This window comes from Streptococcus sp. HMSC065E03, assembly GCF_001815045.1.
GTDB lineage: Bacteria > Bacillota > Bacilli > Lactobacillales > Streptococcaceae > Streptococcus > Streptococcus parasanguinis_AD.
Window position 1 is genome coordinate 22,981 of sequence record NZ_KV818850.1, and the last position, 57,671, is coordinate 80,651.

General features: G+C 42.2%; 50 protein-coding genes and 1 other annotated feature (1 of these 51 running past the window's edge). Of the genes, 12 read left to right on the top strand and 38 right to left on the bottom strand.

Annotated elements, in window-relative coordinates; all coding sequences use genetic code 11:
- Positions 1 to 51 precede the first annotated feature (51 nt).
- From HMPREF3002_RS04335 to HMPREF3002_RS04380, 10 genes are all read right to left on the bottom strand, one after another.
- The gene (locus tag HMPREF3002_RS04335) at positions 52 to 1,839 is read right to left on the bottom strand and encodes a glycerophosphoryl diester phosphodiesterase membrane domain-containing protein (RefSeq protein WP_239683026.1); all 1,788 of its coding nucleotides are present in this window, start codon (positions 1,837 to 1,839) and stop codon (positions 52 to 54) included.
- Between the two features lie 233 nt (positions 1,840 to 2,072).
- Complete coding sequence (locus HMPREF3002_RS04340; protein WP_070665382.1) at positions 2,073 to 3,218, bottom strand: FtsX-like permease family protein; 1,146 nt, start codon at positions 3,216 to 3,218, stop codon at positions 2,073 to 2,075.
- Between the two features lie 3 nt (positions 3,219 to 3,221).
- Positions 3,222 to 3,902, bottom strand: a complete 681-nt coding sequence (locus HMPREF3002_RS04345; protein WP_070665383.1) for an ABC transporter ATP-binding protein — start codon at positions 3,900 to 3,902, stop codon at positions 3,222 to 3,224.
- Positions 3,899 to 4,474 carry a TetR/AcrR family transcriptional regulator gene (locus tag HMPREF3002_RS04350; protein WP_070665384.1) on the bottom strand — a complete coding sequence of 192 codons (576 nt, stop codon included), beginning with the start codon at positions 4,472 to 4,474 and terminating at the stop codon, positions 3,899 to 3,901. Before HMPREF3002_RS04350 ends, HMPREF3002_RS04345 begins: the two co-directional genes overlap by 4 nt.
- A gap of 149 nt (positions 4,475 to 4,623) precedes the next feature.
- Positions 4,624 to 5,547 (bottom strand): aldo/keto reductase, encoded by a 924-nt coding sequence (locus HMPREF3002_RS04355; protein ID WP_070665385.1) that lies wholly within the window; start codon positions 5,545 to 5,547, stop codon positions 4,624 to 4,626.
- A gap of 97 nt (positions 5,548 to 5,644) precedes the next feature.
- Positions 5,645 to 6,859 carry an ABC transporter permease gene (locus HMPREF3002_RS04360; protein WP_070665386.1) on the bottom strand — a complete coding sequence of 405 codons (1,215 nt, stop codon included), beginning with the start codon at positions 6,857 to 6,859 and terminating at the stop codon, positions 5,645 to 5,647.
- Positions 6,856 to 7,749 carry an ABC transporter ATP-binding protein gene (locus HMPREF3002_RS04365; RefSeq protein WP_049472352.1) on the bottom strand — a complete coding sequence of 298 codons (894 nt, stop codon included), beginning with the start codon at positions 7,747 to 7,749 and terminating at the stop codon, positions 6,856 to 6,858. The genes HMPREF3002_RS04360 and HMPREF3002_RS04365 overlap by 4 nt, the downstream gene beginning before the upstream one ends.
- A gap of 11 nt (positions 7,750 to 7,760) precedes the next feature.
- Positions 7,761 to 8,558: a DUF3169 family protein gene (locus tag HMPREF3002_RS04370; RefSeq protein ID WP_023918608.1), complete on the bottom strand. Its 798-nt coding sequence runs from the start codon at positions 8,556 to 8,558 to the stop codon at positions 7,761 to 7,763.
- Between the two features lie 2 nt (positions 8,559 to 8,560).
- Positions 8,561 to 8,770 carry a helix-turn-helix transcriptional regulator gene (locus HMPREF3002_RS04375; RefSeq protein ID WP_023918610.1) on the bottom strand — a complete coding sequence of 70 codons (210 nt, stop codon included), beginning with the start codon at positions 8,768 to 8,770 and terminating at the stop codon, positions 8,561 to 8,563.
- A 13-nt stretch (positions 8,771 to 8,783) separates the two neighbouring features.
- Complete coding sequence (locus HMPREF3002_RS04380) at positions 8,784 to 9,092, bottom strand: hypothetical protein (protein ID WP_070665387.1); 309 nt, start codon at positions 9,090 to 9,092, stop codon at positions 8,784 to 8,786.
- A 235-nt stretch (positions 9,093 to 9,327) separates the two neighbouring features.
- Between HMPREF3002_RS04380 and HMPREF3002_RS04385 the strand changes: the two genes are divergently transcribed.
- Entirely contained in the window at positions 9,328 to 9,798 is a 471-nt protein-coding gene (locus HMPREF3002_RS04385) for a GNAT family N-acetyltransferase (RefSeq protein ID WP_070665388.1), read from the top strand.
- Positions 9,799 to 9,851: 53 nt separating this feature from the next.
- Here HMPREF3002_RS04385 and pheT read toward each other — a convergent pair whose 3' ends face one another.
- The 5 genes from pheT to trpX form a co-directional block, all read right to left on the bottom strand.
- Positions 9,852 to 12,257 (bottom strand): phenylalanine--tRNA ligase subunit beta, encoded by a 2,406-nt coding sequence (gene pheT / locus HMPREF3002_RS04390; RefSeq protein ID WP_070665389.1) that lies wholly within the window; start codon positions 12,255 to 12,257, stop codon positions 9,852 to 9,854.
- Between the two features lie 155 nt (positions 12,258 to 12,412).
- Positions 12,413 to 12,928, bottom strand: a complete 516-nt coding sequence (locus HMPREF3002_RS04395; RefSeq protein WP_070665390.1) for a GNAT family N-acetyltransferase — start codon at positions 12,926 to 12,928, stop codon at positions 12,413 to 12,415.
- A gap of 2 nt (positions 12,929 to 12,930) precedes the next feature.
- Complete coding sequence (pheS, locus tag HMPREF3002_RS04400) at positions 12,931 to 13,977, bottom strand: phenylalanine--tRNA ligase subunit alpha (protein ID WP_070665420.1); 1,047 nt, start codon at positions 13,975 to 13,977, stop codon at positions 12,931 to 12,933.
- A 313-nt stretch (positions 13,978 to 14,290) separates the two neighbouring features.
- On the bottom strand, positions 14,291 to 14,710 hold the full coding sequence (locus HMPREF3002_RS04405) for a chromosome partitioning protein ParB (protein WP_070665391.1): 420 nt from the start codon (positions 14,708 to 14,710) through the stop codon (positions 14,291 to 14,293).
- 123 nt (positions 14,711 to 14,833) lie between these two features.
- The gene (gene trpX, locus HMPREF3002_RS04410; protein WP_023918621.1) at positions 14,834 to 15,835 is read right to left on the bottom strand and encodes a tryptophan ABC transporter substrate-binding protein; all 1,002 of its coding nucleotides are present in this window, start codon (positions 15,833 to 15,835) and stop codon (positions 14,834 to 14,836) included.
- A gap of 133 nt (positions 15,836 to 15,968) precedes the next feature.
- Positions 15,969 to 16,200: a binding site (T-box leader), on the bottom strand.
- A gap of 150 nt (positions 16,201 to 16,350) precedes the next feature.
- On the opposite strand from trpX, the gene HMPREF3002_RS04415 reads away from it, so the two are divergent.
- A complete protein-coding gene (locus HMPREF3002_RS04415; RefSeq protein ID WP_070665392.1) occupies positions 16,351 to 18,012 on the top strand; it encodes an Rqc2 family fibronectin-binding protein in 1,662 nt (553 codons plus the stop codon).
- Positions 18,013 to 18,203: 191 nt separating this feature from the next.
- Here the strand turns inward: HMPREF3002_RS04415 and budA are convergent, their stop codons facing one another.
- From budA to HMPREF3002_RS04430, 3 genes are all read right to left on the bottom strand, one after another.
- Entirely contained in the window at positions 18,204 to 18,920 is a 717-nt protein-coding gene (budA, locus tag HMPREF3002_RS04420; RefSeq protein WP_070665393.1) for an acetolactate decarboxylase, read from the bottom strand.
- Between the two features lie 72 nt (positions 18,921 to 18,992).
- Complete coding sequence (locus tag HMPREF3002_RS04425) at positions 18,993 to 20,222, bottom strand: tetratricopeptide repeat protein (protein WP_070665394.1); 1,230 nt, start codon at positions 20,220 to 20,222, stop codon at positions 18,993 to 18,995.
- Positions 20,212 to 21,387, bottom strand: a complete 1,176-nt coding sequence (locus tag HMPREF3002_RS04430) for an AI-2E family transporter (protein ID WP_070665395.1) — start codon at positions 21,385 to 21,387, stop codon at positions 20,212 to 20,214. The genes HMPREF3002_RS04425 and HMPREF3002_RS04430 overlap by 11 nt, the downstream gene beginning before the upstream one ends.
- Before the next feature lie 168 nt (positions 21,388 to 21,555).
- Here HMPREF3002_RS04430 and HMPREF3002_RS04435 point away from each other — a divergent pair, with 168 nt between their 5' ends.
- Together HMPREF3002_RS04435 and HMPREF3002_RS04440 are read left to right on the top strand one after the other, a co-directional pair.
- Positions 21,556 to 22,566 carry a lactonase family protein gene (locus HMPREF3002_RS04435; RefSeq protein WP_070665396.1) on the top strand — a complete coding sequence of 337 codons (1,011 nt, stop codon included), beginning with the start codon at positions 21,556 to 21,558 and terminating at the stop codon, positions 22,564 to 22,566.
- A gap of 95 nt (positions 22,567 to 22,661) precedes the next feature.
- Positions 22,662 to 22,847 carry a hypothetical protein gene (locus tag HMPREF3002_RS04440; RefSeq protein ID WP_003002861.1) on the top strand — a complete coding sequence of 62 codons (186 nt, stop codon included), beginning with the start codon at positions 22,662 to 22,664 and terminating at the stop codon, positions 22,845 to 22,847.
- A 103-nt stretch (positions 22,848 to 22,950) separates the two neighbouring features.
- Here the strand turns inward: HMPREF3002_RS04440 and eno are convergent, their stop codons facing one another.
- The gene (gene eno, locus HMPREF3002_RS04445; RefSeq protein WP_021153554.1) at positions 22,951 to 24,255 is read right to left on the bottom strand and encodes a surface-displayed alpha-enolase; all 1,305 of its coding nucleotides are present in this window, start codon (positions 24,253 to 24,255) and stop codon (positions 22,951 to 22,953) included.
- A 210-nt stretch (positions 24,256 to 24,465) separates the two neighbouring features.
- Between eno and HMPREF3002_RS04450 the strand changes: the two genes are divergently transcribed.
- A complete protein-coding gene (locus HMPREF3002_RS04450) occupies positions 24,466 to 24,918 on the top strand; it encodes a DUF1694 domain-containing protein (protein WP_070587147.1) in 453 nt (150 codons plus the stop codon).
- Between the two features lie 42 nt (positions 24,919 to 24,960).
- Here HMPREF3002_RS04450 and HMPREF3002_RS04455 read toward each other — a convergent pair whose 3' ends face one another.
- The 9 genes from HMPREF3002_RS04455 to HMPREF3002_RS04495 form a co-directional block, all read right to left on the bottom strand.
- Positions 24,961 to 26,076, bottom strand: a complete 1,116-nt coding sequence (locus HMPREF3002_RS04455) for a glycerate kinase (RefSeq protein ID WP_070665397.1) — start codon at positions 26,074 to 26,076, stop codon at positions 24,961 to 24,963.
- A complete protein-coding gene (gene serB, locus HMPREF3002_RS04460; RefSeq protein ID WP_070588823.1) occupies positions 26,061 to 26,729 on the bottom strand; it encodes a phosphoserine phosphatase SerB in 669 nt (222 codons plus the stop codon). The genes HMPREF3002_RS04455 and serB overlap by 16 nt, the downstream gene beginning before the upstream one ends.
- A 112-nt stretch (positions 26,730 to 26,841) precedes the next feature.
- Positions 26,842 to 28,566, bottom strand: a complete 1,725-nt coding sequence (gene ezrA, locus HMPREF3002_RS04465) for a septation ring formation regulator EzrA (protein WP_070665398.1) — start codon at positions 28,564 to 28,566, stop codon at positions 26,842 to 26,844.
- 86 nt (positions 28,567 to 28,652) lie between these two features.
- On the bottom strand, positions 28,653 to 30,602 hold the full coding sequence (gyrB, locus tag HMPREF3002_RS04470; protein ID WP_070665399.1) for a DNA topoisomerase (ATP-hydrolyzing) subunit B: 1,950 nt from the start codon (positions 30,600 to 30,602) through the stop codon (positions 28,653 to 28,655).
- A gap of 12 nt (positions 30,603 to 30,614) precedes the next feature.
- Positions 30,615 to 31,178 (bottom strand): HAD-IA family hydrolase, encoded by a 564-nt coding sequence (locus tag HMPREF3002_RS04475; protein WP_070665400.1) that lies wholly within the window; start codon positions 31,176 to 31,178, stop codon positions 30,615 to 30,617.
- Positions 31,179 to 31,343: 165 nt separating this feature from the next.
- Positions 31,344 to 31,895, bottom strand: a complete 552-nt coding sequence (locus HMPREF3002_RS04480; protein WP_070665401.1) for a DJ-1 family glyoxalase III — start codon at positions 31,893 to 31,895, stop codon at positions 31,344 to 31,346.
- Between the two features lie 19 nt (positions 31,896 to 31,914).
- A complete protein-coding gene (locus tag HMPREF3002_RS04485; RefSeq protein WP_070665402.1) occupies positions 31,915 to 33,144 on the bottom strand; it encodes an FtsW/RodA/SpoVE family cell cycle protein in 1,230 nt (409 codons plus the stop codon).
- 33 nt (positions 33,145 to 33,177) lie between these two features.
- Positions 33,178 to 34,158 carry a YeiH family protein gene (locus tag HMPREF3002_RS04490; RefSeq protein ID WP_070665403.1) on the bottom strand — a complete coding sequence of 327 codons (981 nt, stop codon included), beginning with the start codon at positions 34,156 to 34,158 and terminating at the stop codon, positions 33,178 to 33,180.
- Positions 34,159 to 34,162: 4 nt separating this feature from the next.
- A complete protein-coding gene (locus HMPREF3002_RS04495) occupies positions 34,163 to 36,616 on the bottom strand; it encodes a bifunctional DnaQ family exonuclease/ATP-dependent helicase (RefSeq protein WP_070665421.1) in 2,454 nt (817 codons plus the stop codon).
- A 121-nt stretch (positions 36,617 to 36,737) separates the two neighbouring features.
- Here HMPREF3002_RS04495 and HMPREF3002_RS04500 point away from each other — a divergent pair, with 121 nt between their 5' ends.
- The gene (locus HMPREF3002_RS04500; RefSeq protein WP_070665404.1) at positions 36,738 to 37,379 is read left to right on the top strand and encodes an MBL fold metallo-hydrolase; all 642 of its coding nucleotides are present in this window, start codon (positions 36,738 to 36,740) and stop codon (positions 37,377 to 37,379) included.
- A 69-nt stretch (positions 37,380 to 37,448) separates the two neighbouring features.
- On the opposite strand, the gene ftsX is transcribed toward HMPREF3002_RS04500, so the two are convergent.
- The 3 genes from ftsX to prfB form a co-directional block, all read right to left on the bottom strand.
- The gene (ftsX, locus tag HMPREF3002_RS04505; protein WP_042759907.1) at positions 37,449 to 38,375 is read right to left on the bottom strand and encodes a permease-like cell division protein FtsX; all 927 of its coding nucleotides are present in this window, start codon (positions 38,373 to 38,375) and stop codon (positions 37,449 to 37,451) included.
- Positions 38,368 to 39,060, bottom strand: coding sequence for a cell division ATP-binding protein FtsE (ftsE, locus tag HMPREF3002_RS04510; RefSeq protein WP_003008021.1), 693 nt, complete (start codon positions 39,058 to 39,060; stop codon positions 38,368 to 38,370). Before ftsE ends, ftsX begins: the two co-directional genes overlap by 8 nt.
- A gap of 44 nt (positions 39,061 to 39,104) precedes the next feature.
- Positions 39,105 to 40,200, bottom strand: a protein-coding gene (gene prfB, locus HMPREF3002_RS04515; RefSeq protein WP_141754487.1) for a peptide chain release factor 2 whose coding sequence is annotated in 2 segments (ribosomal slippage) — positions 39,105 to 40,127 and positions 40,129 to 40,200 — 1,095 coding nt in all. Because the reading frame shifts where the segments join, the coding sequence is not laid out codon by codon here.
- 175 nt (positions 40,201 to 40,375) lie between these two features.
- Between prfB and HMPREF3002_RS04520 the strand changes: the two genes are divergently transcribed.
- Positions 40,376 to 41,233 carry a metallophosphoesterase gene (locus tag HMPREF3002_RS04520; RefSeq protein ID WP_070665405.1) on the top strand — a complete coding sequence of 286 codons (858 nt, stop codon included), beginning with the start codon at positions 40,376 to 40,378 and terminating at the stop codon, positions 41,231 to 41,233.
- 304 nt (positions 41,234 to 41,537) lie between these two features.
- Here the strand turns inward: HMPREF3002_RS04520 and HMPREF3002_RS04525 are convergent, their stop codons facing one another.
- From HMPREF3002_RS04525 to HMPREF3002_RS04535, 3 genes are all read right to left on the bottom strand, one after another.
- Positions 41,538 to 42,206: an MIP/aquaporin family protein gene (locus tag HMPREF3002_RS04525; protein ID WP_070665406.1), complete on the bottom strand. Its 669-nt coding sequence runs from the start codon at positions 42,204 to 42,206 to the stop codon at positions 41,538 to 41,540.
- A gap of 122 nt (positions 42,207 to 42,328) precedes the next feature.
- On the bottom strand, positions 42,329 to 45,013 hold the full coding sequence (locus tag HMPREF3002_RS04530; protein WP_070665407.1) for a cation-translocating P-type ATPase: 2,685 nt from the start codon (positions 45,011 to 45,013) through the stop codon (positions 42,329 to 42,331).
- Between the two features lie 203 nt (positions 45,014 to 45,216).
- Positions 45,217 to 45,600 carry a YwiB family protein gene (locus HMPREF3002_RS04535; protein ID WP_070665408.1) on the bottom strand — a complete coding sequence of 128 codons (384 nt, stop codon included), beginning with the start codon at positions 45,598 to 45,600 and terminating at the stop codon, positions 45,217 to 45,219.
- A 115-nt stretch (positions 45,601 to 45,715) separates the two neighbouring features.
- Between HMPREF3002_RS04535 and HMPREF3002_RS04540 the strand changes: the two genes are divergently transcribed.
- The 4 genes from HMPREF3002_RS04540 to HMPREF3002_RS04555 are packed head-to-tail and all read left to right on the top strand — an operon-like array spanning position 45,716 to position 50,279.
- Positions 45,716 to 47,026 (top strand): HD domain-containing protein, encoded by a 1,311-nt coding sequence (locus HMPREF3002_RS04540; RefSeq protein WP_013903868.1) that lies wholly within the window; start codon positions 45,716 to 45,718, stop codon positions 47,024 to 47,026.
- Positions 47,016 to 47,822: a sugar-phosphatase gene (yidA, locus tag HMPREF3002_RS04545; protein WP_070665409.1), complete on the top strand. Its 807-nt coding sequence runs from the start codon at positions 47,016 to 47,018 to the stop codon at positions 47,820 to 47,822. Before HMPREF3002_RS04540 ends, yidA begins: the two co-directional genes overlap by 11 nt.
- Before the next feature lie 3 nt (positions 47,823 to 47,825).
- Positions 47,826 to 49,037, top strand: a complete 1,212-nt coding sequence (locus tag HMPREF3002_RS04550; protein ID WP_070665410.1) for an aminoacyltransferase — start codon at positions 47,826 to 47,828, stop codon at positions 49,035 to 49,037.
- A 6-nt stretch (positions 49,038 to 49,043) separates the two neighbouring features.
- Positions 49,044 to 50,279: an aminoacyltransferase gene (locus HMPREF3002_RS04555; protein WP_070665411.1), complete on the top strand. Its 1,236-nt coding sequence runs from the start codon at positions 49,044 to 49,046 to the stop codon at positions 50,277 to 50,279.
- 76 nt (positions 50,280 to 50,355) lie between these two features.
- Here HMPREF3002_RS04555 and tpiA read toward each other — a convergent pair whose 3' ends face one another.
- From tpiA to ftsW, 4 genes are all read right to left on the bottom strand, one after another.
- Complete coding sequence (gene tpiA, locus HMPREF3002_RS04560; protein ID WP_045763546.1) at positions 50,356 to 51,114, bottom strand: triose-phosphate isomerase; 759 nt, start codon at positions 51,112 to 51,114, stop codon at positions 50,356 to 50,358.
- Positions 51,115 to 51,277: 163 nt separating this feature from the next.
- Positions 51,278 to 52,474, bottom strand: coding sequence for an elongation factor Tu (gene tuf, locus HMPREF3002_RS04565; protein WP_070665412.1), 1,197 nt, complete (start codon positions 52,472 to 52,474; stop codon positions 51,278 to 51,280).
- A 278-nt stretch (positions 52,475 to 52,752) separates the two neighbouring features.
- Positions 52,753 to 55,578: a phosphoenolpyruvate carboxylase gene (gene ppc, locus HMPREF3002_RS04570; protein ID WP_070665422.1), complete on the bottom strand. Its 2,826-nt coding sequence runs from the start codon at positions 55,576 to 55,578 to the stop codon at positions 52,753 to 52,755.
- Positions 55,579 to 55,616: 38 nt separating this feature from the next.
- A complete protein-coding gene (gene ftsW / locus HMPREF3002_RS04575) occupies positions 55,617 to 56,858 on the bottom strand; it encodes a cell division peptidoglycan polymerase FtsW (RefSeq protein ID WP_070665413.1) in 1,242 nt (413 codons plus the stop codon).
- Between the two features lie 249 nt (positions 56,859 to 57,107).
- On the opposite strand from ftsW, the gene HMPREF3002_RS04580 reads away from it, so the two are divergent.
- A protein-coding gene (locus tag HMPREF3002_RS04580) for a GH25 family lysozyme (protein WP_070595065.1) crosses the window boundary here: on the top strand, positions 57,108 to 57,671 show its 5' portion. 312 nt of this gene lie beyond the right edge of the window; 564 of the gene's 876 nt are visible here — the first part of the coding sequence; its start codon is at positions 57,108 to 57,110; its stop codon lies off the right edge, out of view.

Sequence of the window (57,671 nt, forward strand, 5' to 3'; positions counted from 1 at the left end):
ATTCTAACGAATTACCGATTTCTTTCCCACTCTCTCTAGGCGTATCCTGTCTTATTCTTCCTTAGACGTAGCGACGAGATTCAAGAAGCGATCAAAGTAGGACTTGTTTTGTTTCAAATCCTTTTTCAGTCTTTGCGCCTCTGTCAATTCATCCGTAATCAAGCCATCAATAGGTTGTTGCAAATACTTGGTCAACTTCTGCTTGTTATTGATGGTCCAGACATAGAGCTCTTTTTTCATCTCATGGGCTTGTGTCACCAAATCCTCCTGATAAGAAAAGTCTTCAATCGCAAAGAAGTCGACCGAATCCTTTTCAAAGCGACCGAATTGAATGGGAATGACATAGCCGGTCTTGATCTCAGGGGCTTTTTTCTCGACCTTTTCCATGACCGACAGATCCAAAGACATGGCCGGATAATCTTTTTCGACCCCTAAGTCCCGCATCTTCTGCACAAAGAGATCCACATAATTAGCAGGCTCTCCACCATGGGGCTTGAGCTCGACCAAGAGCTTCATCTTCAATTCTTTGGCCCGTTTGACATATTCATCAAATGAAGGGATATGACTCGTGTGGCCATTCTGTTGAATCTTGAGACCTTGCACCTCAGCAAGGGTCATGTCTTTCACATCCTTGTCTACCCCAGCAAGACGCTTGAGATTGTAGTCATGCATGACGACAAATTGATGGTCCTTGGTAAGAAGGATATCCATCTCCGCATAAGCTGCCTTTCCCTTGGCAGCTACTTCTAAAGCTTCCAGGGAATTTTCTACCCCTTTAGAAACATCCCCTCTATGGGCGATGAGCTTGATCTGATCATTCACCTTTAGGGTTGCCAGTTCAAAGGCTGAGATTCCCGATTGGACCATTAGAAAGACCACTGTCAGGGCAAAGAGCCCCTTCATCTTTCGACTGCCTTTGGAGCGCATGACCGATCGGCTCGGTACCTCCCATGCAGAATCCAAGATAATGCCGAGCGATCCCACCTTTGTCAAGACTGTAAAAATGAATAGGAAGGTCCGAATCAAGACCAAAAAGATGGTCACCACCCAGAAATACTGGCCTTCTTTATCGATCACGGTCAAGGTAAAGACCAAACCCAAGATCAATAAAATCCCTAGAAAGGTTAAGAGAAACTCAAAGGACAGAATTCTCCATAAGAGACGAAAACCTCCTCTTTTGGTCATGGTCCAGCTTTTTTTCAAGGCACGACCAAATGGCAACTCCTCTACCACGAGGTTGGGAACCGTATAGATCAAGCGAAGATTAAGATAGATAAAGGTCAGCTGCACCACAAAGAGCCCGATGGAGCCAATCGTGGTCTTTTCAAACTCCCCTGTGATAAAGGTTGGAATATAAAGCCCATCCGTCAAGGTCGATCCTATCAAGACACCTGCAACAGGCAAGGTCAAAAGGAGATAGAGCAGAAAATAAAGCAGATTCCTTCCCGCTAGGTCCTTCAAGCGACCAAATGATTGCCGCAAGACCTTTTTAAAGGACAAGTGTCGGTCGGTTCGCGATAGGTAAATGACCGAAATCAGGGTCCGCATCTCCAGCATAAACAAGAAAGCAAAGACCATGATAAAGACCAAAAGCGCCAGCAAGCTCAAGGGATGGCTCATAACAGAGACCAGGTTGTTCTTATCGATATTAGCCTGACCCGCAAGCAAGACTGCCAGATGAAAGACCCAACTCAAGGCCGCAGCCCCTATACCAACTACAAATTGTAGCAAAATTCCAATCGCGATAAAGGACCATTTGTTGCGCCAGATCAAGTAAAAGCCCCCCTTCAGGTCCTGCCAATAAGTCCGTTTCATCTCAATCCCTTTCCTTTCTTTCATTCCCCTAGAATAGCGGAAAAGCCTCCCCTTGTCAATGTGTTTCAAAAGAAAGAGAGTGGGACAAAAGTCCTGGCCTCTCAATTGTCTTTAGATTGTCGAGCAAGACGCAGTGGTTGAGTGGGCTTACTACGCTGATTTCATCAGCTTTTACAGCCCTACTCAACTGTGCGAAGGAGGGACGACGAAATCGAATTCTAACGAATTACCAATTTCTGTCCCACTCTCTTTTCTATTTATTCTGCTAAGAGCACTTCTTTGATGGTTTGCTTTTGGAGTTTTCTGTTGGATAGATAAAAGAGGCTTTCATAAACCACCGCAAAACCAAGCAAGGTCCAAAAGCACACATTCCAGTCAAAGTTGTGCTCAATCTTTTCAGGTACCGTATCTTTGATCACACCAATCAAGATTTCCATGATGCAGTATTGATAAGCCGTCCCAAGGGCAAATCCTAGATAAGCCCAGAAACGATAAGGAGCGAGAATATGACTTTGGCATTCACGATCGGTGTAGCCAAAAGCCTTCATAAGAGCCAAGGTTTCGCGACTTTCTGAAACGACAATTCCCAATGACAAAAAGAGGATTGAGAAAGAAAGGATCAAACCAATCATAATCATCATGGTTTGGATGATGTCATCTGTGTAGTCCCTTAGGCCAAAAGACAATTGAACCATGGACGCGAAACACATAGAGCCAAAGACCACAAAAAACAGGATCGATTTTCTCCCCCAAATCAGCGACGAAGACAGCTCTTTTAGGAAGGATTTCTCTTTCTTAGAAGCCCTTTTTCTCCTTTTGACCTTGATTGGACTTGGGGATTTTTTCAATAAGCGAAGGGCCGGCGTTTGTAGTTGTCTTCTAGCATAGCCAATCGCAAGGACCATAAAGAAAGTCGTTGGCAGCATCACCAAAGCGACCAAGAGCTGCCAATGAAAATGAATGGTAATGTCTGGCAGAATCCCCTTCTCATTGCGAAAGTCATAAAAATGACCCATCATAAGAAAAGAAGCGAAATAGCCAAGAAGTGCTCCAACTCCAAAACTGAGTCCAAAAGCCCAAAATCGTTTCGCCAACTGGCTATTGCTATAGCCTAAAGCCTTTAAAATCCCTAATTGTTCCTTGTGGTCATCAACAAATTGTTTGATATAAAAACACATGAGAAGGATCGACGTCAAGGACAAGACGACCCCACTGACCATGGCCACCATCCAAGATAGCGAAACCTGGGCATCATAGTAGGTCTGAATCATCGGATTGGATTTAGAAATCTCCAACTGCTCGATATCCAGGTAAAAATTCAAGAAGAGATTGGCCACAAAGACCGCACAAGCCCCAATGATACTGACGACAACTAATTTTCGAATATCTTTTACTGAAAACATGTCTTACCATCCAATCTCATAGGCAGTCTGAGGCTGATCGTTGGTCACAACTTGGGTAATCTTGCCACTATTGACACGAATGATGGTTCTGGCCATATCCGCAATATTTTGGTTGTGCGTCACCATAATGAGGGTAAAGCCTAGCTTTTCCTTTAACTTCCAGATATAGTCGAGAATCTTGCGCCCTGTTTCTTCATCTAGGGCCCCCGTCGGCTCATCTAAGAAGAGAATCTCTGGCTTTTTGGCCAAGGCACGAGCAATGGAGACTCTCTGCTGTTCCCCACCCGACAATTCACTTGGATACTTGTCCAGCTTATCGCCAAGACCCAAATCCTCGATGATCTGCAAAAAATCATGATTGTTTGCCAGATCAGCTCCCATCTTTACATTCTGTCTAACCGTGAGATTCGGTAATAAATAATACTGCTGAAAAATAAAGGCAATCTTCTCCCGTCTAAAGGCTGTCAATTGAGCATCCGTGAGTTGAGACAAATCCTGTCCTTGAATGAGAATATGCCCCTCATCTACCTTTTCTAATCCGGATAACACGTTTAAGAGGGTTGACTTTCCTGATCCAGAAGGTCCCAGGATCACCACATCATCCTGGTCTTGAATCTGCAAATCAATCCCTTTTAAAACCTTGGTTTGGCCGTAACTTTTGTGAACATTTTCTAGTTGAATCATTTCTTTCCTACCATTTCTTTGATGAGAGATTGACAAACTTCTGTCAATAAACCAATCACTTCTTCCATGCTGAACTGATAAATGCCAGAAGCAACCATAGAGGCCATCCCGTGTGAGTAGATAAATAGATGCTGGTACAAGCGACTAGCTTCCTCTACAGTCAAAGGATAGTCTGCAACAATCGAATCCAGAACCAATTGGTAACTATGATCCTTCATGGGAAGAAAATCTTGAAAGCGACGAATCGGATCTTCGCTAGGATTTTGGAAAAGCAATTGAAAAAGTTGGGGCTCTTTTGAGGCGAAAAGGATATAAGCAACCCCGACAGATCGGAAAGGCTTTTCATCTTCTAAGGCCTTGCGAATATACTCCACCACGACCATTTCCGCAGCACCAATAACTTCTGCTTGTAACTCAGCCATATTAGCAAATTGCCCAAAAATGACTCTTGGTGTAGCTCCCAGTTTCTCCGCTAATGCTCTAGCCGTCAAACTAGCCATGCCCTCTTCTCTCACCAATTGTAAAGCTGTCCCAATCATAGCCTCTTTACTAAATTTAACTTTTGGTGGCATAAGACTCCTTTCACGCAACAGTCGTTGCGCAACATTTGTTACCTAAAAGAATACCATAACAAAATAAGACTTGTCAAGAAAAATTCGTAAAGTATAAAGCAAAAGACCAGCCCACTGATATAAGTGAGGACTGGTCTACTAATAAGATTCTAAGGCAAATCATTACCTGCAGCCAAGTAGATTTGGTACCATTCCTTGCGGGTTAAGGTCACTGCTGCTGCTTTCCCTGCTTCAAGGACATGCTGGGGTTTGGTCGTTCCGATGACAGCCTGCATCTTACCCGGATAGCGAAGGGCCCAAGCAAGGGCGATAGCTGTCGGAGTGACCTGGTATTTTTTCGCCAAGTCATTGAGGACGTGATTAAGGGCCGCAAACTCTTCCTTGCCCACAAAATTCCCTTTGAAATAGCCATGCTGGAGGACAGACCAGGCTTGAATCACCGTATCGGTTAAGCGACAATACTCAAAGACACTGCCATCTCGCACGGCTGCTTTTGGTCCTTCCATATTGACATGAAAACCAGCTTCAAAGCTTGGTGTAAAGGCGGCACTCAACTGCAACTGGTTGACCTTGAGTGGCTGTTTGACAGCCGTCTTAAGCAATTCCATCATCATAGGATTTTGATTGGACACCCCAAAATGACGAACCTTGCCCGCTTGCTCCAAGTGATCAAAAGCTGCTGCCACTTCTTCAGGCTCCATGAGGGCATCCGGTCGATGAAGGAGAAGACTATCTAAGCGCTCGATCTGCAGACGCTCGAGAATGCCATCAACTGAGTCCAAAATATAGTCCTTCGAAAAGTCGAAATAAGTAAAGCCGTCTTTGCGAATCCCACACTTGGACTGGATCCACATCTGGTCCCGAAGATCCGGACGTCGCTTGAGAACCCTACCCAGCAGGACCTCACACTGGCCGTCTCCATAGATATCCGCTAAGTCAAAAGTGTTGATCCCAATCGATAAAGCTGCCTCTACCAAGCCCTCCACCTCGTCTTCACTCATCTGACTGATCCGCATCATCCCAAGGACAATCGTGGACAGGCGCTCATTTTCAGTAAACTCAATATAGTTCATGTCCGCCTCCTTTTCTGTAATTCTATTGTAGTGAAAAGGCTTGCAAAAGTCAATTTGCAATCAAAAAGCCCTCAGCTGTAACTGAGAGCTTGTTTGATTAGCGATAGCTAAGAGCACGTTTGATGGTCTTCCATGGTCCGAGGTCATCGGTCTGAAGGATCAGGCTCGCATAGATACGGGCAATGAGCACTGTTCCCACGATGGTAAAGAGAACCGCAATTCCCAATGAAGCCCAAGATTCAAGACCAGTCGCATAGCCGTTAATGGTACGGAAAGGCATGAAGAAGGTTGAGATAAAAGGAATGTAGGAACCGATCTTCAATAAGAAGACGTCACCGGCACTTCCCAAGGTGGTTACCCCAAGGAAGCTAAAGATAACTAACATCATCAGTGGCGAAATCGCTTTTCCTGAATCTTCAGGTCGTGCAACTGTGGAGCCTAAGAAGGCAGAGAGCACCACATACATAAAGATCCCAAGGATAATGAAGAAGACGGTATTGAGCGAGATCGCTTCTGCTAGGTGTTGGGTAATTGGAGAGTTTGGAGCGAGAATATCCTTGACAACTGGGATATCTGCTCTAAAAATCCAAACAGCTACTAACCCAACTACATAGACAAAAATATGGGTAAAGATCACTCCGAAGAGTCCGAGCATGCGTGCGAAGAAATAGTCGGTTGCTTTGATACTAGAGAAAACCACTTCCATGATCTTGGTTCCCTTTTCACTGGCCACTTCTTGGGCTGTGATACTAGAGTAGAAGATCAAAATCATATAAAGCAACATTCCCAAACCACCTGCAACCATGGTTTGCACCATTTTCAAGCCTTCTTTTTTCTCGTCAATTTTTTCTTTCAGAGAAACCTGTTGAGACAAGGCTGTCAGTTGCTCTTTGCTTAGATTAGCACGGGCCATATTGATCCCCTGTTGGACTTGGCTTAATTTCGCAGCGACAAGGGTTTTCAAATCTGTTTTCATGGCTTGGTCGCCCACATAAGTGGCTTCTAGCTGGCCATCTTTTTCATCGACCGTTAGGTAAGCAGCTGCTTTCTCATCCTTGATGGCTTTTTTAGCTGCAGCTTCATCCTTGTAGTCCAAGGTCAAGCCATCAGTTCCTTTGAGACTTTCTTTGACAGCTGGAACTTCTGTCACCAAGGCCACTTGGTTTTTGGCATCTGTAGAAGAACCTGTCAGATAACCGATTCCAATGCTCAATCCTAAAAAGAGGAAGGGACCGAAGACCATGAAGAGGAAACTCCATGATTTCACTTGTCTGATATAGGTTTCTTTCATTACGACAAACATCTGTTTCATACTTCTACTCCTGATTCAAGTTTAAAGATCTCATCAATAGTTGGGGCTTGGTGGTCAAAGGTTGCTAGGTAGTGGCCATTGGTCAAGCGGTCAAATAATTCTGGACCAGCTGATGCATCATCCAAGATCAACTTCCACGTCCCTTGCTTGGTCATGCTGACCTTGGTCACGTGTGGCAGGGCTTCTAGCTCTTCTTTGCTAAAGTCGTTTGAGACAAAGAGGCGAGTCTTGCCATAGCTATTCCGGACCTCTTGGACAGGCCCTGAAAGGACAACCGAACCATCACGGATCATTAGAATATCATCACACAACTCTTCAACATTGGTCATGACGTGGTCAGAAAAGATAATGGTTGCCCCACGCTCTTTTTCTTCAAAGATGACCTGCTTGAGCACTTCTGTATTGACCGGATCCAAGCCACTAAAGGGTTCATCTAATATGATCAATTTAGGCTCATGGATCAAGGTGATGATCAGTTGCACCTTCTGTTGGTTCCCTTTTGAGAGACTCTTGATTTTATCGGTCAATTTTCCTTTTACTTGGAGTTTTTCCATCCAGGTCGGTAATTTTTCCTTGACCTCAGCAGTGCTCATTCCTTTTAAGGCAGCCAAATAGCGGACCTGCTCAAAAATCGTGAGTTTTGGCATAAGACTACGTTCTTCTGGCAAATAGCCAATTTCCTTGTAGGTTTCTTGGGTGATCGCTTTGCCACCTAGGCGAATCTCGCCGCTGTAGTCCAAAAAGCGCAAGATACTGTGGAAAATAGTTGTTTTCCCGGCCCCATTTTTCCCAACTAAGCCAAGGATATGCCCTTGTTGAGCTGTCAGATCTACTCCGAAGAGAACCTGCTTATTCCCAAAGCTTTTTTCTAAATTTCTAATTTCTAACATAGATGACTCCTCTACTCTTTATAATAACGTTTGGTAATCTTGTATTGTGAGACCAAGATATAGACATAAATCAGTGATACCACTACTAATGCTAACAAGATATCTGTATGGAAAGCAATGCCAACTAAGAATATCGCAATTAAGGAAATCGGTAAGATATAATTGCTTAACTTAATGATAATTTCATAGTTTTCCTCGTAGCTAATCTGCTTTTCTGCTTCATCCATCATACTCATCATAAATTCACGCACTTCCTTGGCATTGGCATTGCGGGGAATCGGTTTTCCATAAATCAGATGGAAGGTCTTGCGAAAGAAGATATCCGATAGGAAAAATAGGGCAATCAAGACAAGAAAGAGATAGAGCATGGTAAAGTCTCCAAAGATAAAAGCCATGTCCCCAGCGCCAGGTCTATCTAAGTAAACCAATTGACTATAAAAAATGACGAATAAAAAGTAGGGCAAGATCATGATGCCTTTAAAAATGGTCGCTAAGCCATATAGTTTTTTCTTCTGGATGTCATAGTGATAGGCTTCATCATCGTCTTCTATTTGGAGCATTTTTTGATGGACTTTTCTCGCGCACATCAGTAAGGTTATCGTGAGTATAAATGCGACTAAGAATAAAACTGCTGAGCCCAAAAGAAGTACTTCTTTACTAAAGAAGGATTGGATTTCTAGGGGCTTTTCGGATCCAAACATTCCTGTCAAAAAACTGATAACTCCTCCTATCAAGCCGGAAACTGTAATGATCCCTACATTTCTCCAAAAACGAAAACGGGCTGACCTTTCTTTATACTTCTTTTTCATTGTTATTCCTCTTCCTCTACTAGACTAAAAACATTTTCCACCGGTTCCTTGAATATCTGGGCGATGGTGATCGCAATGATAACCGAAGGGGTGTACTCCCCTCTCTCCAAGAGACTGATCGACTGGCGCGAGACTCCAGCTAGCTTGGCTAGCTCAGATTGGTTGAGACCATCACGCGCCCTCAGCTCTTTCAGTCGATTTTTTAAAATCATGGCTTTCGCCCCCTTATAGTTGAATACCTTGAATATCTTCGATACGGACTAACTTGGTTTCCCTCTGTTGTTTATGAATCACACGGGTCAGTTTGACCCAATCTTCATCGATATCTATAATTTCATACTCAAATCCAACACCATCTACTGTAACAGTGGCCGTTTGGCCTTTTAATTCTTCTAAAAGTCTAGACATTTCTTGATTTCCTTTCACTTGTTTTTCTAATCTTTTAATACGTTTGTTCAACTTTTTTATCTTCTTTTCTGTGCTTGCATAAATGATAAGCAGAAAAGGGATAAATAGAATCCATATAGCTCCCATAAGAATACCTCCTCTTCTTTCAACTAAAAACATTGTAACACTTCTTTTTCTTTTTGACAAGTATATTTGTCAAAAAAATAAAAATATTTGTCAAAAATAAAAATATGATTGGCAAAATTATTTGAGGTAAGAAATAAAAGGTCCGTATTTGCGCACCTTTTAGCATTCCTTTTTCCATTGACAAGATTTAGAAAAAATTTTTATAATGAAGAAAATACTACTAAGGAGAATCTACATGACGATTCGTTTAGCTCAACCAAAAGATATTCCTGCTTTGCTTGGTCTCTTAGAACAGATTCTTTCCGTCCACCACCAAGTACGTCCCGATATTTTCAAAGGAAGTGGCGGAAAATATAGTAAAGAAGAGTTAGAACAGTTAATGGCGCAAGAACAGACACCGATTTTCGTCTACGAAAATGAAGATGGCCAGATCCTTGGACATCTCTTCGTAACCATTAAAGAAGTCTCTGATAATCCTGTGCTTCATCCGATAAAAACCCTCTTCATCGAAGACTTGTGTGTCGATCAAGCAGCGCGTGGGCAAAAGATCGGCGATCAACTCTATCAATTCGCTGTCAGCTATGCCAAGAAAATCGGCTGCTATAACCTAACTCTTAATGTCTGGAATGACAATGAAGGAGCCCTTCGCTTCTATCAAAGACAGGGCATGAAACCTCAAGAAACCGTCATGGAAACCATCTTGTAAAATGAATTTTAAAAACCGTTGATGACTCATCAACGGTTTTTTCTATACACATTTTAACGTACTTCTGCGTCTACTTTTTCTTCGAGAGAAGCTTGGATTTTTTCCATGTAGCGTGCGACTTCTTCGTCTGTCAAGCTATCTTCTGGATTTTGGAAGGTCAAGCTATAAGCCATTGACTTCATACCAAGTCCTAGTTTTTCGCCTGAGAAGACGTCAAAGAGTTTGATATCTGTCAAACGTTTCACGCCAGCTGCTTTGATGGCATCAACTACCGCTTGGTGGGTCACTTCTGCTTTGAGAAGAAGGGCGATATCACGGCTCACAGCTGGGAATTTGGTGATTTCCACAAATGGAGCGGCTGGTTGAAGAGCTACCTCAATAGCTGAAAGGTTGAGCTCTGCTACATAAGTTTCTGGAATATCGTAAGCCTTAGCTGTAACAGGATGGACTTGACCGAGGAAACCAAGGACTTGGTCACCGAGTGAGATCAAGGCTGTACGTCCTGGATGAAGACTAGCAATTTCAGAGGTTGCTGTATAAGTCACTTCAAGACCCAAGCGAGCAAAGAGGGCTTCTAAAATTCCCTTAGCATAGAAGAAGTCAACTGGAACTGCTGCTGTTTGGAAGTCTTTTTCAGCGACTAAGCCAGTCAAGGCAAAGGCAAAGCTGTTGATTTCGTTTGGCAATTCTTCTTTTGGATTACCTGTTTGCTCGAAGACTTTTCCAATCTCATAAAGAGCCAAGTCTTTGTTCTTACGCGCTACGTTGTAGGCAACTGTATCAAGGATACCTGAAACCATATTTTGACGGAGAACTGAACGGTCCACAGTCATTGGCCACATGAGCTCTGTTAAGTTGCTTGGCGCTGTGGTAAACTCCACTGCTTTTTCAGGAGTTGTCAATGCGTAGGTGATGATTTCAGTCAGTCCTGCTCCTTCAGCAATAGTCCGAACTTGACGACGGAGTTTTTGTGTCGCAGTCAACTCACCTGCTGTCCCATTGTCTTTTGGAAGACTAGTTGGCAAGCGGTCATAACCGTAGATACGAGCGATTTCTTCAAAGAGGTCCGCTTCGATAGTGATATCCCAACGGCGACGAGGGACGCTGACAGTAAAGCGATCTGCATTTCCAGAAAGGCCAAATCCAAGACGACGGAAGACATCTTCGACGTCTACGTAGGAAAGCTCTGTACCAAGGACACGGTTGACGTCAGCAAGAGTTGAAGAAACTTCTACATCAGAAGTATCCAATTCACCTGCAGAAACAATACCTTTACGAACAGTGGCACCTGCAAGCTCTGCAATCATGCTGGCTGCCGCATCAAGGGCTTCATTGACAGTTGCCACGTTGATGCCTTTTTCAAAGCGAGAAGATGATTCAGAACGAAGGTTGAGGCGACCGCTAGTCTTGCGGATCGATTTGCCATTGAAAACAGCCGCTTCAAGGACAACACGACTAGAGTTTTCAGAGATTTCTGTAGCCTCTCCACCCATGACACCTGCAAGGGCTACTAGTTTGTCCGCAACTGTAATCACGAGGTCATTTGTTTCCAACTCACGCTCTTCACCATCCAATGTCACCAATTTTTCACCAGCACGCGCTTCACGCACACGGATATCAGTCCCTTCAAAGGTATCCAAGTCAAAGGCATGCATCGGTTGACCAAAGTAAAGCAAGATATAGTTGGTCACGTCAACCACATTATTGATTGGACGGATACCTTCATTCATGAGAAGATTTTGCAACCATTGTGGACTTGGAGCGATGGTCACATTGTCCAAGATACGAGCAGCATAGTAAGGTGCCTTATCTGTGTCGATGCTGACAGAAAGAGCATCGGCTGCAGCTTGGTCTGTTTCTGTTAAACTGAATTCCTTAAAGTTGACTGCCTTGTCATAGATGGCTGCCACTTCATGTGCAACTCCACGCATAGAAAGAGCGTCTGCACGGTTAGGGGTGATGGAAAGTTCGATAATTTCATCATCCAAGTCTAGGTAAGAGAAGACTTCATCCCCAGGAACAGCATCTTCTGGCAAGATTTGGATGCCGTCTGCAAATTCTTTTGGTACAACGGAGTCAGAAATTCCCAATTCACCAAGGGAACAGATCATTCCGAGAGATTCCAAACCACGGATTTTCCCTTTTTTGATCTTGTAGTTGTCCGCAATGCGAGCACCTGGAAGAGCCACCATGACCTTGATGCCTGCACGCACATTTGGTGCTCCACAGACGATTTGACGGGCTTCTTCTTCACCCACATTGACTTGGCAGACATGCAAGTGTGTTTCTGGCACATCTTCACAAGACAAAATTTCTCCGACAACAATTTTTGAGAGACCAGCAGCAGGCGATTCCACACCTTCTACTTCGATCCCTGTGGTTGACATTTTTTCAGCCAACTCTTGTGATGGCACATCAATGTCCACCAATTCTTTTAACCATTTATAACTAACTAACATATGTAAGATACCAAGGGCAATGCTGAAAGCTAGATAGTTTTCCTAGATCTCCATCCACCCTCGTTTTGATCCTTTCATTTTGTGTTTTCCAGCTCGAGGCTGGCTTAGGTAGGTCATAGCCTCCCCTTCTCTAGAATAGAAGTTTCTTGTTCCTTCTAGATCAATTTCTTTCTCAACAACCAGTCTGTATCCACGGTATCTCCGGTGATATACTGGTGTTCACTAAATCGTTCAAATCCAAAGCGATAGTAAAAATCTTGTGCCTTAAAATTGCGTTCCCAGACACCTAGCCAAGCCCACTCAAAGCCACGGCTCTTGGCTTGATCCAGCGCAAAGGTAAACATTTCCTTGCCAAAACCAGCCCCATACCATTCCTTTTTGACATAGATCCGTTGGATCTCAAAGGACTTGTCCATCTCTACTGGCTCGGTCTGCGCCTGACCCCAGTTGATCTTGAGAAAACCACAGATTTCTTGATCTTCATTGAGGACAAAATAGGTTTCAGATTCTGGATCTCGCAGATCCTTCTCAATTTGCTCCAAAGAGAGCACTGTAGAGAAGTAATCTTCCAAATCTTTCTCAACAATATAGGGACCAAAGGTATCCCGATAGGTTTCCACCTCTAGGTCACGTAAGGTCTGTACCTGGTCGATTTTTACTCTAACTAACATGATTATTTAAACTGTTCTGAGAAGCGAACATCTCCTTGATAGAAGCCACGGATATCATTGATTCCGTAACGAAGCATAGCCACACGCTCTTGACCAAGTCCAAAGGCAAATCCTGAATAGACTGTTGGGTCAATACCACTCATCTCAAGGACGCGTGGGTGAACCATACCGGCTCCCATGATTTCAATCCAACCTGTTTTCTTACATACGTTACATCCAGCTCCACCACATTTGAAGCAAGAAACGTCCACCTCAACCGATGGCTCGGTAAATGGGAAGTAAGAAGGACGCAGACGGATTTGACGTTCTGCACCAAACATCTTTTGCACGATCAATTGAAGCGTTCCTTGAAGGTCTGCCATTGAGATGTTCTTCCCAACGACCAAGCCTTCGATCTGATGGAATTGGTGGCTGTGGGTCGCATCATCTGTATCCCGACGGAAAACACGCCCTGGAGAGATCATCTTCAATGGTCCCTTGCTAAAGTCATGCGCATCCATCGCCCGCGCCTGTACTGGTGAGGTATGGGTCCGAAGCAAGATTTCTTCTGTGATATAGAAGGTATCCTGCATATCCCGCGCTGGGTGATCTTTAGGCAGATTCATACGTTCAAAGTTGTAGTAGTCTTGCTCCACTTCGAAGCCATCCACGACTTGGTAGCCCATCCCGATAAAGATATCTTCGATTTCTTCACTGGTTTGGGTCAAGATATGACGGTAACCACTAGCAACCGGACGACCAGGAAGCGTCACATCGATACTTTCGCTAGCTAGTTTCGCTTGGACTTTCTTTTCTTCCAAGAGTTTGGTTGTTTCTTCAAAGGCAGCCGTCAAGACATCGCGGGCTTCATTGACGTGTTTCCCGATAACCGGACGAATCTCAGCAGAGACATCTTTCATCCCTTTGAGGATCTCAGTCAGAGATCCTTTTTTCCCAAGGACAGAGACCCGTAGTTCTTGCAATTCTTTTTCATTTTCAGCAGAAATCTGCTTCAAAGCTGCCAGCGTTTCTTCACGAAGCGCTTTTAATTGTTCTTCAATCGTTGACATATTTCCTCCATCATGGTCCATCTACAGATATAGAAAAAAACCGCGTGCCTTCTCCTAATCGGAGCGTTGACACGCGGTACCATCCGTTTTTTATCTGTAAACCAGACCTTAATTTCTAAATCCTTGCGCAAGTGAATTCACCCAGCTTTCATGCAAAGAGCTTTCAGTCACGGCTCTTCTCCCTGTCGCACTTCCCTTGAGATACTAGTCTTGCAGATTTCTATTCGATTACTATCTAGTTTAGCAGATTTTTTGTTAAAAAACAAGTTAGATGAGACTAATTTCAATAGACAAAGGAACAAGAGGCAGTGCATTATCTATTTGCCTTGTCTGTTTCATCTGATTGCCTTTTCAATAGAAGAGTGGCTGCTTGGTTAAAACCATCACACCAGTTATACCATTTTGCTTCATACTCATCTTGAGGTAAGATACGATGTTTTAAATCCAAAATAGAGGATATCTTTCTTTCCTCGCAAGCTTGCGCATAGAGAGCATACAATTCATCGCCACCATCTCTATCAAACTCAGCAGAAATCGTATCCCGACCTGCCAATAAAGCCTGATAAGCCCTGTGATGCCCGTCTGTAATCAAGAAGCGATTTCCAAATGCAAGAACACTAATTGGATCCACATTGATGATGTCTGCCGACTGATCCAGCATCTGGATAGCTTGTAACTTCTTTTCTGATAAATAAAGTTGGGTCGGATGAAGATCTGTTATCTTGACTTCCATTTCTTTCTCCTCTACCAAGAGTATAAAAGTTGGTTCTGGGCACTGGTAGACATTTTCAAAGGTCACGATTTAAAGACCTGCCAAAGCCAAATTCCCCCGCCATTCTTGTGATTCGTTTTCTTTTTATTTAATGACTTGTCCAGCATCTTTCAAGACAGATTCTGGAATAGTAATACCCAATTCATCTGCGACTTTTTTATTGATGACAGATTTTCCTTGGCTAAAGATTTCAACAGGTGTATCCGCAGGTTTTTGACCTTTCAAGATCTTCGCAGCCATTTTACCAGTTGCTACTCCAAGATCGTGTTGGTCGACAACGACTGAACCAAGACCACCAGCTTCTACCATAGCTGTCGCACTTGGGAAGATTGGTTTTTTAGCTGTTTTGTTGGCTTCGACAACTGTTGAGAAGGCTGAAGCGATGGTATTGTCGATTGGAACCCAGATGGCATCGACTTTGCCTGACATTACAGACACAGTGGAAGCAATTTCGTTTGTAGAAGGAACAGAATAAGGAACGACCTTGTAGCCTGATTTTTCAGCCAATTTTGTAAATTCTTCTACTTGAGATTTTGAGTTATCTTCACTGGTTGAGTACAGGATCCCAATTGTTTTCACGTTCGGAGTCAATTCTTTGATTAATTTCAACTGTTGCTCAGTTGGATTGTGGTCAGATACCCCAGTGATATTGCCACCTGGTTTTTTCAAATCTTTGACCAAGTTTGCGCCGACCGGATCAGTGACAGCTCCCATAACGATGGGTTTGTCTTTTGTTGCACTAGCCAATCCTTGAGCAGATGGAGTTGCAATTCCAATCAAGACTTGGTTATCCTTGTCTACCAATTGTTTACTCATGGTTGCAACTTTGTTTTGGTCGCCTTCAGCATTAAGGAAATCAATGTCCACTTTATCCTTATCATAACCTTCTTCAGCCAAACCATCTTGAATTCCCTTGTAGATCAAGTCAAGCGAAGGGTGGCTGACCAGCTGTAAGACCCCAACTTTAGCCTTTTCATTGCTGCTTGCTGCCTTGTTGTCTTTGCCTGCTGTAGCTGAATAGATCGCTGTCCCAATGACTGCTGCTGCAATCAAACCAATTATTCCCATTAAACGTTTATTTTTCATTTTTAATACCTCTTCTATTTTTTCATTTTCTTCTTTTTTTCCATCATCTAAAGACTGCGACGCCATCGTTTCTTCATATCTTTTCTCCCTTCTCATCCAAAACAAAAAACACGCCCACACATAGCAAAAGCTATGTGAGGACGTGTCATCGCGGTGCCACCTCACTTATGGGAAAAGGATAGTCTCCCCCATATCTCTGTCTTGTCTAGCAACAAGTTGCACGATAAGGTGTGCCAACCGAATTTTTATTGTTTCAAATTCATCTCATCATTAGTCCAATTTCATAAACTGCCGCTACCCACTCTCAGCAACCGTGGGCTCTCTTGAAACTTTCATTTACTACTTTTCTAATTTCTTACATTTTAAAGTTTTCTTTCAAAAATGTCAATACTTTTTCAGTATTTTTTTGGAAACGTTCGCATTTTCTATTGAACAGCTTCTAGCTTCTCTCTAGGATTTCCTCTCTATTTTTGATATAATTTACTAGAATAATCGCTAGAATGATGAGGAATCCCATGTCTTTTGATGGATTTTTTTTACACCATATGGTGCAAGAATTGAAGGCCGAACTCTTGAGTGGCCGCATTCAAAAAATTAACCAACCCTTCGAGCAAGAATTGGTGCTCCAAATCCGAGGCAATCGGAAAAACCAAAAGCTCCTGCTCTCTGCCCATTCTGTCTTTGGACGGATTCAACGGACCCAGACCAACTTTGAAAATCCTGCCTTTCCAAATACCTTTATTATGGTTATGCGCAAATATCTTCAAGGCGCCGTCATTGAAGGAATTGAGCAAATGGAGAACGACCGGATTCTCGAAATCCGTGTCTCCAATAAAAACGAAATTGGAGATGCCATTTCCGTCAGCCTCATGATCGAAATCATGGGCAAGCACAGTAATATTATTCTCCTGGATCGCACCAGCAATAAAATCATCGAAGCCATTAAACATGTCGGTTTCTCACAAAATAGCTACCGGACCATTCTCCCTGGGTCGACCTATGTAGCTCCTCCGAAAACCGACGCGGTCAATCCTTTTACAATTGGAGATGAAGCCCTTTTTGCCCTTCTTCACAAGGAAGAGTTAAGCCCAAAAAACCTTCAAAAATGTTTCCAAGGTTTGGGGCGAGATACGGCTCAAGAATTAGCCAAGCGACTTGAGACGGATGAAAAATTAAAAACCTTCCGTGCCTTTTTCCAAGCTTCAACTGAGCCTCGCCTAACGACCAAATCCTTCTCGGCTATCCCCTTTGAGGATGCGACCAGTCAAACCTTTGAAACACTTTCCGATCTGCTGGATGACTATTACCGAGACAAGGCTGAGCGCGATCGGGTGCAACAACAGGCCAGTGAATTGATCCGCAAGGTCGAAAACGATCTTGAAAAGAACCGGAAAAAATTAGCCAAGCAAGAAGCGGAGTTAGCGGCGACCGACAATGCGGAAGAATTCCGCCAAAAAGGAGAATTGCTGACAACCTTCCTCCATCAGGTACCAAACGACCAAGACCAGGTTGTCCTGGACAATTACTATACCAACGAGCCCATTACCATCCAACTCAACAAGGCCCTGACCCCCAATCAAAATGCCCAACGCTATTTTAAACGCTACCAGAAGTTAAAAGAAGCCGTCAAACATTTGACCATCCTCATTCAAGAAACCAAGGAAACCATTTCTTATCTTGAAACGGTTGAAACAGCCCTTTCTCAAGCTAGTCTAGCTGAGGTGGCAGAAATTCGAGAAGAGCTAATCCAGACCGGCTTTATCAAACGGCGCAACCGTGAAAAAATTCATAAACGTAAAAAACCAGAAAAATACCTGGCTAGTGATGGAAAAACCATCATTTTAGTAGGTCGCAATAATCTGCAAAACGATGAACTGACCTTTAAGATCGCTAAGAAAGATGAGCTCTGGTTCCATGCCAAAGATATCCCGGGAAGCCACGTCGTCATTACAGGAAATCTAAATCCATCGGATGAAGTGAAGACCGATGCTGCAGAGTTGGCCGCCTACTATTCCAAGGCCCGTCTCTCAAACCTGGTCCAAGTAGATATGATCGAAGCTAAGAAACTCAATAAACCAACTGGTGGAAAACCCGGTTTTGTCACCTACACCGGCCAGAAGACTCTGCGGGTCACCCCAGAAGAAGAAAAAATCAAAGCCATGAAACTAACGGACTGATTTCAAAAATAAAAGAGAGTGGGACAGAAATCGGTAATTCGTTAGAATTCGATTTCATCGTCCCACATCCGCACAGTTGAGTAGGGCTGTAAAAGCTGATGAAATCAGCGTATTAGAGCCCACTCAACCACTGCATCTTGCTCGACATCCAAAAACAATTGAGAGGCTAGGACTTTTGTCCCAGCCCCTTTTTATTCTGCTTTATTAATGTCTTCTTTGACCTCATCAACATTGAATTTGGCAAAGAGGTACTGACGGTCTTGAACTGGGAAACGTTGATCCAGCTGATCGATGGCCCCCACCTCTACAATTCCTTCTGTGATGACAAAATCCATGACATGGCCACCAAAGGTGTGGTCATCTGAGATAAAGTGCAAATGATAACCAGCCACACTCACGCCATGGAAAATTTCTGGTGTCCAAAAACCGACGATGGTTCCAGTGACATTTTTCCGTGTATACTCTGGCTGATGGGTTGCAACCTCTGCAAACTTCATCTCTGGTGTTGATTTTGGAATCATACGGACATGCATCTTGGCAAAGTCACCACGAATCTTAATGGAGCGGAAAAGGTTTTCCCCATCATAATAAGACTCAATACGGGCTTCCAATTCCTCGTCCGTCATTTCAAAGCGTTGGCGGAAAATCACTTCTGCTTGGTGAGGGACGACTGCTGCATAAGGAACCTTGGCATCCAGAGAAACTTCGACTATTTCAGGATGATCACCTGATCCCTTGGCCTGATATGCCTTACCATCTAATACGATCAACTCTCCATCAATAGAATCAAGCGTCCCAACTCCTAGATCTCCGTGTTCCAAGAGTTCTCCAATCGTAAATGAACCCCCGTACAGACCCGCCATTAGGGCACCTAAGGTATTGTATTGAAAAAGTTTCACTGGTTCCATGTTTTTCTCTCCTCATTCTATCTTCTACCAGTATACCACAAACTATTCCGAATCTTCACGATATGGTTTTGATTAGAGGCTATCATAGAGGGTTTGCATCTGTACATCGTCTGGTACGATCGCCAAATACTGATTAGCCACTTCACGCGCCTTCGTCACATCTCCAGCCTCACGCAACAAATAAACATAGGCTTCGAGGAATTCTGGGTTGTCCTTTAAGTCCTCATAGAGCTCTTGGTAGGCTGAGACGGCCTCTTCTGTTTTCTCCAAGGCAGCCAAGGCACGGGCAATGTTCCACCGGGTAACAACTGTTTCGACTTCTTCATTTTGCCAAGCCAAGACTTGGTCAAAGCGTTCCTGTTCCAAATAAAGGGTGGTCAGGCGAAGAGCAATCTCTTCGAGATCATCTGCCACTTCTTTAGCCTCTAATAGATAAGCTTCTGCTTGCTCAGGCTGGTGGAGTTCATAGGAAAGCTGAGAAGCAAGGAGCTTCAATTGGGCATCAAATGGATTCTTCTGGATCCCTTGTTTAGCAATCTCAAGCGCTTTTTCACGGTCATTTTCAGCCTGTAAAGCCAAGGCATAACCGTACTCATAGCCCTCAAAATCAGGCGACAAGGTATCAATTTGTTTGTAGTAGATCAGGGCTTTTTGGAATTCTTCTTGGTCAGACAATAAGGTCGCTAATTCGTAAGCAATCTGGTCATCAAACTCAATCTCCAGAGCCTTCTCTAAGAAAGGAACAGCTGCTTCAAACTTACCAAGATTGGCATAGGCAAAACCAATCCGTTGATAGGTGGAAATACCTGTCGCTTCCAAAATCTCCCGATTGTCCAATTGAGCATACTCTTGGATAGCCTCTTGGTAGCGTTCCAATTCCAGATCAATTTCAGCTAGCCCTAATTGAATGATCGGATCATCAGACAAATGAGCAGCTTCAACTAATTTTTCACGCGCCACATCTGCTAGGCCTTCCATCTGATAGAGATCCGCCTTAACCAAGAGACTGGCCACATACCAGTTAGAGTCTGGCTCAATTTCTTCTAAATAAGCAAAGGCCTCTTCCATTTGTCCTTCCTCTGCAAGGATAGTTGCCAAACTTAGATACACTTCTGGATAGGTTTCTGCAATCTGTTCATAGATCTCCTTTGCCTGAGGGTAAAAACCGATACTTTCAAGATATTGACCTAAATCCAATAATTGTGCTTCACTATCTTCTAACAAAGCCTGTTGAAATTGAACTTCTGCTTCTTCTAGCTCCTGCCGATCGAGAGCCTCTACCATTTGTTGACTATGACTCACTGTGTGTTTCCTCTTCTACTTCATTATGTTCTTCATACAAACCACTGACGACCTTATACCATTCAAAGATAGCTCCAATCACCACCTTAGCAGATGCATAGACTGGAATTCCAAGGAAAACTCCCCAAATTCCAAACATAGATCCTGACGTCAAGAGCACAAACAAAATGGTAATCGGATGGATATTTAACTGGCTTCCCAAAACCAACGGTGATACAAAACGTCCTTCAATGGTTTGCTCCATTGCAAATACAATCAAGACCTTGATAAACATCTCTGGCCCTGCTACCAAGCCCAATACTAAGGCAGGTAACATGGCTAAGAAACTACCCAAGTATGGGATCAAATTCAAGATCCCTGCAGAGATCCCTAGTGTCACCGCATAGCGCAAGCCAATGATCTTAAAGAAGATGATGAACATAATGGCGACGACAATGGCTACCGTAATTTGCCCTCGAACGTAGTTGGAGAGTTGGGTATTGACATCTGAGAGAACCTGTTCAGCCGATTTACGAATCTTAGTCGGTAAAAAGCGAACAATGTGGCCCTTTAAATTTTTTCCATCTCGAAGAAGATAAAAGACAATAAAAGGCATGATGATCAAGGCAACAATAACTTGCGAAGCCACTCCGATCAAGTTGCTGACCCAATTGACAGCCCGCCCAGAGATCGAACTGGCCCAAGAAGTAATGTTTGCAGACAGTTCCTTAGTGATCTCATCTAACTGGGGTTTGATATCAGAGGAGACGCGATTATCTAGAAAATCATCGATGGTTGCATTGGCCTTTTCCAAATAAGTTGGCAAGTTATGAAAGAAACTCACCACTTGTCGTTGGACGGATGGAATCACTACAGCTAGACCCCAAATTAAAAGCACTGCAATCAAGAAAAAGACTAAGGAAATCGCAAAAATCCGCTTGAGTCCTTTTCTTTCAAGAAAGTCAACAATAGGGTTGAGCAGGTAATAGAGCAAACCAGAGATAATAACAGGCAGCATGACGGCTCCTGCAAACTCAAAAATAGGAATAAAAATAAAGGTGATTTTACTCAAAACCAAAAGGTTCAAGCCCAACAGCAAGGTAACTAAAAATACGGTAATGGCCTTGTTGTCTAAAAACCATCTAAAAAACCAGGACAAACTAAACTGTTTTTCTTTATTATCCACAGAGAACTCCTTTTCATTTCAATCTGTTTCTATTTTAGCATTTTTTGAGCTTGAAGTTACGAAAAAACTAGCAAAATAAGAAAGAAAGGCCCTCGCCTTTTCAACTAGCAATTGCCTTCCAATAGGACCTTTGATATAATAAACCTAACAAATCATACGAGGTGACCTATGTCTCAAACCATTTATTTCGGTACCTATACCAAAAAAGAATCCAAAGGAATTTACAAGGCACAATTTGATCCTGAAACAGGCACATTGAGCCATCTTGAACTAGTGGCAGCTGAGCCCAATCCAACCTATATCGCTTTTTCTGAAAAAGGCAACCTCTACAGTGTCGGAGCTGAAGAGGGAAAAGGAGGAATCGCAAGCTTTACAGCTGATTTTCAGCCGCTCAATCACGTTGTTGAAGAGGGGGCTCCACTTTGCTATGTCTCTGTCGATGACAAGCGTCAACTGGTCTATGGAGCCAACTATCACAAAGGCCAAGTTCTCGTATATAAGCTAGAGGCAGATGGGCGTTTGTCCTTTGTCGATCAAGACACCCACCAAGGAAGTGGTCCTCACGCCAATCAAGCAAGTCCACATACCCACTATGCAGACCTTACACCAGATCAGTACCTGATCACGTGTGACCTAGGAACAGATAGTTTGCATGTTTATGATGTCAGTGAGGAAGGAAACCTAACCCTGATCAATCAATATCAAACAGCTCCAGGGGCAGGACCTCGTCACTTGGTCTTTCATCCTCACTATAAGACTGCTTATCTCATCAATGAATTAAATGCTACGATCGATGTGCTCTTTTATGACGGTATGGGTGAATTCGAACACTTCCAAACTGTTTCCACACTTCCATCAGACTACGATGGTCAAAAATGGGCTTCTGCGATCAAGCTCTCAGCTGATGGAAAATTCCTCTATGCATCTAACCGTGCTCACAATTCCATTGCTGTCTTCAAAGTTGTGGCTGATGGTAGCCTAGAACTGATTGAAATTGTTCCAACTCAAGGGCTCAATCCACGTGATTTCACACTTAGTCCTGATCAAAACTATTTGATCGCAGCCCATCAAGATTCACCTAATGCCACCGTCTTCAAACGAGATTCTGCTAGCGGAAAATTGACCCTTCTATCCGACGACTTCTATGTTCCAGAGGCCGTTTGTACGGTTTTTCATTAAGTCGTTTTAGTTGTCAAACCTCTAAAAAAATGATTAAATAGATGAGAAAAAGGCGTGAGCCTGACTTCACAACTTATATTTTAGGAGACCCTAACATGAATCCATTGGACTTATTTAACCAAGTGAAAGAAATGATCGAAAAGAAAGATTTCGACGCTGCAAAGAAATTTGTTGATGACAACAAAGACAACCTCGGTGACTACCTTGAACAAGCCAAAGGGCTTGTATCTGGAAATGAAATGGTCAGCGGTGCCTTGGACAAAATCAAAGGCTTGTTCTAATAGAACTACTCCTCAACGCTTTAGTTGAGGAGTTTTTGTTTATACCAATCGCAAAAAAGATCCTTGAGAAGACTCAAGGATCTTTTTAGTCTAGTAAACTAGATTATTTCTTAAGGTTGTAGAATGATTTCAATCCACGGTATTCAGCTACTTCACCAAGTTGATCTTCGATGCGAAGCAATTGGTTGTATTTAGCGATACGGTCTGTACGTGAAAGTGAACCAGTCTTGATTTGTCCTGCGTTTGTTGCAACTGCGATGTCAGCGATTGTTGAATCTTCAGTTTCACCTGAACGGTGTGATACAACGGCAGTGTAACCAGCTTCTTTCGCCATTTCGATAGCATCGAATGTTTCAGTAAGAGTACCAATCTGGTTAACTTTGATAAGGATAGAGTTAGCACATTTTTCTTCGATACCACGTGAAAGGTAGTCAGTGTTTGTTACGAAGAAGTCGTCACCAACCAATTGAACTTTACCACCAAGACGTTCAGTAAGAGCTTTCCAACCGTCCCAGTCGTTTTCATCCATACCATCTTCGATAGTGATGATTGGGTATTTGTTTACCAATTCTTCAAGGTAGTCGATTTGTTCAGCAGCAGTGCGGACAGCAGCTCCTTCACCTTCGAATTTAGTGTAATCGTAAACTTTGCGTTCTTTATCGTAGAATTCTGATGATGCACAGTCAAATCCGATAAATACGTCTTTACCTGGAACATAACCAGCAGCTTCGATAGCAGCGATGATAGTTTCTACACCATCTTCAGTTCCGTCAAAACGAGGAGCAAATCCACCTTCGTCACCAACGGCTGTTTCAAGACCACGACCTTTAAGGATTTTCTTAAGTGCGTGGAAGATTTCAGCACCCCAACGAAGAGCTTCTTTGAATGTAGGTGCACCAGCAGGTACGATCATGAATTCTTGGAAAGCGATTGGAGCATCTGAGTGAGATCCACCATTGATGATGTTCATCATTGGAGTTGGAAGAACTTTAGTGTTGAATCCACCAAGGTAGCTGTAAAGTGGGATTTCAAGGTAGTCAGCAGCAGCACGAGCTACAGCGATAGACACACCAAGGATTGCGTTTGCTCCCAATTTACCTTTGTTAGGAGTACCGTCAAGAGCGATCATTGCACGGTCAATAGCTTGTTGGTCACGTACATCGTAGCCGATGATTGCTTCAGCAATAATGTTGTTTACGTTGTCAACAGCCTTTTGAGTTCCAAGACCACCGTAACGAGATTTGTCACCGTCACGAAGTTCAACTGCTTCGTGTTCACCAGTAGAAGCTCCTGATGGAACCATACCACGTCCATGAGCACCTGATTCAGTATATACTTCTACTTCAAGTGTTGGGTTACCGCGTGAGTCTAGGACTTCGCGAGCGTAAACATCAGTAATAATTGACATTTCTTACTCTCCTTATTGAGTTATATTTTTTACTCCTCTATCATATCGTAATTAGGCTATTTTTTCAAGAAAAAACAAGGAAATCTACGAAAATTGAGAAGTTTTTAACAAGAAAACGGTTCCACTTTCTTTTTTTCTTCTATTTCCCTCCTTATTTAATTTTTTCGCATTCTTCTATTCTTCTGCTACGCTTTATGCTATACTAAGCTTATGACAGATATTAATAAAACAATTTTAGAAAAAGCTGCTGGTCCTACTCGATTCAATCCGGATGAGCAGCGTCGATTTTTGGAGACATATGAGGAGCGGGTGATTGCTTCATGCACCTTGGAGGAGGCAAGGGACAAGATGTACCTGGAGCAGTATTCGACAATCCTCACTGATATTTCAGATCGCTTTCATCCTGTTTTGGTCAAGATCTCCCCAGCTTTAGATGAAAACAGCCAGCTACAATATTTGAAAAAAACCAAGGAACTTGGACTTGTGGCAAGCATCGTTTCGGATGACTGTCGTCATTCCCCCTTTGGTCTCATCATCCATACTGACCACCCATCTGGAATTTCACCAACAGACATGAATCTCCAGTATCCAATTTTATTTGAAAAGAAAGAAGAGACTGCCGGTCCAGAAAAGAAATCATTCTGGAAACGTCTCTTTAGCTAAAGAAAAACCAATGGAAGGGAACATCTCCTTTCCATTGGTTTTTTAGTTTGCTTTTATTTTCAAAAGGTTCCCAATATTTCGAGCGCAGGAAATCAGATTCCTTTCAGCATGAGCCAGTGCATCTGCTACCTCACAAGGACCAGGTACGATAGAGAAGGCAGCTTCAATGTGATGACTAGGAAAAGCAGGCAAATCCTCCGCTAAGCTACCACAAATAGCTATCACTGGGATCTTCTCTGGTGTTCGTTTGGCCACCCCGACAGGTGCCTTCCCAGAAAGGGATTGGAGATCCATCCTACCTTCCCCAACAACGACCAGATCAGCTTTTTGTACTTTGTGATTAAAGTCAATCAAATCGAGACTTTTTTCAATTCCTGAGGAAATCTGTCCTCCCGCAAAAGCGACCAAGCCAGCAGCCATGCCACCTCCAGCTCCGGCGCTAGGCATAGACAAAATTCGTGCATCAGCTAGCTGGTAAAAATCCTGCATAGCCTGATCAACAGCTGGAAACAGAAGGGGATTCAATCCCTTTTGCCCACCAAAGATATAGGTCGCTCCTTGACTGCCACAGAGAGGATTGGTTACATCCGTTAAGACTTGGAGCTCGATGTCTTGTAAAGCTTTTGGAACCGCACTGGTATCTATTCTAGCCACACGACCGAGCGAAGCCCCGACAGGACGAAGCAGATGGCCTTGATCATCATAGAAGGCTACCCCAAGTCCAGCAGCCATCCCAATCCCACCATCATTCGTTGCAGAACCACCAATTCCTACACAGATCGTTTTAACCCCTTGGTCAACCAATTGCAAAATAAGTTCACCAATTCCTCGCGTTTCCAGTTCAAGAGGATTTCGTTTTTCAGCTGGAATGGAGCCTAAACCAACAAGTGAAGCCATCTCAAAAAAAGCCATCTCATCTTTTTGGTAGTAAGACATTGAAACAGGCTGTCCAAATGGTCCGGTTACTTGAGTTTGGTACTCCGTTACATCCAGAACTCCAGCTAGGGTTTCCATGGTGCCTTCGCCACCATCCCCAATAGGAAGGAGGTCAAAAGTTGCATCTGGTAGAGCCTCTTGAAATCCTTTTTTCAAGGCTTCTGCTACTTGTTTGGCAGATAAGGATTCTTTAAATGAATCCGGTGCTAGTAGGATATGCATGCTGTTTCCTTTCTATGCTGGTCTAGAATTTCAAGAACAAGGCTTAAATCCCTCTTCTCGATACAATATGGGGCTCGCTCAGCGACGATTGGCTTTGCCATAAAGGCAATCCCGATACCGGCTGTTTCAATCATCGGAAGGTCATTGGCACCATCACCCATCGCAATCGTCTGACTTCGTGGGACATGATTTTCTTTCGCCCACGTCAGGAGAGACTCTTTTTTCCTTTCAGGTGTGATTATCCCACCGAGGACTTTCCCTGTCAAACGGCCATCAGAAGCCTCTAAACGATTTGCTAGGACTAGATCAATTCCTAAAGACCTCGCAATAGGGTCGATGACTTCATGAAATCCCCCGGAAACAAGACCAACCTTGTAACCTCTTTGATGTAGTTCCGTGATTAATGTTTCAGCACCCGGCGTGACTTCCATCTGCTCCAAAATTTTCGGAAAGATAGAGGTCTCTAACCCCTTCAATAAAGCAACACGCGCCTCTAAAGATGCTGAAAAATCCAGCTCCCCTTTCATCGCTTGTGCAGTAATCTCTGCCACTTTTTCTCCCACGCCAGCTTCTTGAGCTAGTAGATCAATCCCTTCCTGTCGGACCAAGGTTCCATCTACATCCATAACGAGGAGACCTGTTACTTCTTTCATCGCTTTCCTTTCTTATTTCTCCCTTACTATACAAAAATAGGGTTTAAATTTCAAGTTTCAATGATGATTTGAAGATAAAAAAATGACCTCCTAAAAGGTCATTTTTCTGTTATTAGAAGCGAATGTGCTCCCGGGTTTTTTCGTATGAAGTAACAAAGCGATCAGTTACGCCAGCTTCTACCATTTCCAAAGCATCTGAGATAACTTTGAAGGAAGCAGCATAGTCATATTCTCTTTCGAAAATATAAAGGGACTCATCAAAGGCTGCCTGTACATGATCATCAAATGAACGGTAACGGTTCGAGTATTGCAACAATTGTTCTGTCAATGTCGCATTTTGAACAATTCGATACGCCGCTTCTTCCAATTCATTCATATCATTGGTCAAGATTTCCAACAAACGATTAGTTGATTCGATGTTGATTTTATCCCCTTCCAACTCATCCATCAAAGCTTCTGTATTGTTACTTGCAGTGAAGAAAATTTCTAAGAATTCTTGAGGAATTCCTGGCAAGTTCCGTTTGTCCATATAGCGTTTAATGGCATGCAAACGGTTGGCATAGATGTTGACTTTTTGGCGAGCATTGGCATCATCTTTTTCAATTTTTGAAAGGGAATCACTTAAGCCAATTTGCTCATCTTCGATTTCTTTCAAACGAGCTTCGATAGCTTCTAACTCTTCTTCTACGATAGAATAGGCCTTTTGTGTTTCAGATGAATCTTTCAAGGCATCTTCTACCACATTTTCTTGTGAAGATAGCTCAGCTTCCAACTCTTTTAACTGTTGGCTGAAGCTTTCATTCAAGACGAATGTTTTACCGAGACGTTCCACTTCTGCCGCAAGCTTGCTATTGTTATCTTTAGCATGTTTCAAATAGCCAGGCAGTTGTTTCACTAACTTCTTCACAACTTTTTGTGATTCAATTTCACGAGTAAAGATGTGATACAAAGCATCGATTTCTTCTTGAATTTGTTCATTTTCGTAAATGGCATTGTCCAATTCAAGGGCAGATACATTGGCCATATTGTTCTTCAAGGAAGCATGCAACTGTTGGAAACGAGATTCAATATCTGTTTCAGTGAAGTGGTATCCAGATTCCAAAAGCTTGCGGTAGCCACTTTCCAAATCCTCTAATTGATCAGGAAGTTTTGTTTGAAGAGCAGTGACAATTTCTGGCACACGCTCAACAATTTGTTTTAAGGCTACAATATGATTTTCAGCTGTATCAAGGATTTCAGCCGCTTCAACAGGGTCACCTGAAGAATTCAAGGTTACAAATTGTGAAAACTCAGATTGAATATTTCCAATTTGTTTTTCAATTTCAGGAAGCGCACTGCCATAACGATCTGGGTCTGAAGTGACTTCTTTTTGAAGTTCTTCAAACATATCCAAGGCGTGAACCACACGACCGCTATTCTTTTGTTCCTGCTCTTCCAGATCAGAAAGGGCTTTGCGAATCGCCTTGATATCTTCGTCGATCAATTGGATCTGACTTTCGATATTATCAATGGCTTGTTTGGCCTTCATGAAACGGAAAGAATTGTTATAGCCTTCCGCTTCAAACAGATTGTTTTCAATATCAGCAAATGAATTTAAGGATAAATCTACCCATTTTTGATTCCATTCACGAAACGCAATTTGACTTTGACCAATCAAATGCATGTTTTTTACGGCCTCTACTTCATCGTTGACCGGAAGGTTGTATAACTTTTCTTTTCGTTCTTCCAGTGCTGCCAGTAAGGCTTCATTTCGTTTTCTCAAAATGACTGCAACCACATATCCTACAATCAAGATAAGGGCGACAATAAAGATGAGAACAATTAGTCCACTAGACATATAAAAACTCCTTCATCGTATTACTTGAACGTAATCCTAGTAATTATACCATAAAATATCCATTAATGGGAAGCGTTCGGTGAATTTTATACATCGAGTGTACTATATTCAGCGTTTTCTTCGATAAATTCACGACGTGGTTCCACGCGGTCCCCCATCAACATATCAAAGATCTTATCTGCTTCCGCAGCATCGTCTACTGATACTCGTGCCATCAAGCGGTGTTCTGGATTCATGGTTGTTTCCCATAATTGGTGATCATCCATTTCTCCAAGACCTTTATAGCGTTGGATGGTTGGTTTTGAGCGACCTTCTGAATAACGTTCCAAAGCTGCAGCTAATTCAGCTTCTTGGTTGGCACCAGGTTGGATATATTCTTTGATTTCACTACCGACTTTGACCCCATAGATTGGTGGTTGCGCGATGTAAACATATCCCGCTTCCAAGACTGGTTTCATATAGCGATAGATCAAGGTCAATAGAAGGGTTCGGATATGAGCGCCATCGACATCGGCATCGGTCATGATCACTAATTTTTGATAACGCGCTTTTGTAACATCAAATTCGGCACCAAATCCAGTTCCCATAGCAGTAAATAAACTACGGATCTCTTCATTGGCTAGAATTTTGTCCATACTTGCTTTTTCAACGTTCAAGATCTTACCACGGATTGGGAGAATCGCTTGGAATTCCCGATTTCGACCAGATTTTGCAGATCCTCCGGCTGAATCCCCTTCGACGATAAAGAGTTCTGTTTCTTGTGGATTGTTTGAAGAACAATCTGCCAATTTACCAGGTAGGTTGGAAATCTCAAGCCCTGATTTCTTACGGGTCACCTCACGCGCTCGCTTAGCAGCTACGCGAGCTTTCGCCGCTAAAATCCCTTTTTCGACGATTTTCTTAGCAATTTGCGGATTTTCCAAAAGGAAATCAGAAAAGGCATCACTAAAGAGTCGATTGGTAATTTTAACAACTTCTGAATTTCCAAGTTTGGTCTTGGTTTGTCCTTCAAACTGTGGATTTGGATGTTTAACCGAGATCACTGCTGTTAAGCCTTCTCGAACATCTTCCCCAGTTAGATTGTCTTCGTTTTCTTTTAAGAGTTTATTTTTCTTAGCGTAATCATTGATCACACGAGTGAGAGCTGTACGGAAGCCCTGTTCATGAGTCCCACCTTCATGGGTATGAATGTTATTGGCAAAACTCATGACCGTCTCATGGTAGCCTGTGGTATATTGCATAGCTACTTCAACTGTAATATCATCCATTTCACCATCTGTGTAGATTGGTTTTTCAAAGATGACATCTTTGTTTTCATTGATGTATTCGACGTAACTAGAGATCCCACCTTCGTAGTGGTAATGCTTTTCTTGCTCCAGGCCTTCTCGCTTATCCGTCAAAGAAATACGCAAGCCACGATTCAAAAAGGCTAATTCTTGAATCCGTTTATTTAATTTGTCAAAATCATACTCGGTGGTTTCCGTGAAGATTTCTGGGTCTGGAATAAAGTGGACGGTTGTCCCTGTCCGATCTGTCTCCCCGATGACTTTCAAATCATCCACAACGTGTCCACGTCGATACTCTTGGTAATGGATACTGCCATTTTTATAAACGCGAACGTCGAGGGATGTGGAGAGGGCATTGACAACGGATGACCCTACCCCGTGAAGACCACCAGAAACTTTGTAGCCGCCTCCGCCAAATTTTCCTCCCGCGTGAAGCACGGTAAAGACAGTTTCAACGGCAGGTCGACCCGTCTTTTCTTGGATATCCACTGGGATCCCACGACCATCATCGACAACCGTGATCGAATTATCTGCTTCAATGAAAACTTCAATATGGCTAGCAAAACCAGCTAAGGCTTCGTCAATCGAGTTATCTACGATTTCCCAGACCAGATGATGAAGACCTTCTTTTGAGGTAGATCCAATATACATCCCCGGACGCATGCGAACGGCTTCTAGTCCTTCCAAGACCTGAATCTGACTGGCATCATATTCTTGCGCTTGAATTTCTTGCTGTTTATCCTCTGTCATAATTTCCCTTTTCTATTCAAATATAAACTGGTGTAAGTGGGGCATGGTATCAAATAAATAGGTTGAAAGCCCTGCAGCCTTCCCAGCTTCAATATCGATCGGACGATCTCCGATGACTAGACCGTCTTGAACGCCATATTTTTCCTTCAAATAAAGCATAGAGGCTGGGTCTGGTTTTCGAGGAAAGCCCTCGTCTGCTGTTACAATCTCCGTAAAGTAGGGTGCAATACCTGTCTGTTCAATAAGGGTCAAAACTTGGCGATCCCGATGAGATACCAAAAAATGGCGTCCTCCATGTGCTTGGATCTCTTCTAGTAACTCTTTTGCCCCCTCAAATAAGACCGGCTCTTGCAAGCCCAAGGCTTCTTTTTTCTTGTATTCCGTACGAAAATTTGAAATATGTGGTGCAAAGGTTTGAATTGCATCCTGTGTTGAGATTTTTAATGCTGCATAAACAGAATCATGATCGGCTTGGATGTGAAAGTCCTTCAATGTCGCTACAAAGGCATTTGTGGACGTTTCGTAATTATCCAATAGCGTCCCACCAAGATCCCATATAAAATCATGATAATTCATAGTCAATATTATACCACAAATGGACAAAAAAAATAAGCTAAAACCCTCATTTAGGGGGGATTTTAGCCATTTTTTACGGTCATTTCAGTTTAAATCATAGAGAAGTCATTTCCCGTCATAGAATGTAAACTTTCACCAGAAAAAATGGTGTCAAAAAGAGCTCTTTTAAGCATCTCCAAAGACATCTTGATAGAGCATTCCTTGACGAAGGCTTTGGGCATCTCCTCCAAATTGCTCTACCAAGGCATAGGCTAAGGCAAGCGCAGTTGAAGGACCACGACTGGTCAAGAGATTCCCGTCTTTCACCACTGTTTCTTTCTGATAGTGCCCATCTTGAATCTCCTCTTCAAAACCATCGTAACACGTATAGTGTTTATTTTTTAAGAGGCCGGCACGTGCCAAGACAATTGGTGCTGCACAAATCGCAGAAATGATTTTTCCTTTTCTACTTTCTTCTTGGAGAGCTGCAATCAATTCCGGATTATCCCGCAAATTCGCAGCTCCTGGCATCCCACCTGGTAAGAAGATTCCATCATAATCTGAAAGATCACCATTCCAAAGGCGATCTACTTCCACTGTAATTTGGTGAGAACCTGTGACTGTTTCTTCCATGCCAATGAGGTCGCAGTCAATCCCAGCACGTCTCAAAACATCGACAATGGTCAAGGCTTCAATTTCTTCAAAACCGTTTGCTAAAATCGTTGCTACTTTTTTCATTTTCATTCCTTCTTTCTAACTATTGCGCCTTTTTAAGGACTACTTTTTTACGGATTGGAGGCCCTTCTTCTGGCTCTTTCTTTTTGCTGCTATGATTATATATTGAAAGGACCAGACCAACACCAATCAGATTACTAATAATAGAGGACCCACCTTGTGAGATAAAGGGGAGGGGAATCCCCGTCAAGGGGAGAAGACCCGTTACTGCTCCAACATTTTCAAAAATATGAAAGACCAGCATCATAATAAATCCAATGGAAATATAGGTATAAAATTGGTTATTGGACTGGAGGGTAATTTTTAAAATGCGGTAAATCAGGGTCACATATAAAATCAACAGCACCAGAGCTCCAACAAAGCCAAAGTCTTCTGCTACTACTGTAAAAATCATATCACTTTCCCGTACGGGAACCAATAAATTGGAGACATTAAAACCTTGCCCAAAGAGGCCACCACTTGCAATGGCTAGCTGTCCTTGCGCCTGCTGGTAGGTGGTGGTTTGTGCATAGTCAAAAGGATTTAACCAGGCTAAAATACGGTTCATCTGGTAGGTTGGCATCCCTAATTGTTGGTGCAGAAAAGCCCGTCCCCCTTCTGAAAGAAAGAGGAAGAGAAAGCCTGCTAGCCCACCTGCCAGAAGCAAGATGACCGGCAAGATAATTTTCCAGGAAACTCCTGAAACAAGCACTAAGCCCGCAAAGATGGCCAAGAATACTAAGGCCGTTCCCAAGTCCTGCTGGAGAGCCAATAAGGCAAATACCGGAATCGTATAGATGGTCAACTCTAGAATCAAAAACCAATCTTGTCGTAATAATCGTTCACGCCCCTTATTTCTTTGCAAAAATCGGACAATAGAGCGTGACAGCATCAGGATGAAGGGGATCTTCATAAATTCTGAGGGCTGAAATAAGGTGATGTTCCCATAAGCCACCCAGTTTTTAGCTCCTGTTGAAGCTACCAAGTTGGGATTATAAAAAACAAGGGGAAGAACCATCAAGGCCAGGCCAAGCAGGTAAAGAAAGGGAGTGATTTTCCAAAGAAATTTCGTGCTAAAAATGGTCACAATCAGGCAAATGACGCATCCCACACCAATCCAGGCCAATTGCTGCCCTAAAAAAGGCCACACCATTTGGGGATAGTCATGAGAAACTGCTACATAAACAGATAAAATCCCAAGCATGAGAAGGGCGAAGACAATCCCAATGATCGAATAATCCAGGTGAATCGTCCAAAAATGATGTTTCTTCATTCACGTTCCTTTCTGTGAGAATCATCAAATCAATTAATAGAACAACATTTGTAGAATCAAGCTAGATCCTGCTACACAAAACCAAGCAATCAACCCTACTAGAAGGGGGGCTGCTCCTGCTGCACGGAACTGATTCCAAGAAACCTTGCTTCCGATTCCGACCAAGGCCATGGCCATAAAGAGGTGAGAAAGGTCCTTAAGGTAAGGAAGAACCACTTTAGGTACCAAGCCGATAGATGAAAGAATAGAAGCCACAATAAACCAGATGATGAACCAAGGAATAATTTTCTTTAACATTCCTTTGTTTCTTCCTTGTTGCTTGCTCCGATACCATTTTAAACCGATCAAGCCTAAACAAACTGGTACAATCATCAGGGCGCGTGTTAACTTAACAATGGTCGCCATTTCACCCGCCGCTTTACTATAAGAAAACGCTGCTGCTACAACTGATGACGTATCGTTAATGGCTGTTCCTGACCAGAGGCCAAATTGAAAATTAGACATATGCCATACATGCCCTAATACTGGAAAGATAAAGACAGCCAAAATGTTGAAGAAGAAGATAGTTGACATAGATAAGGCAATTTCCTCTTCGTCTGCTTCAATGATCGGAGCAGCTGCTGCGATAGCAGATCCACCACAAATAGCCGTTCCAAATCCAATTAAGGTCCGTAGGTGAGATTTCAGATGGAAGACTTTCCCAAAGATCATCGCTGCAAGAAAGGCAACTGTTATTGTTGGCAGACTAATCTTCAAAGAAGACAAGCCTGTAGAAGCAACCGTCGCAATCGGCAAGCTAAATCCCATGAAGATAATCGAATACTGCAATAATTTCTTACCAGACCAGTTCAGTCCTGGTCGTGAATTCTCTGGCAAATCTACTAATTCATTGAGGACAATTCCTAAAATCAAAGCAAAGACACTGGAGCCAATGATGGGAAAGAAAGTTCCCAATAACATGGCACAAAGAGCCAGTACAAATGCAATTGCAAGTCCAAATCCTTTATTTTTCATTCTCTCAATTCCTTTCAAAAAAGTCAGCTGCTTGCTCAACAAGCCGCTCTCTCACTGTTGTGTGAAGGGGCAACACTTGCTGCAAGCCATCTAAAATTTGTTTTCCATATCGTTTGGTCACCACCCGCTGATCCAATAAGAGGACCAACGATTCCTGGTCTTGAAAACGGCTGGTTCTCCCAATAGCCTGTTTGAGCCTTAAAATCGCGACCGGAAGGCTATAGTCATAAAAGGGATTTTTCCCCTGTTCTCTGAGTTGGGTATTCAGCTTTTGAACCATATAATCTTTAGGGTTGTCAAAAGGAAGGCGCGTGATGATTTGAATCACTTCTTTTTGTTGGGAAAAATCGACTCCCTCCCAAAAGCTTCCTGTTCCCAATAAAATAGAGCTTTCTCCTCGGTCAAATCGTCGCTTAATATTAGCTGCATCGCCATTTCGATACTGGGCCAAATGAGGAAAGTTCAAGGCGTTTGACGTCTCCAGTAACAATTCTTTTGAGGTAAACAAAAGAAAAATTGGTTTTCTTAGAGGAAAAAGTTCATCGATGAGCTGACAAATTTCTCCTGCATACTCCACAGAAGATAAAGAAACGACATCTGGAAAATCTATCGGCACTAACAATTCCTGGTGTTGTTTGACTGTTATTGGCACCCGGTAGATTTGCTGCTCTTGGTATCCCAAAAGGGCAGGTAAATGCACCTTTTTACTGATAGCGATCGTTGCTGATACAAAGAGCACGGGCACTTCTTCAGGAACAAACTCCTTAAAGGATAGCAAGTCCTCAACTCCTCCGTGGAGACGAAGAATCTGGTGGCTTTCGACCACTTCCTTGTCCATCCAAAAGGTTTGGTAGCGCTCATCAAACAATTCCCTTAGATTCTCTAATGATTCGTTTTTTAATTCTGAGACATCCTGTCGAATTTTTGCCACTGTTTGATCTGATAAGATCGCTGTTTTTCCTTGTACAACTTCCTTAGAGCAGGCATTTAATTCAAATTGAATACTTTCCAGCAAACGCCGTTGTAGAAGATCTTTTTCCTCTTCAATAGCGTGTTGCAAGTTTAAAAGAAGAGATTGCAAGGTTTCTTCTCTCTGTGAAAATTGCTCTAAAGCAAAGAAGAGTTTTTGCGCTTCATCCACGACCAGAACAGACTCTTGAAGTAGACTCTTATCATCTTCTAGACGGGTTAGCAGATAAGCATGATTAGTCAAAATCACCCGGCTGGTTTTCACTTTTTCCTGACCAAGATGCCAAAAATCTTCCTGATAAAATAGTGAACGTTTCGACAATTGACCATCGTGGCAAATGGCAGCTACAAAATGGACATGACGATAGAGTTGACCAATTTCACTGAACTCTCCTGTTTCAGTCATGGTCAGCCAAACCAACAGTTGCATTTTAAAGCGTCGAATCATCCCATTATCTGACTCACTCTGTAAGGTCTCATAAAATTTATCGAGTTGGATGTAATCCTTGGGACTTTTAAGGCTATGAAAGGGAATTTGGAAAAGATCCTGGATGGTCTTTCCTTCTTTCTTCATAATTTGATCCTGAAGAATTTTAGTTGGAACACTCACAAGAATGCGCTTGGAGGTTTTAGCCAAAAGCGCTAACAGATAAGCGTAGGTCTTCCCAATTCCCGTTGGCGCCTCAATAAAACTTGGAAGTGGCTGGTGCAAACTGTCCTCGATATAGGCAACAAATTCTCTCTGCTCCGGATAAGCTTCCATTCCCAACAACTGCATATTGAGTTCAAACTGTTCAGATAAATAGTGACTTTCTAAGAACTGCTGTGGCTTTCGCAGGTAGAGTCCATGAACTTCTACTAAATGAGCTGGTAAAAAAAGACTACTATCTTCAAGCGCATCTTCTATTAAGAGTCGCGATTCATAAATCAAACAATCTGCCATCGAAAGAAGTTTTTCGATCAATCCTCTTGGTAAGCTCGCAATTTTCTCTCTCAATTTCAACAGCAGCTGGGCTGTTGCCATAGCATCCGCTAGAGCGGAGTGAGCATGGTGCAACTCAATTTCCAGTTCAGTCGCAAGCGCTCCTAAATTGTAGCGTTCTAAAGTCGGATAGAAAATTTGAGACAATTCAACCGTATCAATTCGAGGAGTCGTTAGTTCGAATCCTTCCCAAAAGAGAGCTTCTGCCAATAAATTCGCATCAAATTTGACATTATGAGCCACAAAGACGGCATCTTCTATTAATTCAAAAATTTCTTTTGCCACTTGTGCAAACTCTGGTGCTTTCCGTAAGCGAGCATCTGTCAGGCCAGTCAGTTGTTTGATATGTTCATCCAATCGTTCATGGGGATTCACATCCGTCTCATAGGATTGCGTAATCCTCCCATCTTCGATGATGACAATCCCAACCTGAATGATCTTAGCATTACTTCCAGCACTGGTCGCTTCCAGGTCCACAATGGCATATTTCCGTTTCTGTCTTGTCATAATACTTAAAATTATATCACGTTTGAGCAAGCTCTGCAGATTTTTTTCTCCTTTGAGGCTGACTTCAATCCAGTTATTTTCTTCGCAATTTGATACACTATTCTAGAAGAAAGGAGCCCTTATGAAAATCTATCGTACTGTTAATCCTGTAGCTTATGAAAACACCTACTACCTTGAAAATGAACACTCCCTCATTCTTGTTGATCCAGGTAGCGACTGGGCGACTATTCAAAAGCAAATTGATCGCGTAGGAAAACCAATTGTAGCCATTCTTTTAACCCATACGCACTACGATCACATTATGAGTCTTGAAAAGGCCCGTCAGAATTATCATTTCCCACCAGTCTATGTCCATTCGGCAGAAGCCAGCTGGTTGTCTTCTCCTGTTGACAATTTATCTGGTTTGGATCGTCATGCGGATTTAGAAGATGTTGTCTGTCAGGAGGCCGACTTCCTTTATGAAATTCGCTCCGATTACGAAATAGCCGATTTCCACTTTTATGTTCTAGAGACACCGGGCCACTCTGCAGGAGGAGTCTCCATCGTCTTTCCTGAAGATCACCTGGTTCTATCCGGTGATGCCCTTTTTCGCGAAACCATTGGACGGACCGATCTTCCAACAGGGAACGCGGCACAGTTGCTCAGCAGTATTAGGGAAGAACTCTTTTCCCTTCCATCTTCCTATACCGTCTATCCCGGTCATGGCCCTGAAACTTCTATTGGTCACGAGAAAATGTTCAATCCCTTCTTTAGACAATCCTAAAGAATCATGTATCCTCCTTCCTGTCCTAATAAAAGGATACAAAAAAGCAAGTGTGAACTTGCTTTTTTATTATATTTTAAGAAAACGTCTCATGGAGATTGACGAACCGATCGCTCCGATCAAAATTCCTAATCCAAATAAGCCACCCACCATAATCGGTACCAAAAGATGTGGACTATAGAGATACAAGTTTTGATCTGCCAAGTTATTGTTCATTGATGTATAGACAACGTTATAAACATAGAAGACCAAAGCTGAAGGAACCAAGGCTCCCAAGAGACCAATCCAAGCCCCTTCTAAAAGGAATGGTGCACGAATATAGCCATTTTTTGCTCCTACCAGTCGCATAATCTTAATCTCACGACTACGTGAAATGATGGTAATCCGGATGGTATTAGAAATCAAGAAGACTGCGATGAAGATCAATAAAGCTACACCGATCAAGCCCCAGTTTCGGATGAAGGTTCCAAGTGCAAACAAGCGTTGGGTATCGACCCCACCATCTTTCACTTCAGAGACCCCTTCAATTTTTTTGGCATCTGCTGAGACTTGCTTCACATATTTTGGAGCTGTCGTCTCTACATAATAGGCATCGTAGAGTGGGTTTGCGTCTCCATCAAAAATCTTCCAGTTGTTCCCAGCCGTTTTGATCAGTTTATCATACTGTTCTTCCTTGCTAGAAAAATCAACCTTGTCAACATGTTTCATGGCTGTCAGAGCATCGTAGACCTTATGGTAGTTTTCATTGGTCACGGTTTGACCGTCTTTTTCAATTTGCTCACTCTGGTCTTGAATATCCTTGCGCATGTATACTACAACCCGCACACTATTTTGAATATCATCTGAAAGCTTGATAGTATTAGCAATCACAGAGGCGAAAATAGCAACCAAGCTAAGGGTAATCATAACCGAGCTGACCGCTGCAATCGTCATCCAACCATTTCGTTTCAAGCTTTTAAGCGATTCGATTAAGTGTCGGAAAAATCTTCTAATCATCGTATCCGTACTCTCCTTCCGCTTCATCACGCACTACACGACCATTTTCAATCGCGATGACACGGTGACGTAAAGTATTTACAATCTGGCTATTGTGGGTCGCCATCAATACTGTTGTCCCTTGCAGATTAATCCGCTCCAAAAGGTTCATGATTTCCCATGAATTATCTGGATCCAAGTTACCAGTTGGCTCATCCGCAATCAAGACTTTCGGATTGTTGACGATCGCGCGAGCAATCGCAATCCGTTGTTGCTCCCCACCGGACAATTCATTTGGGAATGAGCGGACCTTGTGTTTCAACCCAACAAGATCCAAAACTTCCATCACACGCTTTTTAATATTGCGACGGCGTTCACCGATAACTTGCATTGCGTAGGCAATGTTTTCATAAACGGTTTTCTTTGGAAGCAATTTATAATCTTGGAAAACCACTCCTACATTGCGTCGCAACATAGGAATATCGCGTTTTTTGATTTTATCCAAATCAAAATCAGCTACTTTTAAGCTTCCTTTATCGTGTTTGACTTCACGGTATAAAAGTCGAATAAAGGTCGACTTCCCTGCACCAGAAGGTCCTACAATGTAGGCAAATTCTCCTGGTTCAATTTGGACAGAGACCCCGCGAAGGGCCGTCGTCCCGTTGTCATACTTTTTGACAACATCTTTCATTTCAATCATTGACATGTAATGAAATTCCTTTCATTCTTTTCTGGTTGATTCCCTCTAGGTTATTGGAGACGCCATTTGAGATAGGCATCAATAAAGCCATCGATATCTCCATCCATCACCTTATCCACCTGTGCTACTTCGTAGTTGGTCCGGTGATCCTTAACCATGGTGTAAGGGGTAAAGACATAAGAGCGGATTTGACTTCCCCAGGTGATTTCTTTTTTATCCCCTTTTAGAGAATCCACTTCTGCTGCTTTTTTCTCTTGCTCTAATTGGTAGAGTTTAGCTTGAAGCATTTTCATAGCACGATCACGGTTCCCGTATTGGGTCCGATCCACGGTGGATGCCACTACAATTCCTGTCGGAATATGGGTCAATCGTACACCTGTAGAAACCTTGTTGACGTTTTGTCCACCAGCTCCACCAGAGCGGAAGGTATCCATCTTGATATCATCATCACGAACTTCAACTTCGATGGTATCATCGAGTTCAGGCATAACCTCAACTGATGTAAAGGACGTATGCCGACGTTTAGCAGAATCAAATGGAGAAATTCGAACCAAACGATGTACCCCCATTTCAGATTTCAGAAGACCGTATGCATGTGGCCCTTCAAAGGATAGGGTCACAGACTTAATTCCAGCTTCATCTCCAGCCTGATAGTCCAAGACTTCAACTTTGAAGCCATGGGCATTTCCAAAACGAGTATACATCCGAAGAAGCATGTCACCCCAATCCTGAGCTTCTGTCCCTCCTGAACCTGGGTGGATTTCTAAGATGGCATTATTATTGTCATAGGGTTCAGACAATAGCAAGGTCATCTCATAGCTGGTCATGCGTTTATCCAGCTCCTCTAACTTTTCGATCAATTCTTCCTTGACCGAATCGTCTTCTGCCAAAAAGTCCAGTAAGATTTCTGACTCATCAAAGAGATCCACCATTTGATGGAAATTTTCATAGGTCTGCTTGAGTTCATTTAATTCTTGAGATGTCTTTTGCGCAGCAATATTATCATCCCAAAAATCAGGTTCTGTCATTTTATTTTCGAAAATGGCAATTTCTTCTTCCAATGCCTCTAAGTCAAAGAGACCCCCTGAAAGAAGCTAATTTTTCACGATTTGCGTCAATTTTTTGACGAATTTCTGAAATGTCCATAAGTACCTCTTTCTATGTATCTAGTCTATTATATCATAACCTTCACTATTTGCCCACCTTCCAATATTGGATCTGCTAGTTGACCACTGCCAAGCCAGCTGATTTTCAGCATTTTTTCTATTCATTTGTAACCTAAATGTTAGAAAAAAAGATCCTCTTATGCTAGACTGGTAGCATGACAACAGTAGCTTTTATGTCCGATTTACATATTGATTCGAACAACTTCGGCAAAGAAGAATTAGAGACCCTGATCACTCTTTTCAAGGACAAAAAAATTCAACATCTCCATATTGCAGGAGATATTGCCAACGGCTTTGAAAAGACCTCACAGGAATTTTTAGACCAACTTCAATGTCACCTTCCTGTGACCTTTAGCTTGGGAAATCATGATATGCTGGGCCTATCAGAAGAAGCCATAAGACCTTTTGAATTTCAAAAGATTCCCTTCTCCAATCATACGCTTCTTGCTTTTTCGGGCTGGTATGACTACAGCTTTGTTCCTACCGTCTCTCCCCAAAAACATCTTCAAACCAAGAATCTGTTTTGGTTTGACAGACGCCTCCAACGAAGGGGATCTGATCCAGCCATTACCAAAAATCTTTTGCAAGAGCTGGAACAAGAGCTCATGCAAGTGGATCAACCCTTGATTATCGCCATGCACTTTGTTCCTCATAGTCAGTTTCTCCTGCGCCACCCTTATTTTGAACGCTTTAATGCTTTTCTAGGTAGCCAAGCCTTTCATGATCTGTTTAGGCAATATCCTGTCAGAGAAGTGATTTTTGGTCATAGCCACCACCGAATGCCAGCAACAACCATTGACAACATCACCTATCATGCCAGACCTTTAGGCTATGTCCGAGAATGGGAGCTTTGCAAACAATTTTTCGAAGCTTTTCCTGAATATGATTTTCCAAAACGATACGATCCCTACAAACGCTATCGCAGAATCAAAGACCTCCCCGAATTTAATGCATACAAGAAAAAACAGCTTGCTCATGAATTTTCTCAAGCCATGACTATCCTTGAACTATAAAAAAATTGGCCCTTCTGGAACCAATTTCAGATTGAAGACAAAGTCATCTAAAAACTTTCCTTAGGTGAGTACGGACGTCAGCGAACTTCGAAGAAGTTCCATGACTTAGTTTTGGACCCAAGGTTCCAAAACTTCCGAGTGCTAGAAACAATCTTGTTTCTAGCACTTTTCTCACGGCGGAAAGTTTCAGTAGATGATTGAATAACTCTAACAGATAATTTTTTTGTCTTTATAGAATTTATTAGATTTGCAAAGAAGAACGTTTTATCTACGCTCTCAAAATTGCTCCTCCGAAATCATTTTTTTACTCTTCTGTATCCAAGAGATTTTTTGCAACGATTGCAGCCAGAACACCACCGACAATTGGAGCCAAGATAAAGATCCAAATTTGTTGAAGGGCTGCACCACCAACAAAGAGGGCAGGTGCCAAGCTACGAGCTGGGTTAACAGAAAGTCCTGTAATGTTCAAACCAACAAGAATAATCAAAGTCAAGCTCAAACCGATCACAAGACCAGCGATCTTGCCATTACCTTTGGTAGCTGATGTCACTGTCATGATGACCAAAATAAAGATAAAGGAAGCAATTACTTCAAACAAGAATCCGCCAAATGGAGTCACACCCTTCGCTAGGGCATTTTCACCAAGACTAGCTGTTGACATACCTGAATTTGACAAGAGGAAGAGTACTGTTGCAGATGCGAGAACCACCCCCACTACTTGAGCTGCAATATAATTAACCAAGTCCTTTGAAGACAAGCGTTTGTTCACAAACATGGCAATCGAAACAGCCGGGTTCAAGTGGGCACCAGAAACAGTCCCAATTGAGTAAGCTGCTGCAACAATGGATAAACCGAATGCCAAGGCTATTCCTAAATGTCCCAGACCTTCTGTTCCATTTCCAAAAACAATTGCGTTAGTCCCGATAAAGACAAGCATAAATGTGCCGATTACTTCAGCAAAAAACTTTTTCATAACTAAGTTTCCTTTCTTCAAACTGTTGACTAGTTTATCAAAAATCCACACGTACCTCAAGAAATATGCCCAGTATATTTTGCCCGCAAAAAAGCCATCCGAAGATGACTTTTCATGATTGTTTAAATAGCGTTTTTATCTTTTCCAAGCGCTCGTTGGACTGCTTTAACAATCTCAACAAGGACCACGATCATAAGTGCTCCTACGGCAACAACCATCCATTGAGTCAAGCTCAAGTTTGAAACGTGGAAGAGATTATTAAATCCAGGAACCAAAATTGTCACCACAAAGAGGACGAAGGCAACTGGAATAGACCAGTTAAAGGTCTTGTTCGTAAAGAGTCCCACTTTAAAGATTGATTGGTAAACCGACTTAACGTTAAAGGCATGGAGCAATTGGATCAAACCGAGAGTTGCAAAAGCCATGGTAAGGGCATCCGCATGGATTTCAGTATGACTTTGGTGCTCTGGGAAGAGAAGAGCCCAACCATAAACACCTAAAACTAGCATGGTTTGGAAGATCCCTTGATAAATGATTGCTCCGAAGACACCACCATCAAAGAAGTTAGACTTACGCCCACGAGGTTTGTGAGTCATGACACCTGGTTCAGCAGGCTCTACCCCAAGGGCGATAGCTGGTAAAGTATCAGTTACCAAGTTGATCCAGAGAAGATGCACTGGTTGCAACACATCCCAACCAAACAAGGTTGCAAAGAAGATAGTGAAGACCTCAGCCATATTAGCAGACAAGAGATATTGGATGGATTTTTGGATATTTGAGAAGACCTTACGTCCTTCTTCAACCGCTACGATAATAGTTGCAAAGTTATCATCGGCAAGGACCATATCAGATGCTCCTTTAGAAACTTCTGTACCTGTAATCCCCATACCGATACCGATGTCAGCTGTCTTAAGTGAAGGTGCATCGTTGACCCCATCACCCGTCATAGCGACAACCTTACCTTCATTTTGCCAAGCTTTAACGATGCGAACCTTGTGCTCAGGTGATACACGTGCGTATACAGAGTATTGCTTGAAGACTTTTTGGAATTCTTCATCAGTGAGTTCATTCAATTCAGCACCAGTGAAGACATGGTCTTCTGTATCATTTGGATCGATGATTCCGAGACGTTTGGCAATAGCTTCAGCTGTATCTTGGTGGTCACCCGTAATCATGATTGGGCGGATACCTGCTTCTTTAGCGACACGTACAGCTTCTGCAGCTTCTGGGCGCTCAGGGTCAATCATGCCGACCAAACCAGAGAAAATGAGATCAGACTCAACGATTTCAGATTCCAAGGTTGGAATTTCATGGCTTGTCTTATAAGCCATCATCAAGACACGAAGGGCTTGTTTAGCCAAGTCTTTGTTGGTTGCAAGGATAGCATTTTTATCCTCTTCTGTGATTGGACGAACTTCCCCATTGACTTCAATACGAGTCACGCGCTTGAGCAATTGATCAGGAGCACCCTTGACAGCGATAAAGTAAGAACCGTCTGCTTCCTTATGAATGGTAGACATGAGTTTACGGTCTGAGTCAAATGGCAATTCAGCCACACGTGGCTCATCCTTCAAGACTTCACGAACATCAAAGTTGTGGTCCAAACCAAACTGTACAAGAGCTGTCTCCGTTGGATCCCCAATCAGCTTGCCAGATGGGTCCACCTTAGTGTCATTGGCAAAGTTCATGATACGTAGCGTATTGTTGTTAGCAGCAATTTCAGATGCCGAGCTTTGCAATTGACCGTTGGTATAAACTTTTTCAACCGTCATTTGGTTCATGGTCAAAGTACCTGTTTTATCAGATGCAATGATTTCTGTTGAACCAAGCGTTTCAACCGCTGGCAATTTACGGACAATCGAATTACGTTTTGCAAGGGTTGTAGTTCCCAAAGATAGAACGATGGTTACAATGGCAGGGAGACCTTCTGGAATAGCTGCAACCGCAAGGGCAACCGCAACCATCAAGCCTTCTAATGGATGCTCTCCACGAACGAAGACACCAACTAAGAAAGTAATGACCGCAATCACAACAATTAAGTAAGTCAAGGCTTTAGATAATTGTTCCAAGCTTTGCTTCAATGGTGTTTCAGTCTCATCGGCATTGGCCAACATATCGGCAATCTTACCAACTTCTGTATACATACCAGTGTTGGTCACAACCCCAGTACCACGACCATAGGTTACGTTCGAGTTTTGGTACCCCATATTAACGCGGTCCCCAATACCAGCATCTGCTTCAACAAGTCCTGTCACATCTTTTTCAACTGGCACAGACTCCCCTGTAAGAGCTGCTTCTTCAATTTTAAGAGAAGCTGCTTCAAACAAACGCATATCTGCAGGCACGACATCTCCCGCTTCAAGCAAGACGATATCTCCGGGTACCAATTCTTTTGAGTCAATCTCAATAACATGGCCATCACGACGAACACGAGCCATGGGGCTAGACATATTTTTCAGAGCTTCAATGGCTGCTTCTGCTTGCCCTTCTTGGTAAACCCCAAAGGCAGCATTCAAGACAACAACGGCCAAGATGATCATGGCATCCGTTAGACCGTCCATTCCTTCTGTAATCACAGAAAGTGCCGCTGCCACAAGCAAGATGATAATCATCAAATCCTTAAATTGATCAAGGAATTTAGCTAGTAGGCTACGTTTTTCACCCTCTTCCAACTCATTACGACCATAATTCGCTAAGCGTTCTTGAGCCTGGGCGGTTGACAAACCTTCGACAGATGAGTCCAAGTTCTTTAGGACTTCCTCAGAAGATTGCGTGTAAAACAAATCTTTATTTTGTTCTTTTGACAAAACAGTCTCCTCCTTTTTGGCCTCTTTTTACAAAAAAAGAGACCTGTTTTTTAAAAAAACAAGTCTCGCTGTTTAATATAGTGCCGGAAATAATTCGTAATGACGACACTATCGCGGAAAACCGCCAGCTACTCCCTTGAGTGGTTTTATTATACCATTTTTATAGAATAAAGCAAGCGGGATCTCTAATAATTTAATGAGGTCTATTCTTCCCATTCCACTAGTAATTGATAATTGGCAAATTCCTGTTCTCCATCGAGAGTTAACAAGCGATAAGAGAGGTGCAAATGACCTGCTTCTAATTGAAAGAGGTCTGTTGTAATCAAAAACTGCTGAATGCCCATCGGAGTTGGGATGATTGCCCCACCATCTTCATTTTTGTAGAAACGCATGATGGATTTAGGACTTGAGAATCGTGTCATGACCAATTCATCGTTGGAAAATTTCAAAGCAACCTTTTCATCTTCTTCATTGGTATACAAGAGATATTGAAAACCTGCTTTTTCCTTCCATTCACCTTGATAGTACTGATCAACGATTTCCATTTCTTCTCCAAATCGAATGGTATTTTGAATGCGAATCTGCATCTTTGTCTCCTTCTCTTCTTTTCTTGCCTTACTATTCTATCAAATTTTACGCATTTTGACTGCCCCTATTAGCCTCTAGATCGCAAAATAGGCTTTTTTTTGCTATAATAGACCCATGAATGAAAAAGTCTTTCGCGATCCCGTACATGATTACGTTCATGTGGATCATCCCATCATTTATCAATTAATTAATAGTAAAGAATTTCAACGACTACGCCGCATCAAACAACTGGGGACATCTGGTTTTACCTTCCACGGTGGGGAGCATAGTCGTTTTTCTCACTGTCTTGGCGCCTATGAAATTTCAAGACGCATCCTGTCCATTTTTGAGGAAAAGTATGCAGAGCAATGGAATTCTGATGAAAACTTACTGACCATGACAGCCGCCCTTCTTCATGACATTGGACATGGTGCCTATTCTCATACCTTCGAAGGACTCTTTGGGACCGATCATGAAAAAATGACCCAGCTGATCATCACCAGTCCAGAGACGGAGGTCAATCAAATCCTCTTACAGGTAGCACCTGATTTCCCAAACCGTGTAGCCAGCGTCATTGATCATACCTATCCCAATAAACAAGTGGTGCAATTGATTTCTAGTCAAATTGATGTGGACCGGATGGATTATTTACTGCGGGATGCCTATTTTACGGGTGCTTCCTATGGAAAATTTGACTTGACCCGTATTTTGCGTGTCATTCGACCGATTGAAAATGGTATTGCCTTCCAACAAAATGGCATGCACGCTGTCGAGGATTACGTGGTCAGCCGTTACCAAATGTATATGCAGGTCTACTTCCACCCGGCTACTCGTGCCATGGAAGTCCTCCTTCAAAATCTACTCAAACGCGCTAGAACCATTTATCCAGATCAGAAAGAGTATTTTCAACTGACTTCACCTCGCTTGATTCCATTTTTTGAAGAAGAGGTCACCATTCAAGACTACCTAAATCTAGATGACGGTGTGATGAATACCTATTTCCAAGTCTGGATGGATAGCCCGGATACCATCCTGTCTGATCTTGCTCAGCGCTATATCAATCGGAAAGTCTTTAAGTCGATTCTATTTACAGAAGATAAGCGGAAAGACTTAGCAATCCTTGAAAAACTGATTAAAGAGGTTGGCTTTAATCCAACCTACTACACAGCTATTCATCAAAATTTTGACCTGCCTTACGATATTTATCGACCAGAGCTTGAAAAACCACGGACCCAGATCGAGATGATCCGAAAAGATGGGAGTCTCGCTGAATTGTCTCAGTTGTCTCCACTCGTCGCTGCTTTAGCAGGAACTCGCTATGGGGACAACCGCTTCTATTTTCCAAAAGAAATGCTGGAGGTTAATGGACTTTTCAGTAAGCAAGTAGAAGAATTCACTTCTTACATTACCAATGATTATTTTACAGGAGAGACGGATGTCCATTAAATTAGTTGCGATCGATATCGATGGTACACTCCTCAATTCAAAAAAAGAGATCACACCTTCCGTATTTGAAGCCATTCAAGATGCTAAAGCCGCAGGCGTTAAAATCGTGATCACAACCGGTCGTCCTATCGCAGGGGTCTCAAAACTTTTAAAAGAACTCCATTTGATGGATCCTGGAGACTATGTCATTACCTTTAATGGCGGTCTGGTGCAAGAAACTGCTACTGGAAAAGAACTCATCAAAGACCTTTTACATTATGAGGACTATCTCGATATCGAGTCTCTTGCTAACAAACTCCAAATCCACTCTCATGCTATTACTAAAGACGGCATCTATACCAGCAATCGCGATATCGGACGCTACACCATTCATGAATCTCAACTGGTCAATATGCCCCTTTATTACCGGACGCCTGAAGAAGTTCGAGAGAAAGAATTTGTCAAGGCCATGTATATCGATGAACCAGATATTCTGGATACTGCGATTGCAAAAATCCCAAAAGAATTTCAGGACCGCTTCACCATGATCAAATCAGCCCCTTTTTATTTAGAAATTCTAGGAAAAACGACCAATAAGGGAGCTGCCGTTCTTCATCTAGCTGAACGACTTGGAATCCAGCAAGAAGAAACCATGGCTATCGGAGATGAAGAAAATGACCGTTCCATGCTAGAAGTCGTGGGACATGCTGTCGTTATGGAAAATGGCAATCCAGCTCTTAAAAAAATTGCTACAACTATTACCAAATCAAATGATGAATCTGGCGTTGCATACGCCATTAGAAAGTGGGTATTATAAGAAATGTACCATTACCAGCTAGGAATTTCTGCTAGTGAGCATGATGACTTTGTTATTCAGAGTGACCAAACCAATCTCTTACAAAGCAGCTCATGGGCAAAAATCAAAGATAATTGGGGAAATGAACGGGTTGGTTTTTATCAAGAAGACCAATTAGTCGCTGTTGCAAGCATCTTGATTCAACCCTTGCCACTTGGCTTTTCCATGCTCTACATTCCTCGAGGCCCGATCATGGATTACCAAAACAAGGAGCTGGTTTCATTTGTGATCCAGTCCCTTAAAAAGATAGCCAAACAATACAAGGCATTGTTTGTGAAGTTTGATCCAAGTCTTTTCTTGAGTAAACATTTGATTGGACAAGAAAAGACGGAAGCTCCTGCTGTGCAAGCGGTGATCGACACCTTAACTAAAGAAGGTATTGAATGGACTGGCCGAACCAGTGATATGGCAGAAAATATCCAACCACGCTTTCAAGCGAATATCCACAAAGAGTTTTTCACTGAGCAAGATCTTTCAAAATCTACTCGACAAGCCATCCGAACTGCTCGAAACAAAGGGATCCAAGTCCAATTTGGCGGAACCGAATTGTTAGAGGACTTTGCTTCTCTCATGAAAAAGACTGAGGCTCGTAAAAGCATTCATTTACGTGGAAAAGACTACTACGAAAAACTGCTCACAACCTACCAAGGACAATCCTACATTACTTTGTCTACGCTAGATCTCGAGAAACGGAAAACCTCCCTTACAAAAGATCTTGAAAAAAATAAGGCAGAGGCTGAAAAATTCACAGAAAAAACAAAGCCTGGCAAGGTTGAGAATAACCAAAAAGAAAAAGAGCGGATAGAGGAAGAACTGCAATTTCTTGAACAGCATCTCCAAGCAGGTAGACAGATCGTTCCTTTATCTGGGACCTTAAGCCTTGAATTCGGTGGGACGTCTGAAAATGTTTATGCAGGGATGGATGAAGAATTCCGCCGTTACCAACCTGCTATCCTCACCTGGTATGAAACTGCCCAACACGCTTTCGACCGTGGTGCTTCTTGGCAAAATATGGGGGGCATTGAAAATTCACTCGATGGTGGTCTCTATCATTTCAAATCAAAATTTAATCCTGTCATTGAAGAATTTGTTGGGGAATTCAACCTCCCAACCAGTCCACTTTATCCACTTGTAAACAAAGTCTACAAGATCCGGAAAAAATTAAGGAGTAAATAAAGTTACATGACTCTTACGACAATTTCAAAAGAAGAATTTACCTCATTTGCAAATACTGTTTCCCATCGTTCCTTCATCCAGTCTGCTGAAATGGCAGATCTGCTTGAAAAGCGAGGAAATACCGTCCAATTTATCGCTTGGAAACAAGAAAATCAAGTCCAAGTGGCAGCAATCTTGTACAGTCTTCCTATGACAGGTGGTCTCCATATGGAAATCAATTCTGGCCCTCTTTACCAAGAGGAGGCTATGCTAGAACCCTTCTATGCAGCTTTAAAAGACTATGCGAAAGAAAATGGAGCTATTGAACTCGTTATCAAGCCCTATGATACCTATCAAACCTTTGACAGTGACGGTAATCCAACCAGTGAAGAGCAAACCCATTTCATGGATACCCTTAAAAACTTGGGCTATCAGCATGATGGTTTAACAACAGGTTATCCAGGTGGAGAAGGTGATTGGCATTATGTGAAAGATATGGAGGGTATCACCGAAAAAAATCTTCTCAAGAGCTTCAGTAAAAAAGGAAAGCCACTTGTCAAGAAAGCCAAATCTTTCGGTATTGAACTGAAACGATTAAACCGAGATGAACTGCAACTCTTTAAGGATATTACTTCCTCTACCAGTGACCGTCGCGACTATCAGGATAAGACCTTGGATTATTACCAAACTTTCTATGACAGTTTTGGCGACAATGCAGATTTCATGATCGCAACACTGAACTTCCACCATTACTACACGAATCTTGAAAAAGACCAAGGAAAACTAGCACAGAAGATTGAGAAATTACAGAAGGATCTTGAAGTCAACCCCAATTCAGAGAAAAAACAAAATCAACTTCGTGAATTCTCTAGCCAGTTTGATACCTTTGAGGTGAGAAAACAGGAAGCAAAAGAATATATTGAAAAATATGGAGATCAAGACGTCATTCTTGCAGGTAGCCTCTTCGTCTATCTGCCACAAGAATCCACCTATTTATTCAGTGGCTCTTATACAGAATTTAATAAGTTCTATGCTCCTGCTGTTCTTCAAGAATATATGATGCTTGAAACCATCAAACGTGGTATCCCAAGATATAACTTCCTTGGTATTCAAGGGGTCTTCGACGGCTCAGACGGTGTGCTTCGTTTCAAACAAAACTTCAACGGCTACATCGTCCGTAAGATGGGGACCTTCCGTTATTACCCAAGTCCTCTGAAATACAAACTGATTTCTCTCATTAAGAAACTATTAGGACGTTCCTAACTCAAAAGACCAGCTTTGTAGCTGGTCTTTTCTACTATAAAAAAAGACGAGAAATCTCTCGCCTTTTTATATGTCATTATTTAACAAAGTCAAGCAATGCCAAGAAGCTTTCTGGATCAAGTGATGCACCACCCACAAGAGCTCCATCAACGTCTGGACAAGCCATGTATTCAGCAACGTTTTCAGGTTTCACTGAACCACCGTATTGAACACGTACTTTGTCAGCCACTTCTTGACCAAAGTCAGCAGCTACAACGTCACGAACAACTTTACACATTTTTTGTGCGTCGTCTTGTGAAGCTGATTTACCAGTACCGATCGCCCAGATTGGTTCGTATGCGATAACTGTTGAAGCTACTTGTTCTGCAGTCAATCCTGCAAGAGCAGCTGAAACTTGAGCCCCTACGAATTCTGCTGCTTTACCAGCTTCGTAAGTTTCAAGACTTTCACCACAACAGATGATTGGAAGCATACCGTTCGCAAAAATTGCTTTTGCTTTTTTGTTGATATCTTCATCAGTTTCGTGGAAGTAGTCACGACGTTCTGAGTGACCGATAACAACGTAGTCAGTACCGATTTCTTTCAAAACTTGTGGGCTAGTTTCACCTGTGAAAGCACCTGCATTTTCAAAGTAGCAGTTTTGAGCAGCAACTTTAAGGTTTGAACCTTTAGCAGCAGCAAGAACAGTTGTCAAGTCAAGAGCAGGTGCAGCAATCCCAGCTTCAACAAGATCAGATGAAGGAAGTTTTGATGCTACTGCTTCAACGAATGCTTTTGCTTCTTCTGGGTTTTTGTTCATTTTCCAGTTACCAGCAATAAATGGTTTACGTGACATTTCACATACCTCTTTTTTCTATTTTTATACTAACTATTTTACCATAATTTTCGTCATAATGAAAGGTTGCACAAACTCTTTTACTTTTTAAAACAATAAAAACCCCGTCTTCACGGGGTTTTCTGTCTGTCTATATAATTGTTAATCTGGGAACTAGATCGAATTAAGCTTCGATTTCAGTAACCATACCTGAACCAACAGTACGTCCACCTTCACGGATTGAGAATGTAGTACCTTGTTCAACGGCGATTGGGTGGATCAACTCAACGTCGATAGTCACGTTATCACCAGGCATTACCATTTCAGTTCCTGCTGGAAGTTCGATAGATCCAGTTACGTCAGTTGTACGGAAGTAGAACTGTGGACGGTAGTTGTTGAAGAATGGAGTATGACGACCACCTTCTTCTTTAGTAAGGATGTAAACTTCACCTTTGAATTTAGTGTGTGGGTTGATTGAACCTGGTTTAGCGATAACTTGTCCACGTTCGATTTCATCACGTTGGATACCACGAAGAAGCACACCAACGTTGTCCCCTGCAAGACCTTCGTCAAGTTGTTTACGGAACATTTCAACACCAGTAACAACCGCTTTTTGGATTTCTTCTTTAATACCAACGATTTCGATTTCGTCGTTGACTTTAACAACACCACGGTCGATACGTCCTGATGCTACAGTACCACGTCCAGTGATTGAGAATACGTCTTCGACTGGAAGAAGCAATGGTTTGTCAGTATCGCGTTCTGGTTCTGGAATGTACTCATCAACAGTGTTCATCAAGTCCATGATGATATCTTCATATTTAGAGTCACCTTCAAGAGCTTTAAGAGCTGAACCTTGGATAACTGGAAGGTCATCACCTGGGAAATCGTATTCTGAAAGAAGGTCACGGATTTCCATTTCAACCAATTCAAGCAATTCTTCATCGTCAACCAAGTCAACTTTGTTCATGAAGACGATCAAGTGTTTAACACCAACCTGACGTGAAAGAAGGATGTGCTCACGAGTTTGTGGCATTGGTCCGTCAGTTGAAGCTACTACAAGGATAGCTCCGTCCATTTGAGCGGCACCAGTGATCATGTTTTTAACGTAGTCCGCGTGTCCTGGAGCGTCGATGTGAGCGTAGTGACGTTTTTCAGTTTCGTACTCAACGTGCGCAGTGTTGATAGTGATACCGCGTTCGCGTTCTTCTGGAGCAGCATCGATAGACGCATAGTCTTTAGGTTGGTTAACTGATGAAGGCAAGCGACGTGCCAAAACAGTTGTGATTGCTGCAGTTAGGGTAGTTTTACCGTGGTCAACGTGTCCGATTGTACCGATGTTAACGTGCGGTTTACTACGATCGTATTTTTCTTTTGCCATTTGAGTAAAAGCCTCCAATAAAATATATTTTATAGATAGACAGTAGGCAATACAGTCTAACTTTCCTTACTATTCTATCGAATTTTAGATAAAATTGCAAGCCTTTTACCTATATTTTCTTAATTATTCCTCTTCTTTTCTTTTATTTTATCAGCTTGCTGAAAGATCCTGATCTAGCTTTGAAAATTCTCATTTTAAATCTTCTATTTAAGCCATTACATACCTTTTGCTCCTTTAATATCAGGGACTAAAAAAATCGGAACAATGTTCCGATTTTTTTAACCTGAATTTCGTAATCCTGTAGCCACTCCATTGATCGTAATATGGATTAGCTTGTCTTGATCGGCTGGTAGTTGTCCAGTCCGTTGACGTCGAATCAATTCTAACTGAATATAGTTCAAGACGTTAAAGTATGGCATCCGATAGTCCAAACTTTCTTTCAAATAAGGATTTTCAGCGAGCAACTCGTCTTGTTCCTCAATCATCAAGATGATGTCCTTGGTCAATTGCCATTCATGTAAGATAATCTGATAGATATTGCGAACTTCTTCTTCTTCACACAATTGGGCGTACTCAAAGGCAATATCCATATTAGCTTTGGATAAGACCATATCCACATTTGACAAGAGAGATTGGAAGAAAGGCCAGTTTTTATACATGTATCGAAGGGTTTCGATATTCTCAGGATCCTCATCGATAAATTCCTTAAAGCTAGAACCTACTCCATACCAACCAGGGAACATCACCCGACTTTGTGACCAAGAGAAGACCCAAGGAATAGCACGCAAACCACCAATTTCTGTAATGGTCTTACGAGCAGCTGGGCGTGAACCAATATTAAAACTTGAAATTGCTTTGATCGGACTTGATTCAAAGAAGTAATCATAGAAGTGCTCATTTCCAAAGACCAAATCACGATAGATATCGTAACTGCGATTCACGACTTTATCCATGACTTCCCCGAAACGATCAAACATAGAAAATGGACTCTTTTGTTCGGCAATCATTCGGTTAATGGTTGCAGAAACGAGCATTTCAAGGTTGTAGTAGGCAGCATCTTTATTTCCATATTTATTGCCGATCACTTCCCCTTGCTCAGTTAAGCGGATACGGTCATTAATGGATTTCAATGGTTGAGACGTGATGGCTTCATAAGTAGGACCTCCACCACGACCAACAGTACCACCACGACCATGGAAGAAGGTAATCTTCACTCCAAACTCATCTCCGATAGCGGTCAATTGTTGTTGGGCTTTAAAGAGCGTCCAGCATGAAGACAAGTATCCACCATCTTTGTTGGAATCAGAGTATCCTAACATAATCTCTTGGTAGTTGTTCTTAGAAGCAATCCAACGTTTGGCAATCGGAAGAGACAAGTAACTTCTCATGGTTTCTTCTGAGTGATCCAAGTCTTCGATCGTTTCAAACAACGGTACGATTTGAACGCGAGCTTTTTCCGTATCGACTAAGCCCACTTCTTTCAACATCACAGCCAATTCTAACATATCTGACACACTGGTTGCATGAGAAATGATGTTTTGACGAATGACTTCTTCTCCTAAACGATCTTTCAATTCACGGGCCGTTTGGAAAATCGCTAATTCTTTTTCAAGCAGTTCAGATTTTTCTGCATGGGTTGCTGATAAAATACGTGGGTCTTCTAAAAGTTCTTTCAAGAGAACTTGACACTTTTCATCCTCTGATAAATCAGAATAATGGTCATTAATTCCAGCTGATTTCAGCAATTCTGCCACACAGGCTTCATGCACACTCGAATCCTGGCGCATATCAATAGAGGCCAGATAGAATCCAAAAACATCGATGGCTTCTAGAAGTTCTGCAAATTCACCAGAAATCAAATACTCTGATTTGTTTTCTAACAAGGAATCTTTGATCTTTTCAAGGTCTTCTTTAAATTCTTGAGCAGAGGCATAAGCTGGAGCTTCTTTCTCAGAAATTTTCTTTAGAGCTCCAGAGATACGATTGCCGATATAATCAGAAACTGGCCCTTGTTGATGAGCATTTGCTCCTAATAACCTCTCGACAGCATAACGATCTTCTCTGGTTTCTCCCACCATCGTCCATTCTTTTAAATTGACCAAGGTTTGGATCAATTTTGACTGGATATAGTGGAAAGCCCGACGGTAAGGTTCTTTTTCACGAAAGACGGATGTATCACTGGATAGGGCTGCCATTTCAGCTACTGCTTCACTTGTTTTAGAAAGACTCGTTGAAAGGGAGAAATGACGGTATAATTTAGAAATCTTTTCGATGTAATAGTTCAAAATGACTTCGCTTTGAATAGTTGCTGAACGCTTCAAGGTCTCAGCTGTTACAAACGGATTCCCGTCCCGGTCTCCCCCGATCCACATGCCCATTGTGATCGGACGTGGTTGTTCAAGCTCTAATCCATGCTCTTTTGCCAAGCGTTTGTATTCCAACATCAGGTTTGGAACAGCTTGCAAGAAAGAGCTATTGTAATATTCCATAACGTTGGTGATTTCATTAGTAACCTTCAATTTTTTGTCACGAATCATATCCGTTTGCATCATGATTTCGATATTACAACGAAGGTTGTTATACCACTTATACTCATTCATTAAACCAGCTTTAACATCCCGGTGCTGACGAAGAAGAGCATGAATATGATTGGTTAAATCCAGCATGGTTTTTCGTTGCACTTGAGTTGGATGGGCTGTTAAAACAGGTACAATATTGAGATTTTCAAGAATTTCTTGTGCATCTTCATTTTTCGCAACTTCTTTAATGGTTGAAGAAAGTTTTCCGAGGTATTCACCATCCACGTTATTCAAATGATTGATTTCATAGGCCAAATCAACATCTTCTGAGATGTTAATCAAGAGTGGTAAAATGGCAAAATAACGTGAAATCACTGTCATTTCTTCATTTGTCAATTGTTCCACTATTTGATTTAACTCACGATAGTTCTGTGTTTTTGATAGATCCTTCAACTGCCTAATTTTATCAAAGGTTTCCGGACGAACCAAATTTTTCGTAATATCATCTAATAAATTGGTTAAGATTTCGGCTTCTTCTTTGATAATATCTTTATTTGTGAAGTTCTCTAATTTTTGTAAGACCATTTTTTCTCCTTTTTGAATAGCCATTCAACAATTCCCTTTTAATAATAAGGTTTGATTTTACCTTTTTCTTCAAAAACCATGCCTTCTTGTTCCATCTTAGCCCGTTTTTCACTAGCATCGATATTCAAAACGAAAGCAATCGCTACGGATAAGACCCATAAGCTATTTCCCCCTTGGGATAAGAAGGGGAAGGTCACTCCTGTAGACGGAATCAAACCAGAAATTCCTCCGATGTTAATAAAGGTTTGCACTAAGATCATCCCACCGATCCCAATGGCCATCATCGAATTAAAAGGATTCTTTGCTCGAATACCGACTAAAATGATCCGAAGAATTAAAAAGAATAGGAGAGCAAGGATCAAGCTAGCTCCAACAAAACCTAATTCTTCAATCACAATTGCAAACACAAAGTCTGTGTGCGCTTCTGGTAAGTATCCTTGTTTTTCAATGGAATTTCCTAGCCCCAAGCCAAACCAACCACCGTTACTCATGGCATAGTAAGAATTAGCTAATTGGTGACCTGCGCCAGACAAGTCATTAAAGGGGTTAAAGAAGGCACTAAAACGTTTGGCCACATAACCAAAGACAGGAATTTTAGCGACACGATCCACACCGATGATCCATATTGAACCAAGGACAATGGTGGATACCCCAACAACTAAACCAAGTAAAGAGGTAAACCAACGGTAACCCACTCCACTAGCCGTAATCATGATCAAGACCGTTAAGGCCAAGATCGTCGCATTTCCCAAGTCCGGCATAATCACAACGATTCCAATCAGAATCAAGGTCAGCCAACGCCAATCGTTTAAATTCCTTGGAATCCATTCATTGTGGGTCAAGGCTTGATAATCATAATCGCGTATCTCGTCTTGTCGTTTAGAAAAGATCAAGGCTAGATACCAGACTAAGATCACCTTGAGGTACTCCGCTGGCTGGATACTGAAACCTCCAGGAATTGTCAACCAACCGTGAGCTCCATTGACCGTATCCGTGATAAACCTAGACAAAATCAACAAAATCACTTCAATAAAGATGACAAAAGCCAGCACTTTTTTATTTCGAAGAAACTTTAAGCTAAATTTATAAATCAAGGCGATGGTTAGGAGACTAAGGATAAAAAAGAGCCCCTGGGTCCGGACCATCCGAATCGAACTCACTCCACTTTGAATTGCCAAGGCACTTGTTGTCGAATAGACAACAATCAAGCCAATGATGGATAAAATCAAATAGGGAATGAGGATGGAATAATTTAAAAGATGTCTTTTTTCAATTTTCATAATTCACCATATTCCTAATATTCAACCTTCATTATATCATTTTTAAGAAGCAAAACCAAGGAAAGGCCAGAAAAGATTCGGCTTCTTCCCCATTTTCAAGAAATATTCTAATCATTCTTCTTATTTTCATATATTTTTATCCTTTTTCGATGAAAAGATTCCTTTTTTTTTGAAAATAATGGCTGAAATCAGCATCTTTTAAGCATTAAGTTTTGCCTTTTCATTTTTTTTACGGTAAAATGTTTCTGTATGAGAAAAAGGATAAAACCCGTTGTTCTCTTGGTCTTTTTTATCGGTATCATTTCTTTTCTCGTTCTCTCACGAACGATTGCCGATCTGCAAGCCAGAGAGCGACAAGAAACAACCAAAACCATTCCGAACTCCAATACACCTAAAAAAACAACCACTGCAAGCTCTTCTTCTAAAAAAGAAGAAGACATCAATCCAGAACTGGTTGGCCGTCCGATCATTGATATCTCAGGCTGGCAATTGCCTAGTGAAATTGATTACGATGTCCTTTCCCAAAATGTGGGAGGTGTAATCGTACGTGTCCATAGTGGGGCTCAAGCTAAAAAGGAAAATGCGGCAACCTACTTAAATGGTCTGGATAAATCTTTTAAAACTCATATCCAAGAATTCCAAAAACGAAATATCCCTGTCGCAGTCTATGCTTATGTCGCTGCTAAGGATAAAAAAGAAATGGAAAAAGAAGCAGAAGAATTTTACAAGGCTGCTTCTCCTTACAAACCGACCTACTATTGGTTAGACGTTGAGGAAAAAACCATGAAGGATATGAATGCAGGTGTTGAAGCT

What these genes read in the sequence shown, in the direction of transcription:
- budA (WP_070665393.1), bottom strand. Translation starts at nt 18,920, where the DNA reads ATGGAACCAGTGAAACTTTTTCAATACAATACCTTAGGTGCCCTAATG.
- eno (WP_021153554.1), bottom strand. Translation starts at nt 24,255, where the DNA reads ATGTCAATTATTACTGATGTTTACGCTCGCGAAGTCCTAGACTCACGC.
- tpiA (WP_045763546.1), bottom strand. Translation starts at nt 51,114, where the DNA reads ATGTCACGTAAACCATTTATTGCTGGTAACTGGAAAATGAACAAAAAC.
- HMPREF3002_RS04385 (WP_070665388.1), top strand. Translation starts at nt 9,328, where the DNA reads ATGACGATTCGTTTAGCTCAACCAAAAGATATTCCTGCTTTGCTTGGT.
- ftsX (WP_042759907.1), bottom strand. Translation starts at nt 38,375, where the DNA reads ATGATTAGAAGATTTTTCCGACACTTAATCGAATCGCTTAAAAGCTTG.
- HMPREF3002_RS04480 (WP_070665401.1), bottom strand. Translation starts at nt 31,895, where the DNA reads ATGAAAAAAGTAGCAACGATTTTAGCAAACGGTTTTGAAGAAATTGAA.
- ftsE (WP_003008021.1), bottom strand. Translation starts at nt 39,060, where the DNA reads ATGTCAATGATTGAAATGAAAGATGTTGTCAAAAAGTATGACAACGGG.
- HMPREF3002_RS04440 (WP_003002861.1), top strand. Translation starts at nt 22,662, where the DNA reads ATGAATCCATTGGACTTATTTAACCAAGTGAAAGAAATGATCGAAAAG.
- HMPREF3002_RS04525 (WP_070665406.1), bottom strand. Translation starts at nt 42,206, where the DNA reads ATGAAAAAGTTTTTTGCTGAAGTAATCGGCACATTTATGCTTGTCTTT.
- yidA (WP_070665409.1), top strand. Translation starts at nt 47,016, where the DNA reads ATGTCCATTAAATTAGTTGCGATCGATATCGATGGTACACTCCTCAAT.
- HMPREF3002_RS04455 (WP_070665397.1), bottom strand. Translation starts at nt 26,076, where the DNA reads ATGCATATCCTACTAGCACCGGATTCATTTAAAGAATCCTTATCTGCC.
- pheT (WP_070665389.1), bottom strand. Translation starts at nt 12,257, where the DNA reads ATGTTAGTTAGTTATAAATGGTTAAAAGAATTGGTGGACATTGATGTG.
- HMPREF3002_RS04350 (WP_070665384.1), bottom strand. Translation starts at nt 4,474, where the DNA reads ATGCCACCAAAAGTTAAATTTAGTAAAGAGGCTATGATTGGGACAGCT.
- HMPREF3002_RS04450 (WP_070587147.1), top strand. Translation starts at nt 24,466, where the DNA reads ATGACAGATATTAATAAAACAATTTTAGAAAAAGCTGCTGGTCCTACT.
- serB (WP_070588823.1), bottom strand. Translation starts at nt 26,729, where the DNA reads ATGAAAGAAGTAACAGGTCTCCTCGTTATGGATGTAGATGGAACCTTG.
- gyrB (WP_070665399.1), bottom strand. Translation starts at nt 30,602, where the DNA reads ATGACAGAGGATAAACAGCAAGAAATTCAAGCGCAAGAATATGATGCC.
- HMPREF3002_RS04335 (WP_239683026.1), bottom strand. Translation starts at nt 1,839, where the DNA reads ATGAAAGAAAGGAAAGGGATTGAGATGAAACGGACTTATTGGCAGGAC.
- pheS (WP_070665420.1), bottom strand. Translation starts at nt 13,977, where the DNA reads ATGTCAACGATTGAAGAACAATTAAAAGCGCTTCGTGAAGAAACGCTG.
- HMPREF3002_RS04355 (WP_070665385.1), bottom strand. Translation starts at nt 5,547, where the DNA reads ATGAACTATATTGAGTTTACTGAAAATGAGCGCCTGTCCACGATTGTC.
- HMPREF3002_RS04495 (WP_070665421.1), bottom strand. Translation starts at nt 36,616, where the DNA reads ATGACAAGACAGAAACGGAAATATGCCATTGTGGACCTGGAAGCGACC.
- HMPREF3002_RS04555 (WP_070665411.1), top strand. Translation starts at nt 49,044, where the DNA reads ATGACTCTTACGACAATTTCAAAAGAAGAATTTACCTCATTTGCAAAT.
- HMPREF3002_RS04415 (WP_070665392.1), top strand. Translation starts at nt 16,351, where the DNA reads ATGTCTTTTGATGGATTTTTTTTACACCATATGGTGCAAGAATTGAAG.
- HMPREF3002_RS04345 (WP_070665383.1), bottom strand. Translation starts at nt 3,902, where the DNA reads ATGATTCAACTAGAAAATGTTCACAAAAGTTACGGCCAAACCAAGGTT.
- tuf (WP_070665412.1), bottom strand. Translation starts at nt 52,474, where the DNA reads ATGGCAAAAGAAAAATACGATCGTAGTAAACCGCACGTTAACATCGGT.
- HMPREF3002_RS04490 (WP_070665403.1), bottom strand. Translation starts at nt 34,158, where the DNA reads ATGAAAAATAAAGGATTTGGACTTGCAATTGCATTTGTACTGGCTCTT.
- HMPREF3002_RS04540 (WP_013903868.1), top strand. Translation starts at nt 45,716, where the DNA reads ATGAATGAAAAAGTCTTTCGCGATCCCGTACATGATTACGTTCATGTG.
- HMPREF3002_RS04535 (WP_070665408.1), bottom strand. Translation starts at nt 45,600, where the DNA reads ATGCAGATTCGCATTCAAAATACCATTCGATTTGGAGAAGAAATGGAA.
- HMPREF3002_RS04360 (WP_070665386.1), bottom strand. Translation starts at nt 6,859, where the DNA reads ATGAAACAGATGTTTGTCGTAATGAAAGAAACCTATATCAGACAAGTG.
- ftsW (WP_070665413.1), bottom strand. Translation starts at nt 56,858, where the DNA reads ATGAAAATTGAAAAAAGACATCTTTTAAATTATTCCATCCTCATTCCC.
- HMPREF3002_RS04520 (WP_070665405.1), top strand. Translation starts at nt 40,376, where the DNA reads ATGACAACAGTAGCTTTTATGTCCGATTTACATATTGATTCGAACAAC.
- HMPREF3002_RS04370 (WP_023918608.1), bottom strand. Translation starts at nt 8,558, where the DNA reads ATGAAAAAGAAGTATAAAGAAAGGTCAGCCCGTTTTCGTTTTTGGAGA.
- HMPREF3002_RS04405 (WP_070665391.1), bottom strand. Translation starts at nt 14,710, where the DNA reads ATGGAAGTCAAGATAACAGATCTTCATCCGACCCAACTTTATTTATCA.
- ppc (WP_070665422.1), bottom strand. Translation starts at nt 55,578, where the DNA reads ATGGTCTTACAAAAATTAGAGAACTTCACAAATAAAGATATTATCAAA.
- ezrA (WP_070665398.1), bottom strand. Translation starts at nt 28,566, where the DNA reads ATGTCTAGTGGACTAATTGTTCTCATCTTTATTGTCGCCCTTATCTTG.
- trpX (WP_023918621.1), bottom strand. Translation starts at nt 15,835, where the DNA reads ATGAAAAATAAACGTTTAATGGGAATAATTGGTTTGATTGCAGCAGCA.
- HMPREF3002_RS04365 (WP_049472352.1), bottom strand. Translation starts at nt 7,749, where the DNA reads ATGTTAGAAATTAGAAATTTAGAAAAAAGCTTTGGGAATAAGCAGGTT.
- HMPREF3002_RS04340 (WP_070665382.1), bottom strand. Translation starts at nt 3,218, where the DNA reads ATGTTTTCAGTAAAAGATATTCGAAAATTAGTTGTCGTCAGTATCATT.
- HMPREF3002_RS04550 (WP_070665410.1), top strand. Translation starts at nt 47,826, where the DNA reads ATGTACCATTACCAGCTAGGAATTTCTGCTAGTGAGCATGATGACTTT.
- HMPREF3002_RS04435 (WP_070665396.1), top strand. Translation starts at nt 21,556, where the DNA reads ATGTCTCAAACCATTTATTTCGGTACCTATACCAAAAAAGAATCCAAA.
- HMPREF3002_RS04395 (WP_070665390.1), bottom strand. Translation starts at nt 12,928, where the DNA reads ATGTTAGTTAGAGTAAAAATCGACCAGGTACAGACCTTACGTGACCTA.
- HMPREF3002_RS04500 (WP_070665404.1), top strand. Translation starts at nt 36,738, where the DNA reads ATGAAAATCTATCGTACTGTTAATCCTGTAGCTTATGAAAACACCTAC.
- HMPREF3002_RS04485 (WP_070665402.1), bottom strand. Translation starts at nt 33,144, where the DNA reads ATGAAGAAACATCATTTTTGGACGATTCACCTGGATTATTCGATCATT.
- HMPREF3002_RS04475 (WP_070665400.1), bottom strand. Translation starts at nt 31,178, where the DNA reads ATGAATTATCATGATTTTATATGGGATCTTGGTGGGACGCTATTGGAT.
- HMPREF3002_RS04375 (WP_023918610.1), bottom strand. Translation starts at nt 8,770, where the DNA reads ATGATTTTAAAAAATCGACTGAAAGAGCTGAGGGCGCGTGATGGTCTC.
- HMPREF3002_RS04380 (WP_070665387.1), bottom strand. Translation starts at nt 9,092, where the DNA reads ATGGGAGCTATATGGATTCTATTTATCCCTTTTCTGCTTATCATTTAT.